This window comes from Streptomyces sp. Tu6071, assembly GCF_000213055.1.
Lineage (GTDB): Bacteria > Actinomycetota > Actinomycetes > Streptomycetales > Streptomycetaceae > Streptomyces > Streptomyces evansiae.
Genome location: NZ_CM001165.1, coordinates 6,062,015 through 6,119,402, shown reverse-complemented (window position 1 = coordinate 6,119,402; position 57,388 = coordinate 6,062,015). Strand labels below are relative to the sequence as shown.

Here is a 57,388-nt window from a genome sequence, read left to right as displayed (position 1 = left end):
GGCGCCCTTCGTGGAGGGGAGGATGCCCGCGGCGCGCGGGTCGGGTTCGCTGGCGTAGCGCAGGGCGCGGGCGAGTGCCTTGAACTGGCACTCGACGACGTGGTGCGCGTTGCGCCCGTAGGGCACGTGGACGTGCAGGGCGACCTGGGCCTGCGCGACGAAGGACTCCAGGATGTGCCGGGTCATCGTCGTGTCGTAGGCGCCGATCATCGGGGCCATGTGCTCGGGCTCGGTGTGCACGAGGTAGGGGCGCCCGGAGAGGTCGACGGTGACCTGTGCGAGGGATTCGTCGAGCGGCACCGTGCAGTTGCCGAAGCGGTAGATGCCGACCTTGTCGCCGAGGGCCTGCTTGAAGGCGGCGCCGAGGGCGAGCGCGGTGTCCTCGATGGTGTGGTGCGTGTCGATGTGCAGATCGCCCTCGGTGCGTACGACGAGGTCGAACAGGCCGTGCCTGCCGAGCTGGTCGAGCATGTGGTCGTAGAAGCCGACACCCGTCGAGATGTCGGTTTTCCCGGTTCCGTCGAGGTCGATCTCGACCAGCACGGAGGTCTCCTTGGTGGTGCGCTCCACCCGGCCCGTGCGGCTCATGCGCTGTGCTCCTTCTTCAGTCCGCGTACCGCGTCGAGGAACGCGTCGTTCTCGGCGGGGGTCCCGGTCGAGACCCGCAGTCGCCCCGGTACGCCGTTGTCCCTGACCAGGACGCCCCGGTCGAGGATGTACTGCCAGGCGGCGTGCGCCCCGCCGGGCCCGTCGAAGACCCCGAACTGCACGAAGTTCGCGTCGGAGGGGGTCACGTCGAAGCCGAGCGCGGTCAGCTCGGTGACGAGCCGGTCGCGCTCCGCCTTGAGCTGCTCGACGTACCCGAGCAGCGTATCGGTGTGCTCCAGCGCGGCGAGCGCGGTGGCCTGGGTGACGGCGGAGAGGTGGTACGGGAGGCGTACGAGCTGGACCGCGTCGACCACGGCGGGGTCGGCGGCGAGGTAGCCGAGGCGGAGCCCGGCGGCGCCGAACGCCTTCGACATGGTGCGCGAGACCACGAGCAGCGGGCGGCCGTCGAGGAGCGGGAGCAGCGAGTCGGCGTGGCTGAACTCGACGTACGCCTCGTCGACGACGACGACCGTCGGCTTGACGGCCTGCGCGGCCTCGTAGAGGGCGACGACGGTCTCGCGGTCCACCGCCGTGCCGGTCGGGTTGTTGGGCGAGGTGATGAAGACGACGTCGGGGCGGTGCGTCGCGAGCGCGGCGACGGCGGCCTCGGTGTCGATCGTGAAGTCCGCGCGGCGGGGCCCGGAGACCCACTCGGTGCTGGTGCCGCGGGCGATGAGGCCGTGCATCGAGTAGGAGGGCTCGAAGCCGATCGCGAGCCGCCCGGGGCCGCCGAAGACCTGGAGGAGCTGCTGGATGACCTCGTTGGAGCCGTTCGCCGCCCACACCTGCTCGGTGGTGACCTCGAAGCCGTCGCGGGAGAGGTACGCGGCGAGCGCGGTGCGCAGCTCGACGGCGTCGCGGTCCGGGTAGCGGTTGAGGTCACGGGCGGCCTCGGCGACGCGCTCGGCGATACGCGCGACGAGCGCGTCGGGGAGCGGGTACGGGTTCTCGTTGGTGTTGAGGCGGACGGGCACGTCGAGCTGGGGCGCGCCGTAGGGGCTCTTGCCGCGCAGTTCGGGGCGGAGCGGGAGGGCGTCGAGGCGGTTCGTCGTCACGCGCGCGGCACCTGCCCCTCGAAGCGGGCGGTCACGGCGGCGCCGTGCGCGGGCAGGTCCTCGGCCTCGGCGAGGGTCACGACGTGGTGGGCGACCTCGGCGAGGGCGTCGCGGCTGTAGTCGACGATGTGGATGCCGCGCAGGAAGGACTGCACGGACAGGCCCGAGGAGTGGCAGGCGCAGCCGCCGGTGGGCAGCACGTGGTTCGACCCGGCGCAGTAGTCGCCGAGCGAGACGGGCGCCCAGGGGCCGACGAAGATCGCGCCCGCGTTGCGGACCCGGGCGGCGACGGCGGCGGCGTCGGCGGTCTGGATCTCCAGGTGCTCGGCGGCGTAGGCGTCCACGACGGTGAGCCCGTCGGCGAGGTCGTTGACGAGGACGAGCGCGGACTGGCGCCCGGCGAGGGCGGGTTCGACGCGCTCGGCGCGGTGCTTGGTCGCGGCGACCTGGCGGGACAGCTCCAGCTCGGTGGCCTCGGCGAGCGCGGGCGAGTCGGTGACGAGGACGGAGGCGGCCATGGGGTCGTGCTCGGCCTGGCTGATGAGGTCGGCGGCGACGTGCACGGGGTCGGCGCTCGCGTCGGCGAGGATCGCGATCTCGGTCGGGCCCGCCTCGGCGTCGATACCGATACGGCCCTTGAGCAGGCGCTTCGCGGCGGCGACGTAGATGTTGCCGGGCCCGGTGACGAGGTTCACGGGGCGGCAGCCCTCGGGGTCCTCGGGGCCGTGCGTGCCGTAGGCGAACATCGCGACGGCCTGGGCGCCGCCGGCCGCGTACACCTCGTCGACGCCGAGGAGGGCGCAGGCGGCGAGGATCGTCGGGTGCGGGAGCCCGCCGAACTCGGGCTGGGCGGGCGAGGCGACGGCGATGCCCTCGACCCCGGCCTCCTGCGCGGGCACGACGTTCATGACGACGGAGGAGGGGTAGACCGAGCGCCCGCCGGGCACGTAGAGCCCGACGCGCTCGACGGGCACCCACTTCTCGGTGACGGTGCCGCCGGGGACGACCTGGGTGGTGACGTCGGTACGGCGCTGCTCGCGGTGGACGAGGCGGGCGCGGCGGATCGACTCGACGAGCGCGGCCTCGACCTCGGGATCGAGCGCGGCGCGGGCCTTCTCGATCTCGGCCCTCGGCACCCGCAGGTGCGCCGGTGTCCCGTCGCCGAAGCGCTCGCCCCACTCGATGACCGCCCTGGACCCCCGATGGCGCACGTCCTCGCAGACGGGCCGCACCTTCTCCAGGGCGGCCTCGACGTCGAACTCGGCTCGGGGCAGCAGCTCGCGCAGCGCCGAGCCCTCGGGGAGGGCGGCACCGCGCAGGTCGATTCGAGAGATCACGGGGTCAAGTCTCGCAGACGCCGCGCGGGGCACGCGGGCGCGTATCACTCGGTGATACGGGACGGGGTGCGGCGGGTCCGCGAGGCCGTGGAGGGGCGGCGGCGAGCGGTCCGCGCGCACCCGCAGACACCCGGGGCGGCACCCTGCGTCACCCCCGGGCGGGCCGCCCGAACAAAAGAACCCCTCCCCACCACGCGATTCGTCTCACCGTGCGCGTTCACGACGTCACGCAGCGGGCATGTGACCCCTGACGGTGTGTGCGCACGGCTGTGCGCGCCGACGACTCCTTGAGGGGAGGCCGGCCGTGATCGAGGAACTGAGCGGCGAGCCGCCGGAGTGGTTGAGCCCGGCGGAGGCCGGGCTGTGGCAGGCGTTCCGCAACGGCAGCATGTTCGATCTGCGCACGGGGGACCCGGTCAGGGACGATCCGCACGGCACCGAGCCGTGGGGGCACGACAGGGAGGTGCGGGCGCGCGTCGTGTGCGTCCTGCTGCTGAGCTGTCCGCCCCCGCTGCGCGGGCGGGTCGCCTCGCTCAAGCTCGCCGGGGCGCGCGTGACGGGCCTGCTCGACCTCGCGGGCGGCACGGTCGCCCCGTACGTCGAACTCGTGGGCTGCCGCTTCGAGCAGGAGGTGCTGCTGCCCGAGGCGCGGTTCACGACGCTGCGGCTCGTGGACTGCGCGCTGCCCCGCCTGGAGGCGGCGCGGCTGCACACCGAGGGCGATTTCCACCTCCCGCGCTGCCAGGTCGCGCACGGCGTCCGGCTCACGGACGCGCACATCGGGACCGACCTGCTCCTGAACCAGGCGGTGCTGCGCGCGGACCGGCGCGGGAGCTGCCTGCTCGGCGACGGGCTGAACGTGGGCCAGGACCTCCAGGCGGAACTCCTGGAGGCGGAGGGCGAGGTGAGCCTGCGCGGGGCGCAGATCGGGGTCTCGCTGAGCCTGCGCGGGGCGCGGCTGAGCCACCCGTACGGGCGCCGCGCGCTCAACGCGCCGCAGCTGACCGTGGAGCGCACGCTCTACCTGACCCCGGCCGCCGTGCTCGACCCACCGGTGACGGGCGGGAGCACCCCGGCGCGCGGGGCGCGGGTGCGGGGCTTCGAGTGCCGGGGCGGGGTGCGGCTCGACGACGGGAGGTTCGGGGACGCGGTCGACCTGGAGCAGGCGGAGTTCGTGCTCGACAACGACCAGGAGGTGTCGCTGCGCCGTATCCAGGTGCCCGAGTTGCGGTTCCTCGCGCGGCGGGTCGAGCGGGGGCGGGTCGTGCTCTCGGGGGCGCGGGTCGGGACGCTCGTGGACCGGGCGGCGAGCTGGCCGCGCGCGGGGCTGCTCGCGATGGGCGGGTTCAGTTACGAGAACCTCGTGCCGGTCGGGGCCTTCCCGCTCTCGGCGCGGCTCGCGTGGGTCGCCGCGGCCGACCCGGAGTACCGGCCCGAGGGGTACGAGCGGCTCGCCGCCGTGCTGCGCGCGGGCGGCGAGGACCCGGAGGCGCGCCAGGTGCTGCTCGCCAAGGAGCGGGCGCGGCGCGCGACGCTGCCGCCCGCCGTACGGCTGTGGGGGTACGTGCAGGACGTCACGGTGGCGTACGGGTACCGGCCGGGGCGGGCGGCGCTGTGGATGGGGGTGCTGTGGGCGGCGAGCAGTCTGTTCTTCTCCTGGGAGCCGCCCTCGCCGCTGCGCGCGGGCGAGCACCCGCAGTGGAACCCGGCGCTCTTCGCGCTCGACCTGCTCATCCCCGTCATGGACCTGGGACAGGAAGGTTTCTGGCGGATGCAGGGGGCCGCGCAGTGGGCGGCGGCGGGGCTCGTGGCGCTCGGCTGGATGCTCGCGACGACGGTCGCCGCGGGGGCGACGCGGGCGCTGCGCAAGGGCTGAGCGCGGCGCCCCGGCCGGACCGCAGGTTTTGCCAGGGCTTTACCCCGGCCCGTACAACGTAAGCCCCGATGCCAAAGCGACACCCCCCTACCTCTGGACGCGCTCCCACCTGCGGTTTTCAATGGTCCGCACCATGCGCCCCCTGCTCGCCCTGCGCCGCGCCGCCCGGATGGCCAGGCACACCGCCCCGCTCTCCGACGGGCTGCCCGCCGACGAGGAGCTGCTGCTCGACGCACCCGAGCCCTGGCTCGCGCCCGCGCTCGTCGCGGCGGGGGCGGGCGACCACGAGGCGGCGGCGAAGCTGCTCGCGACGACGCGGGAGCGCGGCCAGTGGGAGGTACGGGACCGCGCGGTGCGGCGGCTCGCCTCCTTCGCCGCGCGCCGCCCCGAGTGGTACGCGCACTGGACGGCGACGGCCCCGCACGACCCCGACCTGCTCCTCCTGCACGCGCAGCTCGCCGTCCAGGCCGCCTGGGAGTCGCCCGCGCGCGCCGAACTGCTGCGCGAGTCCGCGCCGCTCGTCGACGCGGCGGCCGGGGCGCAGCCCGAGGACCCGGTGCCGTGGCGGCTCGCGCTCGACGGGGCGCGCGGCACGGGCGCCGGGCACGACGTCTTCGCGGAGCTGTGGGAGCGGGCGCTGCGGCGCAGCCCGCACCACGACGGCTGCCACGTCTCGGCGCTGCTCTACCTCTCCGCCTCGTGGCACGGTTCGCACGGCGAGTGCTTCGACTTCGCCGAGCGCGCCGCCGAGGACGCGCTGCCCGGCTCGCTGAGCCAGGCGCTGCCGCTGCGCGCCGCGTACCTGTGGCTGCGCGCGGAAGGACCGGGCGAGGTCCCCGAGAGCCGCGTCCTCGCGGCGGCGGAGCGGGCGCAGGCGCTCTCGGCGCGCTTCGCCGCGGGCGATCCGTGGCCGGCCGAGGTGCGCAATCTGCTCGTGTACGTACTCGTGCGGCTGCGGTCCTGGGAGGCGGCGTTCCAGGAGGTGCGGCGGGTGGGGCCGCTCGTGACCTCGCTCCCCTGGGCGCGCCTCTCGGACGACCCGCTCGCGCAGTTCATGGACGTGCGGGACGGGGTGCGCATCGAGGTCGCGGCGGCGACTCCCCTGCGCGACACGGGCTCCTGACGGGGGCTCGGGGAACACGGCCCCGGGGTCCGGGGAGGGCGGTACGGGGGCGGCGCGGCGCGGAGTGCGCGAGGGCGCCGCGCGGGGGCGTCCCGGGCTATTAGGCTTGCCAGCCGTGACGACCGTCCGATTGCCTCTTTTCCCGCTGAACTCGGTGCTCTTCCCCGGGCTCGTGCTTCCCCTCAACATCTTCGAGGAGCGTTATCGCACCCTCGTCCGCGAACTGGAGGAGCTGCCGGAGGAGGAGCCGCGCCGCTTCGTGGTCGTGGCGATCAAGGACGGCCTGGAGGTCGCGCCGAGCCTGCCGGGGCTGCCCGGCGAGGACGCGAAGCCCGACACGAGGGCGGGGGCCGGTTTCGGGCCCGATCCGCGGCGGGCGTTCCACGAGGTCGGGTGCATCGCGGACGCGGCGAGCGTGCGGGAGCGGCCCGACGGCGGGTACGAGGTCCTGACGACCGGGACGACGCGGGTCAGGCTCGGCGCGGTGGACGACTCGGGCCCGTACCTGACGGTGGAGGCGGAGGAGCTGCCCGAGGAGCCGGGGGACGACCCGGAGGCGCTCGCCGAGGCGGTGCTGCGGGCGTTTCGCGCCTACCAGAAGCGGCTCGCGGGGGCGCGGGAGCGGACGCTCGCGGCGGGGACCGAGCTGCCGGACGAGCCGTCCGTCGTCTCCTACCTCGTGGCGGCGGCGACGATGCTCGACGTGCCGACGCGGCAGCGGCTGCTCCAGGCCCCGGACACGAGTTCGCGGCTGCGCGAGGAGGTGCGGCTGCTGCGCGCCGAGACGGCGCTCATCCGGCACCTGCCCTCGCTGCCCGCGATGGAGCTGACGCGCACGCCGACCAGCCTGAACTGAGGGACCCGATGGCGAAGAAGACGAAGAAGAGCCAGGCGGGCGGCACCCCCGCGACGGTCGCGCTCGCCCGGGCGGGCACGTCCTACGTGCTGCACGCCTACGCGCACGACCCGGCGCACCCCTCGTACGGCGAGGAGGCGGCCGAGGCGCTCGGCGTGACGCCGGACCGCGTCTTCAAGACGCTCGTGGCCGAGGTGGACGGCTCCCTGACGGTCGCGGTGGTCCCGGTCGCGGGCACGCTCGACCTCAAGGCCCTCGCGACGGCGGCGGGCGGCAAGCGCGCGGTGATGGCCGACCCGGCGGCGGCCGAGCGCACGACGGGCTACGTCCGGGGTGGCATCTCGCCGCTGGGCCAGCGCAGGCCCCTCCCCACGGTCATCGACGACTCCGCCGCGGCGCACGCCACGATCTGCGTCTCGGCGGGCCGCCGCGGTCTGGAGGTCGAACTCGCCCCGGAGGACCTGGCGACGCTGACGAAGGCGGTGCTGGCGCCGATCGGGCGGGGGTGACGCGGGCGGGGACGGCGTCCGTCAAAGGGCGGGGTTGACGCGGGCGGGGACGGTGTCTCAGCCCGCCGGGGGCGGCGCGTACGGGCTCGGGGCGCCGGGACCCCCCGTACCGTCCTGTCCCGCACGGCCCTCGGGCCCCGTGCCCCCGCTTCCGGTCGCGCCGCCCGTCGTGCCCGGGTCGGCCCAGCGCTTCGGTTCGCCGCCCGGCGTTGTCCGGGCGGGGACGCCGTCCAGGCCGTACGGCGAGGGGTCGCGGGGGCCGAAGGCGGCGGTCAGGAGGAGGTGGACGACGCAGGCGGCGAGGGGCCAGGCCAGGAGGGTGCCCTTGGCGGCGAGCTTCAGGGGGGCGTCGAAGGTGACGTTCTTGCCGACCTCCTTCGCGTGGGCCACGACGTCCTGCGTCGGCCCGAGCCACACGCCGAGCCGCCACGCGACGACTGAGCCGAGCAGGGCGCCCACCGCCATGCCCAGGACCAGCGCCGCGCCGCCCGCGCGGCGCCACAGGAAGACGGCCAGGCCCGTGAGAACGCCGAGCCCGAGGCCGATCAGGGCGAACGTGCCGTCCGCGCCGACCGGCTGCTCGCCCTCGCTGTCCTTGAGGTAGACGGCCTTGCCGTCCGCGACGAGCGGCACGCGCGGCGCGAGCCACAGCCACAGCGCCCCGAAGGCGAGCCCGAGCACGACGAGCCCGAGCGCGAGCAGGACGCCGTGCCGCACCGGCGCTCCCCCGCTCTCGGGGGGCTGCTGCGCGGGGGCGTACGGGGCCGGGGGCGGTGTCTGGGGAGCGCTCACCGGGCCATCGTGCCAAACGCGCGCGGGGACGGCCGTTCGAGGGGTGCCGTGCGGGGCACGCTGTGGACGGCCTGTGCGGCGCGGCGGGGGTTCAGCGGGGGCCCGCGACCGCCGCGCGCCGGTACGCCCACGTCGCCACCGCGAGCGAGACGACCCCGACCCCCGCGCAGACGCCGAGGTCGCCGAGGACCACGAGCCAGTCGGGGTGCGCCGTGAAGGTCCTCGCGAAGGCTTCGACGCCGTACGTCGAGGGGAGCAGGTCGCGGCACCACTGGATCGGCTCGGGCAGGTGGTCGGCGGGCAGGACGCCGAGGAGGAGCGCGGCGGACATGCCGAGCTGGCCGAGCAGCGTGGCGAGTTCGGGGCGCGGCGCGAGCAGCCCGAAGGCGGCGCCGAGCCCGGCGAGCGCGGCCCCGGCGAGCGGGACGACGGCGAGGAGGATCCACACGTGCGTGACGGGCAGCCCGAAGAGGCCGCAGCCGATGAGCGCGGTGACGAGCGTGCCCGGCGCGGTGAAGGAGGCGTACGCCCCGGCGGCGCCGAGGACGACGGCCGAGGGCGGCACCGGCAGGGTCGCGTAGTGGTCGAGCCCGCCGGTGGCGCGGAGCTGGCCGAAGTACTGCGCGAGGAGGTTGAGCGCGACGAAGGCGACGACGAGGACGGCGGACCCGGCGACGACCGCGCGGGCCTCGTCCCCGCCGTCGACGACCCCGCGCATGAGGATCATGATGCCGACGGACTGGAACGTCGCGACGAACAGCAGCGGGATACGGGCCACGCGGGCGCGCGAGAGCTGCGCGCGGTAGACGGCGCCGAGCGCGGGCAGCAGACGGGCGCGCGGCGCGAGCGGCGCGGGCTCGGTGGTGGGCCCGCTTCCGCGGCGGGGTCCTGGGGTGCGCACGGTGCCGGTGGCCGCCTCGATCGGGGCCGCGCTCATCGGCGGCCGTTCGCGTTGTCGACAGGGTCCACGAGATCCACCGGTACGGCTGTCACGGTCCGGGTGCTCCTGTTCGCTGGACTGTTGCTCGCCGGCCCGCGCCTCGCGGGCCTGTCGCCGTACCGGTTCACGCCTTGACCAGTCCCTTCGTGCTTCCGCCGAGGGAGAGGTAGACGTCTTCGAGGCTGGGGGTCGTGAGGGTGAAGTCGTCGAGGGCGAGGAAGGCGGCGCCCCCGGTCACGGCGGAGACGGCCGCGCGCGCCTCGTCGGGGGCGAGCCGCAGCGTCCAGCGTCGTCCGGACTCGGTCGCCGAGGCCCGCAGCGCCGCGACCTCGGGCACGTCGAGCGGCGCGCGCTCGCGCCACACGAGGTCGAGCCTGACCTCGTGGGCCACGCGGGACTTCAGCCCGGAGGGCGTGTCGCAGGCGATGATGCGGCCCGCTTCGAGCACGGCGACCCGGTCGAGCACGGTCTCCGCCTCGATGACGTTGTGGGTGACGAGCAGGACGGTGACCCCGTGTTCCTCGCGGCGCCGGTCGACGGCGGCCCACACGGCGCGGCGCGCGACGGGGTCCATGCCGGTCGTGGGCTCGTCGAGGACGAGGACGGAGCGGTCGCCGACGAGCGCGGCGGCGAAGCAGGCGAGGCGCCGCTGGCCGCCGGAGAGCTTCTTGAGCGGGCGGGCGGCGAGTGCGGTGAGGCCGAGTTCGTCGAGGATCGCCTCGCGGGCCGTACGCACCGCGGTGGCGTCCATGCCGCGCAGCCGGCCCGTCGTCTCGACGGCCAGGGAGACGGTCAGCTCGTCGAGCGCGGTCGACTCCTGCCCGAGGTAGGCGAGCAGGCGCGCGGCGCGCTCGGGGTGGCGCACGAGGTCGTGGCCGAGGAGGTGGATGGAGCCCGCGTCGGGGCGCATGAGCCCGGTGAGCTGCCGCACGAGCGTGGACTTGCCCGCCCCGTTGGGGCCGAGGAGGCCGAAGATCTCGCCGCGACGGACGTCGAGGTCGACACCGTCGGTGGCGCGCACGGCGGGGGCGGGGGGCTGGCCGCGCCGCCCGCGCAGGGCCGGATACGTCTTGGCCAGCTCACGCACCGCGCACACGACCTCGCCGTCGCGCGCCTGTGCCGTACCCGTGTTCACGACACCCGAGGCTACTGGGTCGGGGCCCGGACGCGGCGCCCGGGGCCCGCTCCGGTCCCGGCCCCGGCGTGTCGGACCGGACACACCGTCCGGAGGTGCGCGCGACCCGGATGGCGCCCTCCACCGCGCGCGCCCGCCCGGACATGACGGACCGTGGCCCCATGGCGGAAGCGCGCGGTACACGCAGAGCTACCCGGAGTGGTGGCACGAAGAGCACGGGAAGCTCCCGGCCGAAGACGGCCTCGGGCACGTCCCGGCCGAAGAGCACGGCGAAGAGCACGGCCAAGACGACGGCGAAGAGCCCCCCGAAGGGCACGGCGAAGAGCACGGCCGCGACCACGCGCCCCCGGAAGAGGGCGGCCGGGCGCACCGCCCGCCCGAAGGCGGCGGAGGAGTCCCGGGCTCCGCGCTCCGCCTCCGGCGAGACCTCTCAGCAGACCCCCGCCGCGGCCTCCCGGCTGCGCGAGATCGCCACCGACGCCGCCGAGGAACTGGCGGCGCTCATCGGCCACGAGGCCGAGGGCGTCTCGGCGGTGCGCCGGGGAGAGGCGGGGTGGCGGGTCGAGGTCGACGTGGTCGAGGTGCTCCGCATCCCGGACACGACGAGCCTGCTCGCCACGTACGAGATGACGCTCGACGAGGAGGGCCGCCTCGTCGAGTACCGCAGGCTCCGGCGCTTCCGCCGGGGCTGGGCCGACGGCTGAGCCGGACCGCCCGGGGCCACACCGGACGGGGGGCCACACCGACCTAGGAGCACGTCCTGCCATGACGATCCAGACCGAGTACGCCGATCCCGGCGCCGTCCTGTGCGCACCGCGCGCGGGCACCCTCTACGACGTCCTCGAACTCATCCTCGACCGCGGCATGGTCATCGACATCTTCGTGCGGGTGTCCCTCGTCGGCATCGAGATCCTGAAGATCGACGCCCGCGTCGTCGTCGCCTCCGTCGACACGTACCTGCGCTTCGCCGAGGCGTGCAACAGGGTCGACCTGTCGAACGACCCGTCCAGCCGCACGGTCCCCGAGCTGTTCGCCGGGGGCAAGGCGGGGCTGGCGGGCGTCGGGGCGAAGCGCGCCGTGCACTCGGTCGGCGACAAGGTCAGGGACACGCTCGGCATCGACGGCGGGGTCGAGGGGGCGGAGGACCGCGGGTACGAGCGCGAGCCCGCCCGCCGCCGCCCGGCAGGTGCCACACGCCGCCGCAGGGGTGAGGCCGCGTGAGCGCTCCCGGCCTGTACGTCTACGCCGTCGTCCCCGAGGACACGGACCCGGCCGGTCTCACCGGTGTCGGGAGCCCGGCACGGGAGCCGCGCGCGGTGTGCGCCGCGGGCCTCGCCGCGCTCGTGGGCCCGGCGCCCGCGCCGCTGCGCGCCAAGCGCCGCGAGCTCCTCGCCCACCAGGGGGTCCTCGACGCGCTCGCCGCGCGCGGCCCGGTCGTCCCGATGCGCTTCGGTGTCGTGGCGGCCGACGAGGAGGCGGTGCGCGCGGACCTGCGGCGCGGCGCCGAGCGGTACCGCGCCGCGCTGGAGCGCGTGACCGGGCGCGTCGAGGTCAACGTCAAGGGCACCGTCTCGGAGCAGGGCGTGCCCGCGCTCCTGCGCGCCGACGCGCGGCTGCGCGGCCTGCGCGAGGAGGCCCGGGCCCGGCCCGGGTACGAGGCGGAGGTGCGGCTCGGCCGCGCGGTCGCCGAGGGGCTCACCGGGCGGGCCCGCGAGGCGGCGGGCGCGGTGCGCGCGGCGCTGGAACCGCTCGCCGTGGAGTCCCGCGAGGGCCCCGTGGACGAGAGCACGGTGCTCAACGTCTCGTGGCTCGTGGACGCCGGGCGCCTCGCCGCCTTCCGGGCCGGGGCCGCGCGGCTCGCGGGCCCCTCGGCCCCGTACCTCGCGCTCGTCCTCACCGGACCGTTGCCCTGCTACAGCTTCGTCTCCGCGCCGCCCGTCCCGGTGAGTGCCTGACATGGGCCTCGTCAGCGGCGTCCTGCTGCTGCCGCTCGCGCCCGTGCGCGGCGTCGCCTGGGTCGCGGAGCAGATCGCCGACGAGGCGGAGCGCCGTCTGTACTCGCCCGCCGCCGTCCGTGCCCGCCTCGCCGCGCTCAACTCCGCCTTCGAGGCGGGCGAGCTCGACGAGGCCGCGTTCGAGGCCGAGGAGGACCACCTGCTCGGCCTGCTGGAAACCCGTACCCCCCTGCTGTCCCCCACGACCCCGTCCCCCACGACTTTGGGAATGCCCGATGGATGACTCGGACAAGCTCGTACTCGGTACCGCCCTCGTCGGCGGCTATCTGCTCGGGCGCACCCGCAAGGCACGGCTCGCTCTCGTGGTCGCCTCCTGCCTCGCCGGCAAGCGCCTCAACCTGACCCCGCAGGACCTCCTCACCGCGGCCGTGCGCAAGCTCCGCGAGACCCCGCAGTTCGCCGAACTGAGCGACCAGATGCGCGAGGAACTGCTCGCCGCCGGGCGCACGGCGGCCGACCGTCGCCTCAGCGCGCTCGCCGACACCCTCGCCGCCCGTACCGCCTCCCTCCTGGAGCCCCCGCAGGAGGACACCGGGGAAGAGGAGGAGCCGGAGGAGGGCGGGGAGGAACCCCGGGACGAGGAGGAGCCCGAGGAGGCGGAGGAGGCCGAGGAGGAGCCCGCGCCCCGCCGTCCCTCCCGCCACCGCCGTCCCGCCAAGAAGGCGGCGGCGAAGAAGACCCCGGCGAAGAAGACGGCGGCCAAGCGGCCCCCCGCGAACAACCCGGGTGCGCGGAAGGCCGCCGCGCTCAGGGGCAAGCCGACCTCCCGCAAGGAGGGCGCCGCGAAGAAGGCTCCCGCCAAGAAGGCGGCGAAGCGCACGACGAAGAGCACCGCGAAGCGTTCGGCTTCCCGCGGCGGACGAGGAAGGTAAGGCAATGGCTGCGCAGCAATCGGGCCTCGACCGTCTGATGGAAGAGATCAACGGCTATCTCGCCGCCCACGGCGGCAAACTGGCCGACAAGGCGGGCGATTCCCTCACCGGGCTGGTCGAGAAGATCGGCGACGGCGGAGGCGGCGGCGGTCTCGGCAGCATGGCCGGGATCGGCGGCAGGCTCCTCAAGGGCGAGAGCCCGCTCAAGGCGATCGCCGGGCAGAAGGCGAAGGACCTCACGGGCGGCGTGACCGAGAAGGCGAAGAGCCTCTTCGGCGGCGGGGGCGGGGACGACGGCGGGAGCGGGGGCGGCGGGGGCGGAGGTGGCGGGGGCGAGAACGTGAAGACGACGAACATCATCGAGACCGTCGACATCGGCAAGCCCGTCCGCACGGTCTACGACCACTGGACGCAGCTCGCCGACTTCCCCGGCTTCACGAAGGGCGTCAAGGGCGTCAACCAGGAGGACGACGTCACGACGCAGTGGCAGATGAAGATCGGCCCCTCGGCCCGCAGCTGGAAGGCCACGACGCAGGAGCAGGTCCCCGACGAGCGGATCGTGTGGACCTCCGAGGGCGCCAACGCCTCCACGACGGGCTGCATCAGCTTCCACGAGCTGACCCCGGACCTCACCCGCGTCGTGGTCGTCGTCGAGTACGAGGCATCCGGCTTCTTCGAGAAGACCGCCAACCTCTGGCGCGCGCAGGGCCGCAGGCTCCGCCTCGACCTCAAGCACTTCGCCCGTCACGTCACCCTCTACGAGGACGACGAGATCGAGGGCTGGCGCGGCGAGATCCGCGACGGCGAGGTCGTCCGCAGCCACGAGGAGGGCCTGGAGGACGACGAGAACGCCGAGAACGAGGAGAACGGCGAGGAGGGCGAGTACGAGGAGAACGGCGAGGAGGGCGAGTACGAGGACGAGGAGGGCTACGAGGGCGAGGAGGAGCCCGAGGGGGAGGAAGAGCCCGAGGAGGAGTCCGAGGAAGAGCCTTACGAGGGCGAGGAGGGCGAGGAGGAGCCCGAGGAAGGTGAGGAGGGCGAGGAGGAGCCCGAGGAGGAGGAAGAGCCCGAGGAGCGTCCGCGTCGCCGTCGCAGGTCCCGGAGCGCGGCCTGATGACCGTCGACCTGACCACCACCCCCGTCGGCCCGCCCTCGCACGCCGCCCAGCCCGCGAACCTCGCGGACATCCTGGAGCGCGTGCTCGACAAGGGTGTCGTCATCGCGGGCGACATCAAGATCGACCTGCTCGACATCGAGCTGCTCACGATCCGGCTGCGGCTCTTCGTCTCCTCCGTGGACACCGCGCGCAAGGCGGGCATCGACTGGTGGGAGACCGATCCCGCCCTGTCCTCGCGCGCCGCCCGCGAGGAACTCCGCGAGGAGAACAGGGAACTGCGCGAACGCCTCGCCGCGCTGGAACGCGGCGCGGTGCCGGAGTCCGAGGCCGCCGAAGGGCGCGGGGACGGCGGCGGGCGCGCGGGCGCCGCCCGCCGTTCCGGCGCCCCCGGGCGCGAGAGGGAGACGGCATGACGGACGCGGCGACGGCCGTCTGCGTCTTCGCGGTGCGGCGCGGGCGCGGGCCCGCGCTCCCCGCGGGGCTGACCGGCCACAGCGACGGCGGCGAGGTCCGGCTCATGGCGGCCGGCGATCTGTGGGCCGTCGTGCAGGAGGTGCCCGCCGCCGGTTACGACGACGCGGCGCTCCGCGCGCGGTGCGCCGATCCGGCCGAGCTGGAGCGGCTCGCCCGTACCCACCACGCGGTCGTCTCGGCGGCTGCCGCCGAGTGGCGGGCCGTGCCGCTGCCGCTCGCGACGCTCTACCACGACGAGCACGGGGCGCGTACGGGGCTGCTCGCGCACGCGGACCGCTTCGACACCGTGCTGCGGCGCGTGGCGGAGCACGCCGAGTGGGCCGTCAAGGTGCACCGCGAGGCGCCCGCCGCGTCCCCCGCGCCGCCGCCGTCCGGGCGGCCGCGCGGGGGGCGCGACTACCTGGACCGGGTACGGGCCAGGCAGCGCGCCCAGGAGTCGGGGCACGAGACGGCGCTGCGGCTCGCGGACCAGGTCGACAACGCGGCGCGCGAGGTGGCCGCCGAAGGGGTGCGGCGGCCCCCGCACGGCACGGAGGTGACGGGCGAGAGGCGCTCACAGGTGCTGAACGGGGCCTACCTCGTGCCGCTCGCGAAGGCGACCGCCTTCACGGAGCGGATCGCCCGCGAGCGGGAGGCGCTCCCCGCCGGGTGCACGCTGGAACTCGCGGGGCCCTGGGTCCCGTACTCCTTCACCGGGGAGCCGGCGTGAGCGCGGCCGGGGCGCCCGTGGCGTGGAGCGGGCCCGACAGCGGGGCGCCGCTCGGGGTGCCGCTCGTGGACCTGCTCGACCGCGTGCTCGGGGCGGGGGTCGTGGTGAGCGGGGACCTCGTGCTCGCCATCGCGGAGGTACCGCTCGTACGGATCTCCCTGCACGCGCTGCTCGCCTCGGTGAGCGAGTCCGTACCCGCCCCCTGGAACGACGGAGGCCCCCTGTGACGAGCATGATCCCCGGAACGGGGAAGCCCCCCGCGACGCTCGATCTCGACCCGGCGGCGGTGGGCCGCGACCTCGCCGCGCTCGTCCTGACGGTCGTCGAGCTGCTGCGGCAGCTCATGGAACGCCAGGCGGTGCGGCGCTTCGACGCGGGAGACCTCACGGGCGAGCAGGAGGAGGCGGTCGGCACGGCGCTGATGCTGCTGGACGAGCGCATGACGGACCTGTGCGCACGCCACGGCCTGCGCCGCGAGGACCTGAACCTGGACCTGGGCCCGCTGGGGACGCTGCTGCCGACGACGTGAGGCCGCGGGGCCCGGCGGACCGGTCGGGCCCGGCCGGGCGGGAACGGCTCCCCCGCTCCCGCCTTCACGGTTTCCGCGTGCGTTGTACCGCCTGCCGCGCTCCCGCCTCCCGCCTCCCGCCTTCCGGCTTCCGCGCGCGAAGTACCGCCTGCCGCGCGCCCCGCCTCCCCCGCTCCCGCCTGCGCCGTACGGCCCGCCCCGCTCCCCCCTCCGCCACTTCCGCCTGCGCCGTCCCCGCCGCCCGGCTTCCGCGTGCGCCGACCGCCCTCCCCCGCTCCCGCCTCCCCCGGAGGGAAGATCACCGCCCCGTCGTCGCCCCCGCCTCCACGCCCGTCTCGCGCCAGAAGCCCGCCCTGATCGCGTAGCGGTCGTTCTCGTCGATCTGGTCGTCCTTGTGCGCGAGGAGGCCGAAGCGGGCCGCGTAGCGCAGGAGTTCGCCGTCGATGCGGTGCGGGATGCGGGGGTAGAGGGGCGCGAGGCGCTCGCGGGCCGGGGGGTTCGGCGGGACGCGGGCGAGCCAGCGGCGGGCGAAGACCTGGCCGACCTCGAAGGGGTCGCCGCCGACCGTCGTGATGTCCTCCTCGCGGTCCGCCCACCGCTGTTCGGCGGTGGTGAGCTGGGCGAGCGTGGGGAGCGCGGCGGCCTCGGCCGGTTCGCCGCCGGGCCGCTCGACCCAGCCCTTGTCGGAGGACCAGCGCAGCGTCGCGTTCGGCGCCGGCTGCCGCTCCGGCGCGGGGGTCTTGAGGGCCGCGAGGTCCTTCGGCGTGGGGACGACCCTGCCTCCGGCCCGCTCCCCCGCCTGCCCGTCCACGTCGGACCCGGCGCCGCCCCCGGGACCGGTCCCCGCCTCGGCACCGGCCCGCTCCCCCGGCCGGCCGTCGGAGGCCGCGTCCACGCCGCCCCCGGCGCCCGCGTCCGTCCCCGCGCTCGGCTCGGGGACGCGCGGCGCCGGGGGCGCTCCGTCGCCGTCGGGGAGCGGTGCCGAGAAGATCGCCGTGATCTCGGGGCTGCGCGGCCCGTTCGGCAGCGCGCAGGGCCCGGGGGCCTCCTTGGCGCGGATCGCGCCCGTGATCCACTGCCGGTCCAGGACCCGTCGCTCGTCGGCCTCGGCGACGAGGTCCTCCGACTGGTTGTAGTCGCCGTCCGCCGCCTGAACGGCCCACAGGTGCACGGCGACCCCGTGCTCCTTGGCGGAGACGAGGCCGGGCAGGAGGTCGCCGTCGCCCGTCACGAGGACGACGTCGGAGCAGGCGCGATTGCGGGCCAGCTCCGTGAGTTCGGCGTGCATCGCCGCGTCGACGCCCTTCTGCGCCCACCGCCCGTCACTGCGCGTCAGGGCACCGAGCCGCACGGTGACGCGCGGCCGGACCCGCAGCCTGCGGTGCTCGGGCTGCGGTACGCGGTCGGGCGCGCCGTCGAACCAGTAGATGCGGAGCAGGGGTTGGCCCGTCTCCTCCTCGGCCCGCTCGCGCAGCCGCTGGATGAGCGCGGCGTGATCGACGGTGATCCGGGAACGCGAGGGATCACCGGCCAGCAGACTGGCGGCGGCACCGAGGAGATACCCGGCATCCACCAGGACAACGCAGCGGTCCACGCGTTCCACCCTCTTCCCTCGCGACCCGGGGCCCGCTTCCGTCCGCGGTGACGGAAGGCGGTTTCGCTCCGGCTTCGCTTCGAGTCTGCCCGACCGTACGAGGGTTAACGGTCCGAACTCGATCATCGGCGTGCCGTTTCCCCGCCCGCCCTGTCGCCACCGTCCGTTACCGGCCATGTCAAGGTGCAGGCACGCCCCTTCCCTGCGGTCATTACGCACGGTAATTGTCCGAAATGCGTTCTTTGTCCGAGCGTGTGAGAGTGAGCGCGTACCTGGCCCCCAGACCTTCCCAGGAGGAAGATTCACATGGCCAAGAACAAGAACCGCAAGCAGAGCGCTCAGAACCGCTCCTCCGCCGAGGCGGCGGGCGCGCAGGCCAAGGAGACGTCCACCGAGGCGCACCAGGCGTCCCAGGCGACGCCGGGGGACATGGCCCGCAAGGGCCGCGAGCGGCGCTTCGGCCACAACTGACCCCCGGGGGCCGGGTCACGGCCAAGGCCCGTACGTCTCCCGGTGTCCCGCACCCCCGGGACGTACGAGGAGGGGCGCCACCGTCGCACGACAGTGGCGCCCCTCCGGCACGTACGGAAGCCGGGCCCGCGCGAGGACCGCGAGCGCCGTGGGCCCCCCGGGGCGGCCCCTACCCCGCCAGGCAGGACGGCCCGAGCAGCACCTTCAGGTCCCCGAAGAGCGAGGGATCGGGCTGCACGCGGTGCCGGTCCAGGCGCAGCACTGTCGTCTTGCGCGGGCCCTGGAGCTTGATCCGCACCTCCGAGTTGCCCCGGTGGCTGCCGAGCACCTCGCTCAGGCGGCTGATCATCGGCGGCGTGACGCGGGTCGCCGGGATCGTGATGACCACGGGCGCGTTGGTGCCCGCGTGGGAGAGGTCGGGGACCTGCATCTCCATCGCGACGAGGCGCGGGATGTCCTCGCGCTTGTCGAGCCGGCCCTTGACGAAGACGACGGTGTCCTCGACGAGCTGGGTCGAGACGAGCTGGTACGTGGCCGGGAAGAACATGCACTCGATGGAGCCCGCGAGGTCCTCCACCGTGGCGATCGCCCACGCGTTGCCCTGCTTGGTCATCTTGCGCTGGAGGCCGGAGATGATGCCGCCGACCGTGACGACGGCGCCGTCGCCGAAGTCGCCGCCCGTGAGCTGCCCGATCCCCGCGTCCGCCTTGTCCGAGAGGACGTGCTCCAGGCCGAAGAGCGGGTGGTCGGAGACGTAGAGGCCGAGCATCTCGCGCTCCTGCGCGAGGAGATAGCTCTTCTCCCACTCGTCGTCGCCGAAGGTCACGTCGAGCCCGAAGCCCGGCTCGTCCTTGCCGTCGTCGTCGCCCATGCCGCCGAAGAGGTCGAACTGCCCCTCGGCCTCCTTGCGCTTGACCGCGACGACGTTGTCGATCATCGGCTCGTACTGCGCGGTGAGGCCCTTGCGGGTGTGCCCGAGCTGGTCGAAGGCACCCGCCTTGATGAGGGATTCCGTCGTGCGCTTGTTGCAGACGACGGCTTCGACCTTGTCGAGGTAGTCGGGGAACGAGGCGTACTTCCCCTTCGCCTTGCGACTGCGGATGATCGAGTCCACGACGTTCTGACCGACGTTCCTGACCGCCGTGAGACCGAAGAGGATCACGTCGTCGCCCTGGGCCGCGAAGTTCGCGAGCGACTCGTTGACGTCCGGCGGCAGCACCCGGATGCCCATGCGGCGGCACTCGTTGAGGTAGACGGCCGACTTGTCCTTGTCGTCGCGGACCGAGGTGAGCACGGCGGCCATGTACTCGGCCGGGTAGTTCGCCTTGAGGTACGCGGTCCAGTAGGTGACGAGCCCGTACGCCGAGGAGTGCGCCTTGTTGAAGGCGTACCCGGCGAAGGGGACCAGGACGTCCCACAGGGCCTGGATCGCCTCGTCGCTGTAGCCGTTCTTGCGGGCACCGGCCTGGAAGAGGACGAAGTTCTTCTCCAGTTCGTCGGCCTTCTTCTTGCCCATCACGCGGCGCAGGATGTCCGCCTCGCCGAGCGAGTAACCGGCGACGATCTGCGCGGCCTTCTGCACCTGCTCCTGGTACACGATGAGGCCGTACGTGAGCCCCAGGACCTCCTTGAGCGGCTCCTCCAGCTCGGGGTGGATCGGGGTGATCTCCTGCTGGCCGTTCTTGCGCAGCGCGTAGTTCGTGTGCGAGTTCATGCCCATCGGGCCCGGCCGGTACAGGGCCGAGACGGCGGAGATGTCCTCGAAGTTGTCGGGCTTCATGAGGCGCAGCAGGGAGCGCATCGGGCCGCCGTCGAACTGGAAGACGCCGAGCGTGTCGCCCCGGCACAGCAGGTCGTACGTCTTCGGGTCGTCGAGCGGGATGGCGAGGAGGTCGAGTTCCCTGCCCTTGTTGGACTTCACCATCTTGACGGCGTCGTCCATGATCGTCAGGTTGCGCAGGCCGAGGAAGTCCATCTTCAGCAGGCCGAGCGACTCGCACTGCGGGTAGTCCCACTGCGTGATCGTCACGTTGTCCGTGTGCCGGACCCAGACCGGGGCGTGGTCGATGATCGGCTCGCTGGACATGATGACGCCGGCGGCGTGGACGCCCATCTGCCGCACGAGGCCCTCGACGCCCTTGGCGGTGTCGATGACCTTCTTGACGTCGGGCTCGTTCTCGTACATCCCGCGCACTTCGCCCGCCTCGGAGTAGCGCGGGTGCGTGGGGTTGGTGATGCCGTCGAGGTCGATGCCCTTGCCGAGGACGTCGGCGGGCATCGCCTTGGTGATGCGGTCGCCCATCGCGTACGGGTAGCCGAGGACGCGCGCGGAGTCCTTGATGGCGTTCTTCGCCTTGATCTTGCCGTACGTGCCGATCATGGCGACCTTGTCGGCGCCGTACTTCTCGGTCACGTAGCGGATGACCTCGACGCGCCTGCGTTCGTCGAAGTCGATGTCGACGTCGGGCATCGAGATGCGCTCGGGGTTGAGGAAGCGCTCGAAGATCAGTCCGTGCTCGATCGGGTCGAGGTCGGTGATGCCCATCGCGTACGCGACGATCGAGCCGGCCGCGGAGCCTCGCCCGGGGCCGACCGCGATGCCGTTGTTCTTCGCCCACATGATGAAGTCCGCGACGACGAGGAAGTAGCCGGGGAACCCCATCTGGATGATGACGTCCATCTCGTACTCGGCCTGCTTCTGCCGGTCGTCGGGGACGCCCGCCGGGTAGCGGCGCTCCATGCCGCGGCGGACCTCCTCCTGGAACCAGGTGATCTCCGTGAAGCCGTCCGGGATCTCGAACCTCGGCATGAGGTCGCGCTTCTCGAACATGCCTGTCGTGTCGATCTGCTCGGCGACCAGGAGCGTGTTGCGGCAGCCCTCCTGCCAGGCGTCCGAGGAGTCGATGGCGTACATCTCGTCGGTCGTCTTGAGGTAGTAGCCGGTGCCGTCGAAGCGGAAGCGGTCGGGGTCCGAGAGGTTCTTGCCGGTCTGGATGCACAGCAGCGCGTCGTGGGCGACGGATTCGTGCGCGTACGTGTAGTGCGAGTCGTTGGTGACGAGCGGCGGGATGCCGAGCTTCTTGCCGATCTCCAGGAGTCCGTCACGGACCCGGTGCTCGATGTCGATGCCGTGGTCCATCAGCTCCAGGAAGTACCGGTCCTTGCCGAAGATGTCCTGGTAGTCGGCCGCCGCCTTGAGCGCCTCCTCGGGCTGCCCGAGCCGCAGCCGCGTCTGCACCTCGCCCGAGGGGCAGCCGGTCGAGGCGATGAGGCCCTCGGACCACTGGGAGATCGTCTCCTTGTCCATGCGGGGCCACTTCTGGAGCCAGCCCTCGGCGTAGGCGTCGGAGGAGAGCTTGAAGAGGTTGTGCAGCCCGGTGCTGTTCGCCGCCCAGATCGTCTTGTGAGTGTAACCACCGGAACCGGAGACGTCGTCGCGCTTCTGGTGCGGCTGGCCCCACTGGATCTTGCGCTTGTTGCGGCGGGACTCGGGCGCCACGTACGCCTCGATGCCGATGATGGGCGTGACGCCCGCCTTCTTCGCCTGGTGGAAGAAGTCGTAGGCGCCGTGCAGGTTGCCGTGGTCGGACATCGCGATGTGCGTCATGCCCATCTCGTTGCACGCCTGGAACATGTCCTTGAGCCGCGCCGCGCCGTCCAGGAGCGAGTACTGCGTGTGCACGTGCAGGTGAGTGAACGGCGTCTTCGCTGACACGGGGCCTCCGGGGGCGGCGGGACGAAAGGGACCCGGGAAGTCTATGCCGGACGGAACCACGACCGGCCCTCCGGTCGTTGTCCGTCCGGGGAAGAATCCAACCCCCGGTTCACCGCCCAAGGAGGCACCCGCGATGTCCGTCCCGCAGCCCACTGCCATCCCCGCCGAGGAGCGCGGGGAGCACATCCTCGGCGTGTTCGACACGGCCTTCGGAGAGCTGCTGACGGCGGACCCCGCCGCCTTCCGGGTCAAGTTCCGCAAGATGGCGGCCTCCGCCTTCGCGTTCTACCGCGGCACGGCCTGCCTCTTCTACGCCGACCTCGCGCGCGAGCAGCACACCGGCCCGTACCTCGACGAGCGCACGAGCCGCGTGTGGGTGCACGGCGACCTCCACGCCGAGAACTTCGGCACGTACATGAACGCCCGCGGTCGCCTCGTCTTCAACGTCAACGACTTCGACGAGGCGTACGTCGGTCCCTTCACGTGGGACCTCAAGCGCTTCGCCGCCTCGGTCGCCCTCATCGGCTACGCGAAGGCGCTCAGCGACGCGCAGATCACGGAGCTGGTCACCCTGTACGCGCAGGCGTATCGCGAGCGGATCCACCAGCTCGCGACCGGCGCCAAGAGCGACGAGGTCCCGCCCTTCACGCTCGACACCGCCGACGGGCCGCTGCTCGGCGCGCTGCGCGAGGCCCGCTCGCTGACCCGCTTCGGGCTCCTGGAGTCGATGACCGGGATCCACGACGCCGAGCGCCGCTTCACCGCCGGGCCCGGCACGATCGAGCTGGACGCGGCGACGCGGTACAAGGTGCTGGCCGCCTTCGACGGCTACCTGGAGACGCTGCCCGAGTCGAGCCTCGCGCGGCCCGACTCCTACCGCGTCAAGGACGTCGTCGGCAGGCGCGGCATCGGCATCGGCTCCGCCGGGCTGCCCTCGTACAACATCCTCCTGGAGGGGAACAGCGACGCGCTGGAGAACGACGTCGTGATCTACCTCAAGCAGGCCCAGACCCCGGCCGTCTCGCGGCACGTGGACGACGCGGCGGCACGCGCCTACTTCCTGCACGAGGGGCACCGCACGGTCATCTCGCAGCGCGCCCTCCAGGCGCACGCCGACCCGTGGCTCGGCTGGACCGAGCTGGACGGCGCGGGACAGCTCGTCGCCGAGATCTCCCCGTATGCGGTCGACCTCGACTGGAGCGACATCGACGAGTACGAGGAGATCGCCGCCGTCGTCGCCGACCTCGGGCGTGCCACGGCCGCGATGCACGCGGCGGCGGACGACGAGAGCGAGCACTCGGAGCTGGTGCCCTTCTCGACCGAGCGGGCCATCGACGCCGCCCTCGCGGCCGCCGAGGAGGGCTTCGCACCGCTCCTCGTCGACTTCGCGCACCGCTACGGAACGGTCGCGCGCCGTGATCACCAGATCTTCGTGGACCTCTTCCGCAACGGCCGCATCCCCGGGCTCTGAGCGGCCTTCCGCCTCCGGGGTGTTGTCCCGGGGGCGGACGGATGATTCCCTTGCGCCACACGGCTTCGTGGTGGCGCCTGTCACCCCGGGCCTTTCCACAGCATCCCTTTAGGGCTCGCTTAACCGGGCCCGTGGCAGACTCGACAGCGATGGACATCTCAGGGACCCAGCTCAGAGCACTGCGCGCGACGTTCTTCACCGCGCTCGTGGTGACGCTCTCCGCTGCCTCCCACGTGGTCCTCTCCCGCTCCCCGCTGCCCCTCGCGCCGCTCCTCGTGGTCGCCGGGGCCGTCTTCGCGCTCGCGTACGCGCTAGCGGGCCGTGAGCGGCGCTACGGGGCCATCGCCGCGCTTCTCGTCCCGCTGGAGCTCGCCGCCGACACCGTCTTCACGACGGGCCAGCACCTCTGCTACGGCGAGAGCGGCGGTCCGGTCGCCGGTCCGCTGCGCAGCGTCGGCATCGACGTCCTGTGCGGCGGTGGCCCGGTCGGGGTCCCGCTGAGCCACTTCGCCGGGGGCGAGCCCACCGGCGCCGCGAGCCTCCTCACCGACCCGCGTCCGGGCGCCGCCTGGCTGCTGCTCGGCGCGCACCTCGCCGTCGGGATGCTGGCGGCGGCCTGGCTGCGCGGCGGCGAGAAGGCCCTCGCGCGGGCGCTCGGCACGCTCACCTGGTTCGCCTTCCGGCCGCTGCTGCTCGCCGTGGCCTGCGCCACCGCCCGGTCCCGCGCGGCCCGCGCCCACCTCGGGCGCGCCCTCGCCCGCGTGGCCCGCCCCCACCTGCTGCTCCTGGCCCACTCCGTAGGACGCCGGGGACCTCCCGCGGTCGCTCTCACCGCCTGAAGTCCCCCGCCGTGCCCGTGAGCACGGCCTCGTTTCGCACGTCCTCACACGTCTTACGGATTACGGAGTCACCCCCATGAGCCAGCGCAACAGCCAGCAGGCCAAGGCCACCGCCCGCGAGCGGCTGCGCGCCGAACGCGAGCGCCAGGCGAAGAAGGACGCCCGCAAGCGGCAGTTCCTCGTCGCGGGCGGCGTCGTCGCCGTCCTCGCGATAGGCGCCGGGATAGCCGTCGCCGTCGCCCAGGGCAACAAGCCCTCGCAGTGGGAGTCCGCGAAGTCGGACACCCTCGTCAAGCCGAAGAACACGAGCGGCGCGAACGGCACGACCGTCGTCCTCGGCAAGGACTCGGCGAAGAAGACGCTGACCCTCTTCGAGGACCCGCGCTGCCCGATCTGCTCGCAGTTCGAGCAGACCGTGGGCCCGGACCTCCACGCGGACCTCGACGCGGGCAAGTTCAAGGTCGAGTACGTCGGCGCGACCTTCCTCGACGGGGACTCGGGCTCCGGCAGCAAGATCGACCTCGGCAGCCGCGGCTCCGGCTCCAAGAACGCGATGAGCGCCCTCGGCGCCGCGCTCAACGTCAGCCCGGACGCCTTCCTCGACTACAAGACCGCGATGTACGCGAAGAAGTGGCACCCGGACGAGACCGACGACAAGCTCAACTCGGACTCGTACCTCCTCAAGATCGCCGCGACCGTCCCCGCGCTCAAGGACAACGCGACCTTCGAGAAGCAGGTCAAGGACGGCACGTACGACCGCTGGGCGATCGAGATGAGCAAGAACTTCAACAAGCAGTCCGACAAGTACGGCGTCACCGGCACGCCCTCGCTCGTCATGGACGGCAAGAAGATCGTCGGCAGCGACGGCCAGAACGCGCCGATGACCGCCGCCGACTACAGGACCGCGATCGACACGGCGCTCAAGGGCTGAGACGCTCAGGAGCGGAGGGGCTGGAATTTCCTGGGACGGGAACATTCCAGCCTCTCCGGCGTTCGAGGAGCGGGGTTCGGGGCGGAGCCCCGAGAGGCGAGCCGCCCAGGGGGCTACAGGCTGTCCAGGAACCCCAGCGCCGTCCGCCACGCCTGCTCGGCGGCCTCCGCGTCGTAGTCGGGCAGGGCGGGGTCGGTGAAGAGGTGTCCCGCGCCCGGGTACCGGTAGATCTCCACGTCGGCCCCCGCCCGCCGCATCTGCGGGTACCACAGGCTCAGCCACTCGTGCGTCTCGGCCGGGTCGGGGTCGGCGACGTGCAGTTGTACGGGGAGGTCGTCGACGGCCGCGTCCTCGCGCAGGTCCGAGGTGCCGTGGAGGAGGAGCAGGCCGCGCGCGTTCTCGTCACCGAGCGCGAGGTTCTGCGCGAGAGCGGCGCCGAGGGAGAACCCGGCGTAGACGAGTCCTTTGTCACTGAAGGGCGCGGCGGCCTTGACGGCCCTGGTCAGCAGGCGGTCGTTGCCGATCGACTCGCGCAGCTCGGCGGCCTCCTCCTCCGTCCCCGCCGTTTGCCCCTCGTACAGGTCGGGCACGCGCACCTGGTGTCCGGCCGCCCGCAGCCGGTCGGCCGCCTCGTGCACGGCCGGTCGCAGTCCGTAGGCGGAGTGAAAAAGCAGGATGTCCATACCGGCCATCCTGCCAGCGCCCCCGACCCGGACGCGCCAGGCCCCGGGGGCCGACCGAGACCCGGAGACCTTTGACACCCATGGAAGAGATCCTGCGCCCCGTCCTCGTGATCGGCGGTTCCGTCCTGCTCACGCTGGTGCTCGGCTGGAGCTCGGACCGGCTCCTCGCGCGCGCGGCGGTACGGCACAACGAGACCCCGCTGTGGGAGAAGCTCCGCGAGTGCCGGGTGCCCTGGCAGGTGCTGCTGCTCGCGGCGCTCCTGCGCGGCAGCTACCGGGAGATCACCTGGAACGTGGTGGAGCGCTTCGACGGCGCGATCGGCCTGATCCTGACCCTCGTCCTCATCGGGGCGACGGCGTGGCTCCTGGTCCGGGTCGTCTCGACGGTCCTGGAGTCCTCCTACGCGCGGTACGCGGCGATGACGCACGACGCGGCGCGGGTGCGCAGGGTCCGTACGCAGATGACGCTCATCATGCGGATCGTCACGGCCCTCGTCATCGTCATCGCGGTCGCCTCGATGCTCATGACCTTCCCCGACCTGCGGACGGCGGGGAAGTCGGTGCTCGCCTCCGCGGGGATCATCGGGATCGTCGCGGGTGTCGCCGCGCAGTCGACCCTCGGCAACCTCTTCTCCGGTTTCCAGATCGCCTTCGGCGACATGGTCCGGATCGGGGACACCGTGGTCGTGGACGGCGAGTGGGGCGTCGTCGAGGAGGTCACGCTGACGTTCCTCGCGGTGCGCACGTGGGACGAGCGGCGCATCACGATGCCCGTCTCGTACTTCACCTCGCGGCCCTTCGAGAACTGGTCGCGCGGCGGCGCGCAGATGTCCGGCACCGTCTTCTTCCAGCTCGACCACTCGGCCCCCGTCCCGCTCATGCGCGAGGAGCTGCGGCGCGTCCTCGCCGACTGCCCGGCCTGGGACGGCCGCGACTGGAGTCTCGCCGTGACGGACACGACGCCGACGACGATCGAGGTGCGGGCCGTGGTCACCGCGAAGGACGCGGACGACATCTGGACGGTACGGGTCGTGGTCCGCGAGCGGCTCATTGCCTGGCTCAGCGCCCACCACCCGTACGCCCTGCCGAGCGTCGCCACGGTCCCGGCCGCCGAGCCCCCGGACAGCGCCCCCACGCCGAGCCTCCGCAAGGACACCCAGCCGCGCCCCTCCGAGGTGCACAGCAACAACGCGGCGGACTACCCGCTGCGCGAGGACGGCCACGACCTCCCGCCGGACGAGGACCCGCGCGCGGAGGACGGGGAGGAGACGGAACCCGCCGTCCGCCGCGCGGAGGCGGCGGACGCGGGCGCGCACCTCGACGGCCACCGCGGCCGGGGCCCGCACGACCGCGTCCACGCACCCGACCCGCGCCGCCACGACGTGCGGCCGGGGGCGGGGCGGAAGCGGTAGCGGCAGCGGCAGCGGCAGCGGTCGGGGAGAGCGGGAGCGGCTCGGGGGCGGGGGCTTCGCGATCCGTGGCCGGGGGGCGGCTTGGCGATCCGTGGCCGGGGGGCGGCTTCGCGATCCGTGGCCGGGGGCGGCCCGCGCGGCCCTCACGCGTGCCCCGCCCCGCCCCTCACCGTCCCCCGCGGTCCTTCTCCGCCTGCTCCGCCGTCTTGTCGATCGGGCAGTCCCCGGCGTCCGGCATCCAGTCCTCGTGGCCCGCCTTGATGCCGCACAGGAGCACGGATTCGAGCTTGCCGTCCTTCGGGCTGCGGGACACGCGCCACATGGCCATCGACTGGGCCCCGTGCCCCTCGGCCTGCGGGTAGTGGGCGAAGCCGATGTCGCCGGTGGCTTTCGTGATCGTGTCCTCGCCCTTGGCGAGCCAGAACCAGGTCTCGGCGGGGCCGCGGCCCTCCGCCTTGTCCGCCGCCTCCGCGAGCGCCCAGGTCGCGTCGTGGGCGAGCGCCGTCTGCCCGCTGGCGAGCGCGTCGTCCCCCGGGCCGATGCCCTCCGGTATGCCGGGCAGGAAACTCTGCGCCTCCTCGTAGAAGGCCGCGTCGTACCACGCCCAGGGGTCGACGAGCGTGCTGTGGTAGATCGTGACGTTGGCGGGCAGCGACTCCTGCGGGAAGTGCGCCTTGGAGACGTCGTCCCCGGTGATGACCGAGATGTCGCGCCCGGCGCACACGGTGCCGAACCTGCGGGTGAGCGGCGGCAGGTCCTCGGCGCGCCCCGCGACGAGCACGACGAGCGGGTCCCGTTCGTCCCCGACCTTGCAGGCGGTGTCCACGACAGAGGCGGCCGGTTTGCCGCCGCTGACCTGGTAGGTGAGTTCCCGCGACGGCTTGTCGAGTCCCGTGTCGCCGCCCGTGAGGTGCTTCCTGAAAGCGTCCGCCTGGTCCTTCGTGTACTGGTCCTTCGTGCCCGGCCCGGACCGGGTCAGCAGCACGGTGGTGCGGGTGTCCCGGCCCGCCCGGTCCTCCCGCCCGGCGAGCTGCCGGGCGATGACGGCGAGCTTGCGGGCCTGCCAGTCGTCGTTCGCGGCGAGCGAGTACCAGTTGCGGTACGCACCGGGAAGGGACTCCGAGGAGTTGGTGCCCGAGACCACCGGCAGTTGCGCGTCGCGCAGGATGCCCACCGCCTCCCCGGTGTCCGTCGTGTTCCTGCCGAGCCCGACGACGCCGACGACGCTCGGGTCCCGGCGCGCGTAGGCGACGATCCGGCGCGCCATCTCCGTCTGGTGGCCCATGTCCACGCCGCCGTTGGCGACGAGGACCCGCATCTTCGTCTTGCCCTCGTCGGCGTTGAAGCGGTGCTGCGCGAGCGCCACGCCCGCCAGTTCCTCCGCGCCCTTGACCGGCGAGGAGTTGTCCCCGTCGGCAGTGCTCAGCGGGCCCGCGTAGACGACCGTGAAGGCGTGTGCGCCGGCCTTGGCGTTCGCGTCGGCGATGCGCTTCTCGACGTCCTCCAGCCGCCAGGGCGGTGTGTCGCCCTTCTTCGCCGGGGGCAGTCCGGCCCCGAACCGCACGGCCCCCGTGGACAGCCCGACGCACTCCCGCGTCGCGCCCGAGCCCACCAGCTCGGTGTCCCGGTCGGCGCTGAACAGCCCGGTGCGGCAGTACGTGTCCGCCAGGTCCGCCTGGTACGAGATGAGCAGCCCCGCCGCGACGCCGAGGACCACGATCCCCGCCCACGCCGACCACAGCACCCGCGCCGCCCTCGGCCGCGCGGCAGCGCGTTCGCACCAGCGCACCTGCTGGACCGGCGGTTCCAGCTCCGCCGCGGGCACGGCGATCCGCAGCGCCCACGGCACGGTGCCGGAGGAGCTGGGCGACTGCCGGGCCCGCAGCGCGCCCTCCCAGTCCTCGTGCAGCCGGGCCAGGCGGTCCGCGAAGTCGTACGGGGCCGGGCGCTCCACCGGGTCCGGTGCGCGGCGCTCGTCCAGCCCCTCGACGTCGGCCGCGTCCACCGAGGCGACGACGAGCAGCGGGTCGAGTTCGCTCCGCACGGTCCGTACGTCGCTGATCGCCTGGAGCAGCGCGATCCCGCCGTCGCCCGCGTCGGCGCGGCGCAGGAAGAGCACGGGGGGCCGCAGCCGTTTGAAGCCGCGCAGGTCCCAGCTCCAGCGCCGGTGCGCGTCGCGCAGGTCCTCCAGGAGCGCGAGCACGTGGAGCTGGAGCTGCGCGTTGCCCCCGTCGCGCAGCGAGCCCGCGACGTCGGCGGCCCGCTCGGTGACGGAACGCCAGGACCGGAAGGGGTGCAGCAGCCCTGCCTCGTAGGACTGGCGGCCCTGCACGGGCAGCAGGAAGGTCGTGGTGAGGAACCAGCGGCTCTCCCTGCGCATCCACAGCAGCAGCGGGGCACGCCCCACGGGCACGAAGTAGAGCACGGCGAGGAGCAGGAGGAAGCCGCAGGCCACCGAGAAGGCGATGGGCGCCTCGAAGAGCGGGAGCAGCGCGGTGAGCACGGCGAGCACCGCCGCGAGGAGTCCCGCGGTACCGGCCTCGCTGAGGCGTTCGCCGAGCGCGTTGCGGCGGTGCGCGGCGCGGGGCCGCCAGCGCTGGCGGGCGAGTTGCTCGACGAGCGCGCGCCGCTCGGCGGCCGGGTCGACGCGCGCCTCGCCCTGCTGGTCGACCTCGCGCACCGCGTCGGCGATGGCGTGCACGAGCCGCAGCCGCGGAAAGCGGTAGCGGCGGTACGGGACCCCGGGCATCCGGGGCCACTCCGAGTCGCCCCAGGCCCGGGGCGTGTCGACGCCCTGGAGCAGCAGCGCGGCGCGGGCCCGGTCCCCGCCGGGCCCGAGGGGCTGCTCGGGACCCGGCGCGCGCGGATCGAGCACGGCGCAGCGGGCCCCGTGATCGACCTGCACCGCCAGCACGTCGTCGAGAATCCGGTTCGCCCGCTCGTCCCCGGCGCTCTCCTCGGCGTGCAGCACGAACATCGGGACGAGCGGTTCACCCCCGCGGAAGTCGCGGACCAGCCCCTCGATCCTGGCCTGAACCCCCAAACTCGCCCGAACCCGCGCACGCTGCGGCCTCCGGCACAGGACCAGCCCGTCCGACCCCCGTCTCACCATGCCCAACCCCCTTTGGACAACGTGGAGTTGAGACTTTACCGCCAGTGACTCCCCAAAACAGCCCTCCCCCCGATCCAATCCCGCCCCGCCAAGCCCCCCAAATCCAGCCCCTCCGGCGCTCGAGGAACAGGACACGGGCCAACACCCCACAACCCAGCCCCCCCCGGCGCTTGAGGAGCAGGACACGGGCCAACACCCCACAACCCAGCCCCTCCGGCGCTTGAGGAGCGGGGCATGGGGCAGCGCCCCATAACTCAGCCCCTCCGGCGTTTGAGGAGCGGGGCCCGGGGCGGAGCCCCGTGAGGCCGACCCCCCGGCCCGGGCCAGGCAACTCCCGTCAGTGCAAAGACCGCACGTCAAGCTGCCGCAACACCCGGTCCACGATCTCCGGATCCGCCCCCGGCTCGCTCCGAGCCGAAAGCACCGCATGCCGCGCCGCCGACATCATCTCCTTCTGCACCTTCCTGAACGCCTTCACGCGCGCCACACGCTGCGCCAGGTGCTCGCGCCGCTCGTCGTCCATGATCTCCGGGCTGATCCGCGCCCCGATGTCGAAGGCACCGCGCTGGAGGCGTTCGATGACGTCGTCGGGCAGGTCCTGGACGCCCTCGATCTCGTGGAGCCTGCGCCGGGCCGCCTTCGCCGCGCGGATGGCGAGGTCGTGCTCGATCTTCCGCTCGGCGTCCGTATCGGCCCGTACCCCGAGCTTCCGCACGAGCCACGGCAGCGTGAGCCCCTGGAAGACGAGGGTGACCATGATGACGCAGAAGGCGATGAAGACGAGTTCGTCCCGCCCGGGGAAGGCGTCGCCCGCGTCCGTCGTGAGCGGGATGGCGAGGGCCAGGGCGACCGAGGCCACACCCCGCATCCCCGCCCACCACATGACGACGGTCTCGCGCCAGCTCGTCGGGATGTCCTCGGCGACGTCGCGTTTCTTGTGCAGCCGCTGCGCCAGCCAGCTCGCGGGCAGCAGCCACAGGAACCGCACGCCGATGACGACGGCCGCCACGAGCAGGCCCCAGCCGATCATCTCCCAGACCCGGTCGCCCGCCGTGCCGAAGACGGTGTGCAGTTCGAGGCCGATGAGCCCGAAGGCGATCCCGGTGACGAGGGTGTCGACGACCTGCCAGAAGGTCTGCCCGGTGATCCGCCCGAGGACGTCGTCGGCGTCGAGTGCGTACTCGGAGAGGAAGAGCGCGGTGGTGAGGACGGCGAGCACGCCGGAGCCGTGCAGTTCCTCGGCGAGGACGTAGCTGACGAAGGGGACGAGGAGGGTGAGGCCGGTCTGGAGGGTCGCGTCGCCGAGGAAGTCGAGGAGCTTGCTGGTGAGCCAGCCGAGCGCGAGGCCGACCGCGACGGCGACGGCGGCCGAGAGGAAGAAGAGACCCACGGCCGAGGGGAGCGAGAAGCTGCCGCCGACCGCCGCGCCGATCGCGACGTGGTAGAGCACGATCGCGGTGACGTCGTTGAAGAGGCCCTCGCCCTCCAGGATGGAGACGAGGCGGCGGGGCAGCCCGAGCGAGCCGGCGACGGCGGTCGCGGCGACCGGATCGGGCGGCGCGACGAGCGCGCCGAGCGCGACGGCGGCGGCGAGCGGCAGGCCCGGGACGATCGCGCTGGCCACGGCGGCCACGGCGGCCGTCGTGACGAAGACGAGCGCGACGGCGAGCAGGAAGATGGGCCGTCTGTTCGCCGCGAACTGGCGCCAGGACGTCCGTTGCACCGCCGCGTAGAGCAGCGGCGGCAGGACGAGGGGCAGGATGAACTCGGGCGGGATGCTGACGTTCGGCACGAAGGGCAGCAGCGCGAGGACGACCCCTAGGAGCGTCATGAGCACCGGGGCGGGCAGCCCGAGTTTGTCCCCGAGCGGCACGGTGAGCACGGCTCCGAGCAGCAGCAGGATCAGCAGCGCCAGTTGGTCCACGGCGGGGGCCTCCCAGGGGGCTCAGTCGTACGGGCCACCCCTCCACCAGGACCGATCCCCACCGGAATCACCCCCCGAGGGGTACCCCCACCCTCCCATGGGTGTTTCTTTACCGAACACGTGGGTGGCGGGCCCCGGGCTCGCGTGGCCGGTGGCCCCCGGCCTCAGACAGCCTTCCGCATCGCCCGGTGTTTGATCCCGGCTTCGAGGTAAGTCCCCCCGTACGCCACGTATCCGAGCCGCTCGTAGAAACCGAGCGCGTGGGTCTGCGCGTGCAGGTCGACGCTCGTGAGCCCGAGTCCGGCGGCGAGCCGCTCGATGCCGGTGACGAGCGCCGCCCCGACCCCGCCGCCGCGGGCCGCGCCGCGCACGGCGAGCCGCCCGAGCGAGCCCGCCCCCGCCGTGTGCCCGGTCGGCTCCCACGCGGCCTCGCCGTGGAGGAGCCGTCCGGCGCCGAGCGGGGTGCCGTCCTCGGCGAGCGCGAGGACGTGCGCGGCCTCCGCGTCGAGCGCGTCGTACTCCAGGTCCTCGGGCACGCCCTGCTCCTGGACGAAGACCTCTTTGCGCACGAGGAAGCACGCCGCGCGGTCCTCGTCGCTCTCCGCGCGCCGCACGACGTACGCGGTGCCGTCGGGCAGCGTGCCGCCCGCGAGTGTCCCGGCGCTCATCGGGCCCTCCTCAGCGGCTCTCGGCACGGACCCGGTCCAGGGCGCGCTGGAGGTCCTCGGGGTAGTCGCTCGCGTACTCGACCCAGTCGCCCGTGCCGGGGTGGGTGAAGCCGAGGCGGACCGCGTGCAGCCACTGCCGGGTGAGGCCGAGCCGCTTGGCGAGCGTGGGGTCGGCCCCGTAGGTGAGGTCGCCGACGCAGGGGTGGCGGTGCGCGGACATGTGCACGCGGATCTGGTGGGTGCGGCCCGTCTCCAGCTTGACGTCGAGGAGGGACGCGGCGCGGAACGCCTCGATGAGGTCGTAGTGGGTGACCGACGCCTTGCCCTCGGCGGTCACGGCCCACTTGTAGTCGTGCTGCGGGTGGCGGCCGATGGGGGCGTCGATGGTGCCCGACGTCGGGTCGGGGTGGCCCTGGACGAGCGTGTGGTAGCGCTTGTCGACCGTACGGACGCGGAACTGGTTCTTGAGCGAGGTGTACGCGCGCTCGGACTTGGCGACCACCATGAGCCCGGAGGTGCCGACGTCGAGGCGGTGCACGATGCCCTGGCGCTCGGCGGCGCCCGAGGTGGAGATGCGGTACCCGGCGGCGGCGAGGCCGCCGATGACGGTCTGGCCCGTCCAGCCGGGGCTGGGGTGCGCGGCGACACCGACCGGCTTCATGATCACCACGACGTCCTCGTCGTCGTGGACGATCTCCATGCCCTCGACGGGCTCGGCGACGATCTGCACGGGCGCGGCGGCCCGCGGCATCTCGACCTCCAGCCAGGCCCCACCGCGCACCCGCTCGGACTTGCCCACCACCGAGCCGTCGACCTGCACCTTTCCGCCCGCCGCCAGCTCGGCTGCCTTGGTGCGGGAGAAGCCGAACATGCGCGAGAGGGCGGCGTCGACACGCTCGCCCTCCAGGCCGTCGGGGACGGGAAGGGTACGGACCTCGGGAATAGCGCTCACCCGTCGAGTATGCCGGACGGGTGAGGAAGGCAGGTACGGGAGCTACTCGCCCACGCTCTCCGCCCGGCCCTTCTCCTCGTCCTCGCCCTCGCCCTTTTCCTCGGCTGCCTTCTCGTCACGGTGCCTGGTGCCGTCCGGGTCGAGACCGCGGAAGGAGAGCAGGACGATGAGGATGCCGCCGCACACGATCGCGGAGTCCGCGAGGTTGAAGACGGCGTAGCCCTTGGGGGCGATGAAGTCGACGACGGCGCCCCGGAAGACGCCCGGGGAGCGGAAGACGCGGTCCGTGAGGTTCCCGAGGGCGCCCCCGAGGAGCAGCCCGAGCGCGACGGCCCAGGGCAGGCTGTGCAGCTTGCGGGCGAGCCGGGCGATCACGACGATGACGCCGACGGCGATGATCGTGAAGACGATCGTGTACGCCTCGCCCATCGAGAAGGCCGCCCCGGAGTTCCGGATCGCGGTGAGCCGCAGCCAGTCCCCGATGACCTGCACGGACCCGTCCCCGTGCCCCTCCAGCCGCGCGACCACGAGCAGCTTGCTCACGAGGTCGACGGCGTACACGAGCACGGCCACCACGAACAACGCGAGCACGCGCCGCGGCCCCTTGCCCGTACGCTCGGACGAGACTCTCTCGATGGTGCGCTCCGCCTCAGCCACGTGACGTCCTCAAACCCGATGAACCGAACGGCTCCGAGAGTACGTCACAAGCCCGAACCCCCGCCCGGCCCCGAAAAATCAGCCCCTCCGGCGCTTGAGGAGCGGGGCCCGGGGCGGAGCCCCGAACCGGCCCCGGGGCGGAGCCCCGAAAAGGGGGCCCGGGGCGAAGCCCCGGCCCCTCCCGCCCGGCCCCCCGAGGCTCAGCGCCGCTCCGACTTCTGCTTGCAGTCCACGCACAAGATGGCATGCGGAAACGCCTGCATCCGCGCCTTCCCGATCGGCTTCCCGCAGTTCTCGCACACGCCGTACGTCCCCGCGTCCATCCGCAGCAGCGCCCGCTCCGTCTGTTCGAGCCGCTCCCGCGAGCCCGCGGCGAGCGCCAGCTCGTGCTCCCGGGTCACGTTCTTCGTCCCGGTGTCCGCCTCGTCGTCCCCCGCCCCGTCCGCGGAGTCCCGCATCAGGCTCGCGAGGTCCGCCTCGGCCGTCTCCAGCTCGGCCCGCAGCCCGGCGATCTCCTGTTCCAGGCCATGCCTCGCCTCGGCGGCCTCCTCAGCCGTCCAGGGGTCCTCGCCGGGCCGTACCGCCAGTTCAGCGGGGTCCGTCGCTCCGCCGCGCGTAGTGGGCACGATCTCCTCCATCACCTTCGTCGTACCGCTTGCCGCAGACGCAGCACCGGACCGGCCTGCGATATTCCTCGTTCCTGCCCCCGCGTACGCGAAACAGCCCCGCACACACGGTGGTGGGACGATAAATCGACATCCCCCGCACGGCAACGGGCCACGCCGCCCGTCCGCCACGCGCCACCGTGCGCCCTCCCCCGGCGGCCCCGCCGCCCGTCCGGCCGGGAGCGGGCGGGCCCGGGTGGAGCCGTGGCGGCCCGCCCACCCCGTACCCGTACACTTGCGGCAGCGAAACACAGGTGTGGATGGGGACGAGTAGCGCCGAGAAGCGGCCAGGAGCGACCCGGGGACGGTGGAAGCCCGGGGGCACGCGCGTCGCGAAGATCACCCCCGGAGCCGCCGGAGGAAAGCCAGGGGTGAGTGCCCCGCGGCCGTAGAACCGGCTTCGCGGACCCAATGAGGGGGCCGCAGGGCAGTCGCCCGGCGGCCAAGGAGGGTGGTACCGCGGGAGCGCGTCGGCTCTCGTCCCTCCGACGGAACAGCAGATCCGCCGGAGGAGCAACGAGCCCCATGACGACCCCGCCGCAGTACCGACCCGTCCCCGCCCAGGTGGACCTCCCCGCTCTCGAACACGACGTGCTCGACCTGTGGCGCGAGCGCGACACCTTCGCCAGGACGCTCGCCCAGTCCGAGGGCCGCCCCGAGTGGGTCTTCTACGAGGGCCCGCCGACCGCCAACGGCATGCCGGGCGCGCACCACATCGAGGCGCGCGTCTTCAAGGACGTCTTCCCGCGCTACCGCACGATGCGTGGCTACCACGTCGGCCGCAAGGCCGGCTGGGACTGCCACGGCCTGCCGGTCGAGCTGGCCGTCGAGAAGGAGCTGGGCTTCACCGGCAAGAAGGACATCGAGGCGTACGGCATCGCGGAGTTCAACGCGAAGTGCCGCGAGTCCGTGACCCGCCACACCGACGCCTTCACCGAGCTGACGACCCGCATGGGCTACTGGCTCGACGTCGAGAACGCCTACCGCACGATGGACCCCGAGTACGTCGAGTCCGTGTGGTGGTCGCTCAAGCAGATCTTCGACAAGGGCCTCCTCGTCGAGGACTACCGCGTCGCCCCGTGGTGCCCGAAGGACGAGACGGGCCTCTCGGACCACGAGCTGGCGCAGGGGTACGAGACCGTCGTCGACCCCTCGGTCTACGTGCGTCTCCCGCTCACCTCCGGCCCGCTCGCCGGGAACACCGCGCTGCTCGTGTGGACGACGACGCCCTGGACGCTCGTCTCGAACACCGCCGTCGCCGCGCACCCCGAGGTCGCCTACGTCGTCGCGACGGACGGCACCGAGCGCCTCCTCGTCGCCGAACCGCTCCTGGAGAAGGCCCTCGGCGAGGGCTGGGAGGCGACGGGCGAGCGCTTCACCGGCGCCGAGATGGAGCGCTGGACCTACCGGCGCCCCTTCGAGCTGATCGAGTTCCCCGAGGCCGCGCACTACGTCGTCAACGACACGTACGTGACGACCGAGGACGGCACCGGGCTCGTCCACCAGTCCCCCGCCTTCGGCGCGGACGACCTGCGCGTGTGCCGCGCCTACGGTCTCCCCGTCGTCAACCCGGTCCGCTCCAACGGCACCTTCGCCGAGGACGTGCCGCTCGTCGGCGGGCAGTTCTTCAAGAAGGCCGACGAGGACCTCGTCGCCGACCTCAGGGCCCGCGGCCTGCTCTTCAAGCACGTCCCGTACGAGCACAGCTACCCGCACTGCTGGCGCTGCCACACCGCGCTGCTCTACTACGCGCAGCCCTCCTGGTACATCCGCACGACCGCCGTGCGCGACCGCCTCCTGGAGGAGAACGAGAAGACCAACTGGCACCCGGAGAACGTCAAGCACGGCCGCTTCGGCGACTGGCTCAAGAACAACGTCGACTGGGCGCTCTCGCGCAAGCGCTACTGGGGCACCCCGCTGCCCGTCTGGCGCTGCCCCGACAACCACCTCACGTGCGTCGGCTCCCTCGCCGAGCTGAGCGAGCTGACCGGCACCGACCAGTCGGGCCTGGACCCGCACCGCCCGTACATCGACGCGGTCACCTTCGCGTGCCCCGAGTGCGGCGCCGGGGCCACGCGCGTCGAGGAGGTCATCGACGCCTGGTACGACTCGGGTTCGATGCCGTTCGCGCAGTGGGGCTACCCGTACCGCAACAAGGAGCTGTTCGAGGCGCGCTACCCCGCGCAGTTCATCTCCGAGGCGATCGACCAGACCCGCGGCTGGTTCTACACGCTGATGGCGATCGGCACGCTCGTCTTCGACAAATCGAGTTACGAGAACGTCGTGTGCCTCGGCCACATCCTCGCCGAGGACGGCCGGAAGATGTCCAAACACCTGGGCAACATCCTCCAGCCGATCCCGCTCATGGACCAGCACGGCGCCGACGCGGTGCGCTGGTTCATGGCCGCGGGCGGCTCGCCCTGGGCGGCACGCCGCGTCGGGCACGGCACGATCCAGGAGGTCGTCCGCAAGACGCTCCTCACGTACTGGAACACCGTGGCCTTCCAGGCCCTGTACGCCCGGACGTCGCACTGGGCGCCCTCGGCCGCCGACCCGGCCCCCGCCGAGCGCCCCGTCATCGACCGCTGGCTCCTGTCCGAGCTGCACAAGCTCACCGCCGGGGTCACCGAGGCGCTGGAGTCGTACGACACCCACCGCACCGGGCAGCTCCTCTCCGCCTTCGTCGACGACCTCTCCAACTGGTACGTGCGCCGCTCGCGCCGCCGCTTCTGGCAGGGCGACAAGGCGGCGCTGCGCACCCTGCACGAGGTCGTCGAGACGGTCACGCGGCTCATGGCCCCGCTCGTCCCCTTCGTCACGGAGCGGGTCTGGCAGGACCTCGTGGTCTCCGTGGACGCCTCGGCACCGGAGTCGGTGCACATGGCGAGCTGGCCCGAAGCGGATTCCGGGGCCGTGGACGAGGAGCTGTCGCGGCAGATGGCGCTCGTGCGGCGGCTCGTGGAGCTGGGCCGCGCGACGCGCGCCGAGTCCGGCGTCAAGACCCGGCAGCCGCTGAGCCGCGCGCTCATCGCGGCGACGGGCTTCGAGACGCTGGGCGAGGAGCTGCGGGCGCAGATCGCGGAGGAGCTGAACGTCGCGGGGCTCGCCTCGCTCGGCGAGGTCGGCGCCTCCCTCGTGGACACGAGCGCGAAGGCGAACTTCCGTGCGCTCGGCAAGCGGTTCGGCAAGGGCGTGCAGGCGGTCGCGAAGGCGGTCGCCGACGCGGACGCGGCGGCGCTCTCGGCGTCCCTGCGCGAGACGGGCACGGCGACGGTCCTCGTGGACGGCGCCGAGGTGGCCCTCTCCCCCGAGGAGGTCTTCCTGACGGAGACCCCGCGCGAGGGCTGGGCGGTCGCCTCGGAGGCGGGCGCCACGGTCGCCCTCGACCTGGAGATCACCGAGGAACTGCGCCGCGCCGGCCTGGCCCGCGACGCGATCCGCCTCGTCCAGGAGGCCCGCAAGAACAGCGGACTCGACGTGGCCGACCGCATCGCCCTGCGCTGGACGACCCAGGACCCGGCCCTGGCCGAGGCCCTGCGCGAGCACGCGGCACTGATCGCGGACGAGGTCCTGGCCACGGACTACGCGGAGGGCGAGCCGACGGAGCTCTACGGCAAGCCCTTCGAGGACGCGGGTCTCGGGCTGACGTTCGCGCTGCACAAGGTGGGCTGAGCCGCTGGTCGCCGGAGGGGGCGTGGGGCGGAGCCCCATGAATCAAGCCCCTCCGGCGATCGAGGAGCGGGGTCCGGGGCGGAGCCCCGCAACGGCCCCCGCTCCCGGCGCCACGAAACGCCACCGGGCCCCCAGGTCAAAGACCTGGGGGCCCGGTGGGAACGCCGACCGACTCCGCCTCACGCAGCGGCGGTCGGCTCAGTTGTCGTCCTCGTCGATCAGGAATCCCCGCATCGGCGACGGAGCCTGCTGCATCGGCTGCGGCGCCTGCGGCCGTACCGGCGCCATCGGCTGCGTCATCGCCGGGGACATCTGCTGCTGCCCGCCCCCGTACGAGGGACCGGCCGAAGGCGGCGTGGGGCCACCCATCGGGCCGGGACCGTTGTGCCCGCCGCCGAAGGACGGCGCACCGGCCGGGGCCATGGAGGGCGAGGGGGACGGCGGCAGCGACGGCGTCGAGGAGACACGCGGCGGGGCGAGCGAGTCGTCCGACTGCGTCTCCAGCTGGCGCAGCTGCGACTCCAGGTACGACTTCAGTCGCGTCCGGTACTCGCGCTCGAAGCCGCGCAGGTCCTCGACCTTGCGCTCCAGCGTGGCGCGGGCGGACTCCAGGGAGCCCATCGCGACGCGGTGCTTCTCCTGCGCGTCCCGCTCCAGGGCGTCCGCCTTGGCACGGGCGTCGCGCTCCAGACCTTCGGCGCGGCTGCGGGCCTCACCGACGATCTTGTTGGCCTCGGAACGCGCCTCGGCGATCGCCTGGTCGGCGGTCTGCTGGGCGAGCGAGAGGACACGCGCGGCGCTGTCGCCACCGGGACCCTGGCCGGGCTGCGGCAGCTGCGGGCCGCCGTGGCCGAGCGGGCCGACCATCTGCTGCTGCGGCTGGCCCATCGGGCCCTGCGGGCCACCCATCGGACCCTGGCCCATCGGACCGGGACCCTGCTGGCCCATGGGGCCGGGACCCTGCTGCCCCATCGGGCCGGGGCCCTGCGGAGCCATCTGTCCCATGGGACCGGGGCCCTGCGGGCCGCCCATCGGACCCTGGCCCATCGGGCCGGGACCCTGCGGACCGTGACCGCCCGGACCGGAGGGGAGCTGCGGGGCACCGGAGGGCAGCTGGGGCGGACCGCCCATGTGCTGCTGCTGCGGGTGCTGCTGCTGACCCGGGTGCTGGGGCTGGCCGGGGTGCTGCGGCTGACCGGGGTGCTGGGGCTGCCCCGGGTGCTGCGGCTGTCCAGGGTGCTGCTGCCCCTGCGGCGGACCGGATATGGCGGCGGGCCCGGGACCCTGCGGCCGTTCCGGCTGCTCGGGACCCTTGCGCATGTTCTGCTGCTGGTTCTGCGCGGCGGCACGGGTGGCTGCGGCGAGTTTCGCCCGCAGGTCCTCGTTCTCCCGCGCGAGCCTGGTCAGTTCGGCCTCTACCTCGTCGAGGAAGGCATCGACCTCGTCCTCGTCATAGCCTTCTCGGAGGCGGACGGTCGTGAACTGCTTGTTCCGCACGTCCTCGGGGGTCAATGGCATCTCTTCACCTCAACGTAGTCGTCGGCATTCGGCAAGAACGTAGTTGACATCGCGCTCACAGCCGGCTCACGACGGAGATCAGGATGTAGACGATGATCATCAGTACGAAGAAGGACAGGTCGAGCGCCACGCCCCCGAGGCGCAGCGGCGGGATGAACCGCCGCAGAAGCTTGAGCGGTGGATCGGTGACAGTGTAGGCGGCCTCCAAAACGACCACCATGGGCTTGCCCGGCTGCCAGGAGCGGGCGAACTGGAACACGTAGTCCATGACGAGCCGGAAGATCAGGACCAACAGGAAACACATCAGCGCGATGTAGAGCACATCCAGCACGACGCTCATGAGCGCTTCCCACTCCCCTGTCCTGCGAGCCCGCCGTCACGAGCCGTTCCGTTGTGCGTCATTCGGTCTCAGCTCTGGTTGAAGAACCCGCCCTCTGCGATGCGAGCCTTGTCCTCCGCCGTTACATCGACGTTAGCAGGCGACAACAGGAAAACCTTCTGAGTCACTCGCTCGATGCTCCCGTGCAGGCCGAACACCAGACCGGCCGCGAAGTCGACAAGTCGCTTCGCGTCCGTGTCGTCCATCTCGGTCAGGTTCATGATCACCGGCGTGCCCTCGCGGAAGTGTTCCCCGATGGTACGGGCTTCGTTGTAGGTCCGGGGGTGCAACGTCGTGATGCGGTACGGCTCCCGCTCCGAGACAACCTTGGGCATGATCACCGGCGCGTTCTTCTCCATGCTCGGACGTTCTGGTGTGATGGATGACACGGGCGCGATACGCGCCGGACGACCCGACTCCACGGGCAGCGACACGGGTTCGCGCGGCGCCGGAGGCTGGGCGGAACGCACCGGTTCGTCCGGTTCGGGCTCCTGGTGCGGCGGGTTGTGCCGCCTGCGGTCGCGCTCGGGCTCCGGCTCGGGCTCGAACTCGTCATCGGGGTCGAACCCCGGGCCGTCGTACCCATCGTCCTCCACGAGGCCGAGGTAGACCGCCATCTTGCGCATCGCGCCGGCCATGCTCTGAGTCCTCCGCTCTGTGGTGGATCGACAAGGACCACCTGCCCGCGATCCACGAGGTCTTTCCGCCTCTTTGACGGGTAATGACCATATTTTGTGCTGTGGTCCGACTTGCTTGGCGACGTTACCCGAGGGGGGAACGCGTGCCGAGTATCGCGCTGCCGATCCGTACATGTGTCGCCCCGGCAGCGATCGCCTCCTCCAGGTCACCGCTCATCCCGGCGGAGACCATCGTGGCAGCCGGATGCGCGGCGCGCACGAGGCTCGCCAGTTCCGCGAGCCGCGCGAAGGCGGCGCGCGCGTCCCCCGCGTAACGCCCCGCCAGCGGAGCCACCGTCATGAGTCCTGCGGGACGCAGTCCCTCGGTGGCGGCGATGCGGTCCACGAGTTCCGGGACCTCGTCCGGGTGGGCCCCGCCCCGGCCGGCGTGCGCCGCGGGATCGCCCTCGGCGTCGAGCGCGACCTGGACGAGCGCGCCGATCTCCCGCCCTTCGCGCACCGCAGCCGCCCCGAGGGGGGCGGCGAGCCGCGCGCGGTCCACGGAGTGCACGTACGAGGCGTACCGCGCCACGGACTTCGCCTTGTTGGTCTGCAACTGCCCGATGAAGTGCCACGTGAGCGGGAGGTCCGCGCACGCGGCGGCCTTCGGGCCGGCCTCCTGGTCGCGGTTCTCGCCGACCTGTCCGACACCGAGCGAGGAGAGAAGACGCACATCGCTCGCCGGATAGGTCTTGGTGACCGCGATCAATGTCACGTCGCCGCGCGAACGGCCCGCCGCGGCACACGCCTTGGCGATCCTTTCCTCCACCTTCGCGAGGTTCGCGGCGAGTTGTTCCTTACGTGCCCCAGAGTCCGTCATGCCCCATCAGTCCAGCCACGCGTAGCCCGCGAGACGCCCGGTGACCCGGTCCCCGCGGTACGAGAAGTGATCCGCCGACTCGCGCGTGCAGGTGGGCGAGCGGCGCACGTCGCGCACGCCGAGCGCGTCGAGTTGCGCGAGCACCCCCGCCGCCACGTCGAGCGCCGGCGTGCCCCAGCTTGTTTCGGCGTGCGCCCGGGGCGCGAGCGCGGCGACCTCGGCGCGCATGGCCTCGGGCACCTCGTAACACGCCCCGCAGATCGCGGGCCCGGTGCGGGCCACGATCCGCGCGGGCTCGGCGCCGAGCTCCCGCATCGCCTCGACCGCCGCGGGAACGACCCCGGCGACGAGTCCGGGCCGCCCGGCGTGCGCGGCGCCCACGACCCCGGCGACGGGGTCGGCGAGCAGGACGGGCACGCAGTCCGCGGTGAGCACCGCGAGCGCGAGCCCGCGCCGCGCGGTGACGACCGCGTCGACGGCGGGTACGGGCCCCTCCCCCCACGGCTCCTCGACGACGGCGACCTCGCGCCCGTGGACCTGGTTCATCCAGACCACGTGCGCGGGATCGAGACCGAGGTCCTTGGCCGCGAGCGCCCGGTTGGCGAGGACCGCCCCCGGCGCGTCGCCGACGGCGCCGCCGAGGTTCAGCTCCTCGTACGGAGCGGCGCTCACCCCGCCCCACCTGTCGGTGAGGGCGAAGTGCGCGCCGCCCGCTTCCTCGCGCGTGCCTATCACTTCAGGAAGTCCGGCACGTCCAGCTCCTCGGCCTGGCTGTCCGGGTAGGGACGGGCCGGGGGGACCGAGGGCTGCGGGAGCTGCGGGGCCGGCGCCTCGTTGACCGGGGCCGGTTCGGGCTCCGGGCGGGGGGCCGGCTCCTCGCGCGGGGTGACGGAGCCGAGGCCGCCGAAGGCCGGACGGACCGGCTCGCTCGTACGGGCCTGCGGCTGCTCCTCGCGCTTGCCGGTGCTGGCACCGATCACGTTGTCCCGCTTGGCGGGGGGCTGGCCCCCGTCGAAGCCGGCCGCGATGACGGTGACCTTGACCTCGTCGCCCAGGGCGTCGTCGATGACGGCGCCGAAGATGATGTTGGCCTCCGGGTGCGCCGCCTCGCTCACCAGTTGAGCCGCCTCGTTGATCTCGAAGAGACCGAGGTCGGAGCCGCCCGAGATGGACAGCAGGACCCCGCGCGCCCCGTCGATGGAGGCTTCGAGCAGCGGTGAGGAGATGGCCAGTTCGGCCGCCGCGACGGCACGGTCGTCGCCGCGCGCGGAGCCGATGCCCATGAGGGCGGAGCCCGCCTCGCTCATCACGGACTTGACGTCCGCGAAGTCGAGGTTGATGAGCCCCGGGGTCGTGATCAGGTCGGTGATGCCCTGGACACCGGAGAGCAGGACCTGGTCCGCGGACTTGAACGCGTCCAGGACACTGACCTGCCGGTCCGAGATGGACAGCAGTCGGTCGTTGGGGATGACGATGAGGGTGTCGACCTCTTCGCGGAGTTCGGCGATGCCGTCCTCCGCCTGGTTGGCCCGGCGCCGCCCTTCGAAGGTGAAGGGACGGGTGACCACGCCGATCGTGAGGGCGCCCAGGGAGCGTGCGATGTTGGCGACGACGGGTGCGCCGCCGGTGCCGGTGCCGCCACCTTCGCCCGCCGTGACGAAGACCATGTCGGCCCCCTTGAGGACCTCCTCGATCTCCTCGCGGTGGTCCTCGGCCGCCTTGCGGCCGACCGCCGGATTGGCGCCGGCTCCCAGGCCCCGGGTCAGTTCGCGACCGACGTCGAGCTTGACGTCGGCGTCGCTCATGAGCAGGGCCTGCGCGTCGGTGTTGATCGCGATGAACTCGACGCCCTTGAGCCCGACCTCGATCATCCGGTTGATGGCATTGACACCACCGCCGCCGACACCGATGACTTTGATGACTGCGAGGTAGTTCTGCGGTGCTGCCACGTCGAAGGCTGCCTCTCGCCTCGATTTACGTGTCGATGCCTCGCCGCCCGGCGTGCGTCGACTGATGCCGAATAAGGGACGGTCCGAAGCGCCGACCCGAACCCTCACCCTGAAGTTTAGGGTTACTCCCGTAAGAGTTCCCCTGTGTTCTACCCCAGTGAGAGAGGGTTACCAGTGTGTCTGTTGCTGGGACTTCGCTGACTGTTCCGAACAGGACACTAAGTCGACAAGTGGCGCGCGTTCAACGAACACGCCGAACCTCCCGTTTTTCTTTTCACCCTATGTGATCAGCCGTGGCGATGCCCAACCAGGGGTCAGTACCGCGATTTTTCGGGCCAATTCGGGGTCAATCCCGCGTCAACTCAGCGCGTGCGTCAGCGAACTGACGGAGCGACCGGAACGGAGACGTCGAAGTACCTCGCCTTGGGCGCCGCTTTCATCAGGGCGGTCAGGGTGCGGGCCTTCGCCGCGCTTTTCTCACCACTCCCCCACGCCACCGTCCGCCCGTCCCGCAACAGCAGTGTCACGTCGTCGTAGGAACGAATCCGGATCGTCCGCAGCTCCTTGACCACGGGCGACGGGACGCGGGCCGCGACGGTGGCCGCCTCGCGCAACAGTCGCGCGGTGCCGAAGCGGTGCAGCGAGGGCGAGTCGGACGCGTCGAGATCGAGGCGCGGAATACCGCGCGGAGGAGTGCCCACCGTGGCGAAAAGCACGCCGTGCGCGTCCACTTCGTCGAATTTTCCGCCCTTTTCCCGTACGAGAACGGGTTTACGCTCCGTGACCGCGATGTGCAGTCCGTGCGGCCAGGAACGGTCGATTTCCACGGATTCGATACGGGGCAGCCGGGCGCGCGCATTCGCTTCGAGCGCGTCGGTGTCCACGGAAATGAGCGGACTTCCCGCGGGGGCCGCCGCGGCCTCCTCCACCTCGCGCCGGGTCAGCACCTCGGTCCCCGTGACGCTCACCTGCCTGAGCTTGAGCCACGGCGAGCCGTAGAGCAGGTAGAGCGCCCCGCCGAGGAGCAGCACGAGGCCCCCGGCGACGAGCCAGAACCGGAGTCCCGGCAGGCCGCGCGGGGGCGGGGGCGGGGCCGGGGACCGCTCGGCGTCATGGGGTGCTTCGACCCCGGTACGTCCTTCGCCGCCCTGGGCGGTCCTCGCTCCGGCCACGCTCCCTCAGCCTCCTCGTGATGCGGGGGCTTCCAGGGCCCCTCAGCGGTTCCTGCGTGCGGCGATCGCCTCGTACACCATGCCGACGAGCAGCTCGTCGGCGTCCCGGCGGCCGAACTCGGCGGCGGCGCGGGACATCTCGTAGAGCCGGTGCGGGTCGGCGAGCACCGGCACCACCTGGGACTGCACCCACTCCGGCGTCAGTTCCGCGTCGTCCACGAGGAGTCCGCCCCCCGCCTTCACCACCGGCTGGGCGTTGAGCCGCTGTTCGCCGTTGCCGATGGGCAGCGGGACATAGGCGGCGGGCAGGCCCACGGCGGAGAGTTCGGCGACCGTCATCGCCCCCGCGCGGCACAGCATCATGTCGGCGGCGGCGTACGCGAGGTCCATCCGGTCCACGTACGGTACCGGGATGTACGGCGGCATTCCGGGCATGTTGTCGGCGCGTGGCAGCTCGTTCTTGGGACCGACCGCGTGCAGGACCTGGATGCCGGAGCGCTGGAGCAGCGGGACGACCCGCTGGACGACCTCGTTGAGGTGGCGGGCGCCCTGGGAGCCGCCGGAGACGAGGAGCGTCGGCAGGTTCTGGTCCAGGCCGAAGGCGGCGCGGGCCTCGGGGCGCACCCGGGCGCGGTCCAGCGTCGCGATGGTGCGGCGCAGCGGGATGCCGATGTAACGGGCGCCGCGCAGCTTGCTGTCGGGGGTCGAGACCGCGACGCCGGAGGCGTAGCGCGAGCCGATCTTGTTGGCGAGCCCGGGGCGCGCGTTGGCCTCGTGCACGACGATCGGGGTGCCGGTGCGCTTCGCCGCGAGGTAGCCAGGCAGCGCCACGTACCCGCCGAAGCCGATGACGCAGTCCGCCTTGGTGCGCTCGATGACCTGCTCGGCGGCCTTGATGGTGCCGCGCAGCCGGCCCGGCACGGTGATCAGCTCGGGGGTCGGTTTGCGCGGCAGCGGGACCGCGGGGATGAGGGCGAGTTCATAGCCGCGCTCGGGTACGAGCCGGGTCTCCAGGCCGCGTTCCGTGCCGAGAGCCGTGATCCCCACGGTGGGGTCCTGCCTGCGCAGGGCGTCCGCGAGGGCGAGCGCCGGCTCGATGTGGCCGGCGGTCCCCCCGCCGGCGAGTACGACATGCACCGAAATTCACCGCTCTCCGGACGGACGCGCCCCCGGGGCGCGCCGTCGCATCGTGTTCCATCTCACCGCGAACCGCTTGCGGCCGAAGCCGGGCCCCCGCAGGGCGAGGGCCGCTCGCGCAGCGGGCTCGTCGCGTGCGAAGGCGATGAGGAGCCCGATGGCGAACATGGTCGGCAGCAGCGAGGAACCCCCGTAGGAGAACAGCGGCAGCGGCACCCCGGCGATCGGCAGCAGACCGAGCACCGCACCGAGGTTGATCACGGCCTGCGCCGTGATCCAGGTGATGACCGCTCCCGCGGCGTACCTCACGAAGGGGTCCTCCGTGCGTCCGGCCACGCGGATACCCGCATAGCCTAGAGCCGTGAAGAGGGCGATCACCGACAGCGTCCCCGCGAGGCCCAGTTCCTCGCCGAGCACGGCGAAGATGAAGTCCGTGTGGGCTTCGGGGAGTTCACCCCATTTCTCCACGCTCGCGCCGAGCCCGGAGCCGAAGAAGCCGCCGGAGGCGAGGGCGTAGAGGCCGTGCACGCCTTGCTGGCACTTGTCGTTGAAGGCGTGGGCGTCGGTGGAGCCGAGGCAGGCGAAGCGGGCGAGGCGGTTGTCGCTCGTCTTGACGAGGATCACACCGAGCAGCCCGACGAAGCCGAGCACCCCGGCGAACATCCGCGTGGGCGCGCCCGCGAGCCACAGCAGCCCGAAGAGGATCGCGGTGAGGATCATCGCGGTGCCCATGTCCGAGCCGAGCATGATGAGCCCGAGGAGCAGGAACGTCACGGGCACGAGCGGCACCAGCATGTGTTTCCACTGGTTGAGCAGCCGCTTCTCGCTCTTGCGCGCGAGCAGGTCGGCGCCCCACAGGACGAGCGCGAGCTTGCCGAACTCGGAGGGCTGGATCTGGAAGAAGCCGAGGTTGATCCAGTTCCTGTTGCCGTTCACGGAGACGCCGATGAGCGGCACCGCGGCCATCGTGACGACCGCGGCGACGAGCAGCGGGTACGAGAGCGCCCGGTGCAGCTTGACGGGCATCCGCGCGGCGGCGACGAGGAGCAGGCCGCCGATGAGCGCGGCGCCGAGCTGCTTGCGGAAGAAGAAGGAGCCCGCGAGCCCGTAGTTGAGGGCCGTGATGACGGACGCGGAGTAGACCATCACGAGGCCGAGCACGATGATCAGCAGGCTCGCGCCGAGGATCACGTAGTACGCGGTGAGCGGCCGGTCCCAGGCCCGCATGAGCCGGGCGGGGAGCCCGCGCAGCGGATTGCCGCGCGGGCCCCTCGGGCGCGGGGCGCGGGGCGTGCGGGACGAGCCGCCGCCCCCCGCCCCGCTCCCCGTGCCGCGCGCCCGTCCCGCGAAGGTCCTGCCGCGCAGCGGGAGGCCCGCGCGGGGCGCCCTCGGGCTGCGGCTGCGGTGCACGCGGGCGGAGCTGTACCGCCCGCCCTCGGCCGTACGCTCAGCGGCCATCGTCGCTGTCCCCTCCAGTCGTCCTGGCGCGGACCGGCCCGGCGGCGGGCCGGTCCGGTTCAGTCGCCTTCGGCAGCGGTGGCGCGTGCGCGGACCGCCTCGGCGAAGAGGTCGCCGCGCACGTTGTAGTTGGTGAACATGTCCATCGAGGCGCACGCCGGGGCGAGCAGGACCGTGTCGCCGCTCTCGGCGAGCCCGGCCGCCTCGCGCACCGCTTCGGACATCGCCCCAGTGTCGGCCCGGTCGAGGTCGACCACGGGTACGTTCGGGGCGTGTCGCGCGAGGGCTTCGCGGATCAGCGCGCGGTCGCGGCCCATGAGGACGACGGCCCGCAGGCGTTTCGCGGCGCCTTGCACCAGTTCGTCGAAGGACGCGCCCTTCGCGAGTCCCCCGGCGATCCACACGATCGGTTCGTACGCGGCGAGCGAGGCTTCGGCGGCGTGCGTGTTGGTCGCCTTGGAGTCGTCGACGTAGGAGACCCCGTCGATCGTGGCGACGTGCTCGATGCGGTGCGGGTCGGGCCGGAAGGCGCGCAGCCCCTCGCGGACCGCCGTGGCCGGGACGCCGAAGGCGCGGGCGAGGGCGGCGGCGGCGAGGGCGTTCGCGACGTTGTGCGGGGCCGGCGGATCGACGTCGGCGACCTCGGCGAGTTCCTGGGCCTGCTGGGCGCGGTCGGGCACGAAGGCCCGGTCCACCAGGTAGCCCTCGACGACGCCGAGTTCGGAGGGGCGGGGGGTGCCGAGCGTGAAGCCGATGGCCCGGCAGCCCTCCTCCACGTCGGCGGCGCGTACGAGTTCCTCGGTGGCCGGGTCGGCGCTGTTGTAGACGCAGGCGACCTGGTTGCCCTCGTAGACCCGGCCCTTGTCGGCGGCGTACGCGGCCATCGAGCCGTGCCAGTCGAGGTGGTCGGGCGCGAGGTTGAGGACGGCCGCGGAGTGCGGCCGGACCGAGGGCGCCCAGTGCAGCTGATAGCTCGACAGCTCGACGGCGAGGACGTCGTAGGGCTCCTCGGCGAGGACCGCGTCGAGGAGCGAGACGCCGATGTTGCCGACGGCGGCGGTGCGGTGGCCCGCCGCTTCGAGGATCGCGGCGAGCATCCGTACCGTCGTCGTCTTGCCGTTGGTGCCGGTGACGGCGAGCCAGGGCGCGGCGTCGGGGCCGCGCAGGCGCCAGGCGAGTTCGACGTCGCCCCAGACCGGCACCCCGGCCGCCTCGGCGGCGGCGAAGAGCGGCTTGCCGGGCTGCCAGCCGGGGGCGGTGACGACGAGTTCGGTGCCCTCGGGGAGGGTCGAGCCGTCGCCGAGGCGCACGGTGATGCCGAGGGCGCGCAGTTCCCCGGCCTGGGCGCGGGAGCGCTCGTCGTCGGCGTCGGTGACGGCGGTGACGAGTGCTCCGCGCGCGTGGAGGACGCGTGCGGCCGGCATCCCCGAGACGCCGAGCCCGGCGACGGTGACGCGGGTGCCCGCGAAGTCCGGTGCGGTCACTTGTCGGCCGCCCATCCCGCGTAGAAGAGACCGAGGCCGACGATGACGCACATGCCCTGGATGATCCAGAAGCGGACCACGACGAGGACTTCCGACCAGCCCTTGAGCTCGAAGTGGTGCTGGAGCGGTGCCATGCGGAAGACGCGCCTTCGGGTCAGCTTGAAGGAGCCGACCTGGATGACGACGGAGAGCGTGATGAGCACGAACAGGCCGCCCAGGAGGGCGATGAGCAGTTCGGTGCGCGAGCAGATCGCGAGGCCCGCGAGGGCGCCGCCGAGGGCGAGCGAGCCGGTGTCGCCCATGAAGATCTTGGCGGGCGAGGTGTTCCACCACAGGAAGCCGAAGCAGGCGCCCATGAGGGCGGAGGCGACGACGGCGAGGTCGAGCGGATCGCGCACTTCGAAGCAGGCGGCCGGGTTGGTGAGCGTGGCCGCGTTGGCGCAGGACTCCTGGAACTGCCAGACGCCGATGAAGGTGTAGGCGCCGAAGACCATGACGGAGGCGCCGGTGGCGAGGCCGTCCAGACCGTCCGTCAGGTTCACGCCGTTGGACATGGCCAGGATCATGAAGAGCGCCCAGACCACGAAGAGCACCGGGCCGATGGTCCAGCCGAAGTCGGTGACGAAGGAGAGCTTCGTGGAGGCCGGGGTGTTGCCGCGCTGGTCGGCGAATTGCAGGGCGAGCACGGCGAAGGCGATGCCGACGATGAGCTGTCCGGCCATCTTCGCCTTGGCCCGCAGGCCGAGCGAGCGCTGTTTGACGATCTTGATGTAGTCGTCGAGGAAGCCGACCAGGCCCATGCCCGTCATCAGGAACAGCACCAGGAGCCCGGAGAAACTGGTCGGGCTGCCGGTGATGAGCTTGGTGAGGAAGTACGCGATGAGCGTGGCGAGGATGAAGGCGATGCCACCCATGGTCGGCGTGCCGCGCTTGCTGTGGTGCTCGCGCGGCCCGTCGTCACGGATGAACTGGCCGTAGCCCTTGCGGGCGAGCAGCTTGATGAGCAACGGGGTGCCGATGAGGGTCAGGAAGAGACCGATCGCTCCCGCGAAGAGGATTTGCTTCATCGCGCGGCGGCCTCGCCCTCACCGGCGCCTTCCAGGAGGGCCTGGGCGACTTTCTCCAGGCCCGCCGCCCGGGACGCCTTCACCAGGACGACGTCCCCCGGTCGCAGTTCCCCGCGTAGCAGGTCGATCGCCGCCTGTGTGTCGGACACGTGCACCGACTCCTCACCCCACGAACCCTCGTTGTATGCGCCCATCCGCAGCCAGGCCGCCTCCTGGCCCCCGACCGCGACGAGCTTGCTCACGTTGAGCCGGACGGCCAGCCGTCCGACGGCGTCGTGGGCGGCGAGCGATTCGTCCCCGAGTTCCGCCATCGTCCCGAGCACCGCCCAGGTCCGGCCGCCCTTGTCTCGGGCTGCCGAGCCCATCGCGACGAGCGCGCGCAGTGCTGCTCGTACGGAATCGGGGCTCGCGTTGTAGGCGTCGTTGACGATCGTCACGCCGTCCGGGCGCTCGGTGACCTCCATCCGCCAGCGGGAGAGGGAGCGTGCCTCGCTGAGACCAAGGGCGATCTCTTCGGCGGGCATGCCCAGCTCATGGGCGACGGCTGCGGCGGCGAGCGCGTTCGACACGTGGTGCTCACCGTACAGGCGCAAGGTCACTTCGCCGCACCCGGTGGGTGTGCGCAGGAGGAACCGGGGGCGTCCGGTGTCCGTAAGCGTGACGTTCTCGGCCCGGACTTCCGCATCGTCCGCTTCGCCGAAGAGGAGGACCCGTGCCCGGGTACGGGGGGCCATGCCGCGTACGAGCGGATCGTCCGCGTTGAGCACGGCGAGTCCGGACTCGGGCAGGGCCTCGACCATCTCGCCCTTGGCCTCGGCGATCTTCTCCTTGCCGCCGAACTCGCCGATGTGGGCAGAGCCGACGTTGAGGACGATGCCGATGGACGGCGGGGTGAGGCTCGTGAGGTAGCGGATGTGGCCGATGCCGCGGGCGCCCATCTCCAGGACGAGGTGGCGGGTCTCCTCGGTGACGCGCAACGCGGTCAGCGGGAGCCCGATCTCGTTGTTGAGGTTGCCCGGTGGCCACACGGTGGGCCCGCGGCGGCTCAGGAGCTGCGCGATGAGGTCCTTGGTGGACGTCTTGCCCGCCGAGCCGGTCATGGCGATCACAGCGGTGCCGAGGCGCTCCACGACGGTGCGGGCGAGGGCGCCGAGGGCCGCCGTGACGTCGTCCACGACGATCGCGGGCACGCCGAGGGGCCGGGTCGCGAGGACGGCGACGGCGCCCGCCGCGACGGCTCCGGCGGCGTAGTCGTGCCCGTCGACGCGTTCGCCGGCGAAGGCGACGAAGAGTCCGCCGTCCTCGACGGCCCGGGAGTCGGTGACGACGGGACCCGTGACGCGAAGCTCCGGGTCCGGTATGTCGTGGGTCCGCCCGCCGACGATGTCAGCGATCTCGGCGAGAGAGAGGGCGATCACAGGTTCATCCCACGCTTTTCTGCTGCGCGGCCGGGGTGGCCGCGGCTTTGCGGATGGCTTCCTTGAGGACCTCGCGGTCGTCGAAGGGGCGGACGACCCCGTTGACGTCCTGGCCCTGTTCGTGACCCTTGCCCGCGATGAGCACGGTGTCCCCGGGCTCGGCGCGGGCGACGACGGCGGCGATGGCCGCCGCGCGGTCGGCGTCGACGAGGACGTCCCCGCGCTCGTGCACGGGCACCTCGGCGGCGCCCGCGAGCATCGCGGCGAGGATCGCGAGCGGGTCCTCGGAGCGCGGGTTGTCGGAGGTGAGTACGGCGGTGTCGGCGAGGCGCGCCGCGGCGGCGCCCATCGGGCCGCGTTTGGTGGTGTCGCGGTCGCCGCCGCAGCCGAGGACGACGTGCACGCGGCCCTCGGTGACGCGGCGCAGCGAGCGGAGCACCGATTCGACGGCGTCGGTCTTGTGCGCGTAGTCGACGACGGCGAGGTACGGCTGGCCCTCGTCGACGCGCTCCAGGCGCCCGGGGACGCCCGGGACGGCCCCGATGCCCTCGGCGGCGACGCGGGGGTCCGTCCCGGCCTCGGCGAGGGCCGCGACGGCGGCGAGGGTGTTGGCGACGTTGAAGGCGCCGGGCAGCGGGGCGCGGGCCGGGTAGCGGGAGCCGTCGGGGCCTACGACGGTGAACGTGGAGTCGGTGGGGCCGATCTCGACGTCCTCGGCGCGCCAGTCGGCGTCGGGGTGGCCCTCGGCGGAGAAGGTGACGATCGGCACCTCGGCCTCGGTGATGAGCCTGCGCCCGTACTCGTCGTCGTGGTTGACGACGCCCCTGCGGCTGCGCGCCCGGGTGAAGAGCTGCGCCTTGGCCTGGAAGTAGTCCTCCATGCCGGAGTGGAACTCCATGTGCTCCGGGCTCAGGTTGTTGAAGACGGCGACGTCGTGGACGACGCCGTCGACCCGGCCGAGCACGAGGGCGTGGCTGGAGACCTCCATGGCGACGGCGTCCACGCCGCGTTCGCGCATGACGGCGAAGAGCGCCTGGAGGTCGGTGGCCTCGGGCGTGGTGCGCTCGGACTTGAGGCGCTCGTCGCCGATGCGGGTCTCGACGGTGCCGATGAGCCCGGTGGAGTGCCCGGCGGCGCGCAGGCCGCCCTCCATGAGGTACGCGGTGGTGGTCTTCCCCGAGGTCCCGGTGATGCCGATCTGGAGGAGGTCGTCGCCGGGGTTGCCGTAGATGCGCGCCGCGAGGGCGCCCATCCGGCCGCGCGGGTCGCCGACGACGAGGACGGGGAGTCCCGCGGCGAGGACGCGCTCGGCCCCCGCGGGGTCGGTGAGCGCGGCGACGGCGCCGAGCGAGGCGGCCTGCGCGGCGAAGTCGGCGCCGTGGAAGCGGGCACCCGGGAGCGCCGCGTAGATGTCGCCGGGGCGCACGGCGCGGGAGTCGTGGGTGATGCCGGTGACATCGGCGGGAGCGGGGCCGCGACCGCCGCGCGGCTCGACCCCCAGTGCTTCCGCGAGGTCGTCGAGCGGGGTGGCCGCGGTCTTGGCGGGGCGCGGAGGGCCGGGGTACGTCACGGGACCGTTCTCCCGGGGGGTGTGGGGCTGATCGGGGCGTGGCACGGCGGTGAGCGTACCGGGCGGGATGGGCTCGCCGCGAAATGAGGGGCTCTGTGCGGGGGCTGGCGCGCCGTCGGGTCCCGGGGGTCGGCGGCGGTTCCCCGGATCGGGGGTGATCGTTGTCACGGGCGGTTCCTGGTGGGTCTCCGGGGGTGCGCGGGGTGCGGGGTCCGCCGGTCAGGGCTCGAAAGTGGTCGGGAGCCGCGCGGGTGCGGCGCCGGTGGGCGGGACCTGGAGGGTCTTCAGCGCGAACTCCATGACGCTCTTGTAGATGGGTCCGCAGATCTGGCCGCCGAAGTAGCCGCCCTTCGTCGGGTTCTGGATGGCGCAGTAGACGGTGACGCGGGGCTTGTCGGCGGGGGCGAAGCCGGCGAAGGAGGCGGTGTAGCCGCGGTAGAGCCCGGTCTTCGGGTCCACCCGGTTGGCCGTCCCCGTCTTGCCGGCGACGCGGTAGCCGGGGATGCGCGCGGAGGTGCCGGTGCCCTCCTTGTCGTCGACGACGGACTCCAGCATGGTCGCGAGCGTCTTGGCGGTCCTGTCGCTCACGACGCGGGTCTTCTTCGCGGGGTCGGTGGGGGCCCAGCGGCCGTCCGGGCCCTTGGTCGCCTTGACGAGGGTCGGCTCGGTGCGGACTCCGCCGTTGGCGATCGTGGAGTAGACCGAGGCGGCCTGCACCGCGTTGATCGACAGGCCCTGGCCGAAGGGGATCGTGTACTGCTGCGAGGTGTTCCACTTGTCCGGCGGCGCGAGGATGCCGGAGGTCTCGCCGGGGAAGCCGAGTCCGGTGGGGCTGCCGATGCCGAATTTGTGCAGGTAGGAGTGGAGAACCCGGTTCGCCTGCTGCTGCGTCCCGCCGAGCTGTCCGGTGGCGAGGATCGTGCCGATGTTGGAGGACTTGGCGAGCACCCCGTTGAGGGTGAGGTGCCAGGTGCCGTGCGCGATGTCGTCGTGGAAGATGCGGTCGCCGCGGCGCAGTTCGCCGGGCACGGTGACGTGGGTGCCCGGGGTCGCCTTGTTCTCCTCCAGGACGGCGGCCATGGACATGATCTTGCTGGTGGAGCCGGGTTCGTAGGCGTCCTGGAGGGCCGGGTTGCCGAGCGCGTCCACGTCGGCGTGCCGCAGGTCGTTCGGGTCGAAGCCGGGCGCGTTGGCGAGCGCGAGGATCTCTCCGGTACGGGTGTCCTGGACGATGACGTAGCCGCGGTCGGCCTTGGACTTCTTCACCTGGTCGGTGATGGCCTGCTGCGCGGCCCACTGGATGTCGCGGTCGAGGGTGAGCCGCACGTCCGTACCGGCCACGGCGGGGTGCTCGCTGCCACCCGCCGTGGGGACCTGGCGGCCCCCGGCCTGCGCGTAGCGCACCTCGCCGGGGGTGCCCGCGAGGGAGGTCTCGTACTGCGCCTCCAGGCCGCCCGCGCCCTTGCCCTCGGAGTTGACCCAGCCCAGTATCCCGGCGGCGAGGTCCCCGTTGGGGTAGACGCGTTTGCTCGTCGGCTCCTGGAAGACCCCGGCGAGGATGCTGGGCCTGTCCTTCGTGGCCTTCTCCTGGAAGGCGTTCTTGAGGTCCTTGATCTGCGTCCAGACCTGCGGGGTCTGCCGGGTCGCGAGGAGCGCGTAGCGGCCCGTGCCGCGCAACTGGGCGGCCACCTCCTCCTCGTCCTTGCCGAGGATCGGGGCGAGGAGGGCCGCGGCCTGCTCGGGGGCGTCCTTCACGTGGGTCTGCTCGCGGCCGAACATCGAGGGGTCGGCGGTGATGTCGTAGGCGTCGACGCTCGTGGCCAGCTCGACCCCCTTGCGGTCGGTCACGGCGCCGCGCTCGGGGGCGATCTCGTGGACGACGACGCGGTTCTTCTGCGCGGCCGTCGTGAAGGAGTCCGCGTCGACGGCCTGGATCTGGAGCAGCCGCCCCACGAAGACCGCCATGATCAGCGTGATCGTGACGCCGACGAGCCGGAGCCTGGGGCGCGGCGAGCCGAGGCGGATGGTGCGCGGCCCCTGGAGCCTGGGCCCCGGTCCTGAGGGGCTGCGGCGCGGCCGGGCGCCGGGCCCCGGGCGGGCTCCCGCCCGCGCCCCGGCACGCGGGCGTTCGGCGGGCCTGGCGGGGCCTGGCACCCGGCGGCGGGGCGGTTCCCTGTCGGTCACGGCGTCACCTTCCGGGGGTGGGGTCCGGGCTCGTGTACGGGGTGGGGGTGGGACTCGGGGAGGTGCTGGCGCCCGGGCCCGGAGTGGAGCCTGGGCCGGGGTTCGGGCTCGTGCTCGGGCTCGTGCTCGGGCTCTGGCTCTGGCTCGTGCTCGGGCTCGGGGAGGCCGTCGGTGTGGGGCTCGGCTTCGGGGCGGGCTGCTCCGGTGCGCTCGGCCGTACGAGGGCGACGGGGGGCGCGGCCGAGGCGCGGCCCCGTACCGTCCCGTCCGGCGCGAGGAACGCCGGGTCGCCGCCCGGCACCATGCCCAGCTCGGCGGCGCGGCGGGCGAGGGCGTCGGGCGCGGAGTACGCGTCCACGTCCCGCTGGAGTTCCTGCTGCTCGTCGGTGAGGTCCGTGGACTGCTTCTTGAGCCGGCTCACCTGGAAGGAGCCCTCGTTGAGCGAGGAGTTGAGCACGAGGAGCGTGATGAGCCCCCCGGCGAGGAGCACGACGACGAGCAGCACGAAGGGCGTGCGCGCCGCCCGGTTCGTGCCGCGCTCGGGCAGCAGCCGGGCGAGCGCCGCCGCCCGGCCGCGCAGGACACCGTTCACGACTCCTCCGGGGGGTGACACGCGCGGGCGCGACGGCCGGTTCCCCTGCCGCGGCTGCGGCCGGTTCCGGTACGGGTACGGGGCGGCCTGCGTCCGCTCACACGGCCCCCTCGCGGATGCGCTCTGCTCCGCGCAGGCGGGCGGGCGCGGCACGGCGGTTGGCGGCGACCTCCTCCTCGGCGGGCAGTTCGGCGCCGCGCGTGAGGAGTTTGAGGCGGGGCTGGTAGCGCTCGGGGACGACGGGGAGGCCGGGCGGGGCGGTGCTCGTGGCCCCGGTGGACAGGACCTGCTTGACGAGCCTGTCCTCCAGGGAGTGGTAGGCGAGGACGGCGATCCGGCCGCCGACGGCGAGGGTGTTGACCGCCGCGGGGATCGCGCGTTCCAGGACCGACAGTTCGCCGTTGACCTCGATGCGCAGGGCCTGGAAGGTGCGCTTCGCCGGGTTCCCGCCGGTGCGCTTGGCGGCCTGCGGCAGCGCCTCGCGGATCAGCTCGACGAGGCGCGCGCTGCGGGCGAAGGGCTCCTTCTCGCGCTCGCGCACGACAGCGGAGACGATCCGGCGGGCCTGCTTCTCCTCCCCGTAGGTGCGCAGGATGCGGACGAGTTCCCCGGGCGGGTAGGTGTTGAGGACCTCGGCGGCGCTCAGGCCCGCCGTCTGGTCCATGCGCATGTCGAGCGGGGCGTCCTGCGCGTAGGCGAAGCCGCGGTCGGCCTCGTCGAGCTGCATCGAGGAGACGCCGAGGTCGAAGAGGATGCCCTGGACGCGCGGGATGCCGAGCCGGTCGAGCACGTCGGGCAGCTCGTCGTAGACGGCGTGGGCGAGCATCGCGCGCTCGCCGAAGGGGGCGAGGCGCTCCCCGGCGAGGCGCAGCGCCTCCTTGTCGCGGTCGAGCGCGACGAGGCGGGCGGCGGGGAAGGTGCTGAGCAGGGCCTCGCTGTGGCCGCCGAGGCCGAGGGTGCAGTCGACGACGACGGCGCCGGGCTCGGCGAGGGCGGGGCCGAGGAGGTCGAGGCAGCGGCGCAGCATGACGGGCACGTGACGCCCCTCGGCCGTCCCCGCGGCCGGTGCGGGCGGGTCCTGCGCTGTGCCGTCGGGTGCTGTGCCCTCGGGCGTGTGGTCCGTGTGCAATGTCCTGCCCGTCACCCTCGTCGAAAGGCGCCTCGCGCCCTGGTCCCGCGCATTGGTCCCGCGCTGTGCTCCCCCGGCGCT

At 73.0% G+C, this 57,388-nt stretch carries 51 protein-coding genes (1 of these 51 only partly in view); 20 read left to right on the top strand and 31 right to left on the bottom strand.

Annotated features, from left to right (window positions below; all coding sequences use genetic code 11):
- The 3 genes in view from hisB to hisD are tightly spaced (each overlapping or abutting the next) and all read right to left on the bottom strand, a layout consistent with a single transcriptional unit that may run on beyond the window.
- On the bottom strand, positions 1-588 hold the 5' portion of the coding sequence (gene hisB, locus STTU_RS25885; protein ID WP_043256363.1) for an imidazoleglycerol-phosphate dehydratase HisB. The gene continues 6 nt to the left of window position 1, outside the view; only the first 588 of its 594 coding nucleotides appear in the window; it begins with the start codon at positions 586-588; its stop codon lies off the left edge, out of view.
- Complete coding sequence (locus tag STTU_RS25880; RefSeq protein ID WP_043256361.1) at positions 585-1,703, bottom strand: histidinol-phosphate transaminase; 1,119 nt, start codon at positions 1,701-1,703, stop codon at positions 585-587. The genes hisB and STTU_RS25880 overlap by 4 nt, the downstream gene beginning before the upstream one ends.
- Positions 1,700-3,040, bottom strand: coding sequence for a histidinol dehydrogenase (gene hisD / locus STTU_RS25875; RefSeq protein ID WP_007828336.1), 1,341 nt, complete (start codon positions 3,038-3,040; stop codon positions 1,700-1,702). Before hisD ends, STTU_RS25880 begins: the two co-directional genes overlap by 4 nt.
- 304 nt (positions 3,041-3,344) lie before the next feature.
- Here hisD and STTU_RS25870 point away from each other — a divergent pair, with 304 nt between their 5' ends.
- The 4 genes from STTU_RS25870 to ybaK all read left to right on the top strand — a co-directional run bounded on the left by STTU_RS25870 (position 3,345) and on the right by ybaK (position 7,404).
- Positions 3,345-4,916 (top strand): hypothetical protein, encoded by a 1,572-nt coding sequence (locus tag STTU_RS25870; RefSeq protein WP_007828324.1) that lies wholly within the window; start codon positions 3,345-3,347, stop codon positions 4,914-4,916.
- 133 nt (positions 4,917-5,049) lie between these two features.
- Positions 5,050-6,039 (top strand): hypothetical protein, encoded by a 990-nt coding sequence (locus STTU_RS25865; protein WP_052862544.1) that lies wholly within the window; start codon positions 5,050-5,052, stop codon positions 6,037-6,039.
- 115 nt (positions 6,040-6,154) lie between these two features.
- Complete coding sequence (locus STTU_RS25860; RefSeq protein ID WP_009064331.1) at positions 6,155-6,895, top strand: LON peptidase substrate-binding domain-containing protein; 741 nt, start codon at positions 6,155-6,157, stop codon at positions 6,893-6,895.
- Positions 6,896-6,903: 8 nt separating this feature from the next.
- Positions 6,904-7,404 (top strand): Cys-tRNA(Pro) deacylase, encoded by a 501-nt coding sequence (gene ybaK, locus STTU_RS25855; RefSeq protein WP_007828313.1) that lies wholly within the window; start codon positions 6,904-6,906, stop codon positions 7,402-7,404.
- A 57-nt stretch (positions 7,405-7,461) separates the two neighbouring features.
- Here the strand turns inward: ybaK and STTU_RS25850 are convergent, their stop codons facing one another.
- From STTU_RS25850 to STTU_RS25840, 3 genes are all read right to left on the bottom strand, one after another.
- The gene (locus STTU_RS25850) at positions 7,462-8,196 is read right to left on the bottom strand and encodes an ABC transporter permease (RefSeq protein WP_420713565.1); all 735 of its coding nucleotides are present in this window, start codon (positions 8,194-8,196) and stop codon (positions 7,462-7,464) included.
- A gap of 91 nt (positions 8,197-8,287) precedes the next feature.
- On the bottom strand, positions 8,288-9,133 hold the full coding sequence (locus tag STTU_RS25845) for an ABC transporter permease (RefSeq protein ID WP_007828310.1): 846 nt from the start codon (positions 9,131-9,133) through the stop codon (positions 8,288-8,290).
- 127 nt (positions 9,134-9,260) lie between these two features.
- Positions 9,261-10,271: an ABC transporter ATP-binding protein gene (locus STTU_RS25840; protein WP_007828304.1), complete on the bottom strand. Its 1,011-nt coding sequence runs from the start codon at positions 10,269-10,271 to the stop codon at positions 9,261-9,263.
- A 161-nt stretch (positions 10,272-10,432) separates the two neighbouring features.
- Between STTU_RS25840 and gvpO the strand changes: the two genes are divergently transcribed.
- From gvpO to STTU_RS25790, 10 genes are all read left to right on the top strand, one after another.
- On the top strand, positions 10,433-10,975 hold the full coding sequence (gvpO, locus tag STTU_RS36265) for a gas vesicle protein GvpO (RefSeq protein ID WP_007828303.1): 543 nt from the start codon (positions 10,433-10,435) through the stop codon (positions 10,973-10,975).
- A gap of 61 nt (positions 10,976-11,036) precedes the next feature.
- Complete coding sequence (gvpJ, locus tag STTU_RS25830) at positions 11,037-11,492, top strand: gas vesicle protein GvpJ (RefSeq protein WP_007828302.1); 456 nt, start codon at positions 11,037-11,039, stop codon at positions 11,490-11,492.
- Positions 11,489-12,226, top strand: a complete 738-nt coding sequence (locus tag STTU_RS25825; protein WP_043256359.1) for a GvpL/GvpF family gas vesicle protein — start codon at positions 11,489-11,491, stop codon at positions 12,224-12,226. The genes gvpJ and STTU_RS25825 overlap by 4 nt, the downstream gene beginning before the upstream one ends.
- 1 nt (position 12,227) lies before the next feature.
- Positions 12,228-12,509, top strand: a complete 282-nt coding sequence (locus STTU_RS25820) for a gas vesicle protein GvpG (RefSeq protein WP_007828300.1) — start codon at positions 12,228-12,230, stop codon at positions 12,507-12,509.
- Positions 12,502-13,158, top strand: a complete 657-nt coding sequence (locus tag STTU_RS25815) for a hypothetical protein (RefSeq protein ID WP_043256357.1) — start codon at positions 12,502-12,504, stop codon at positions 13,156-13,158. The genes STTU_RS25820 and STTU_RS25815 overlap by 8 nt, the downstream gene beginning before the upstream one ends.
- Before the next feature lie 4 nt (positions 13,159-13,162).
- On the top strand, positions 13,163-14,272 hold the full coding sequence (locus tag STTU_RS25810) for an SRPBCC family protein (RefSeq protein WP_007828290.1): 1,110 nt from the start codon (positions 13,163-13,165) through the stop codon (positions 14,270-14,272).
- The gene (locus tag STTU_RS25805; protein WP_007828288.1) at positions 14,272-14,688 is read left to right on the top strand and encodes a gas vesicle protein; all 417 of its coding nucleotides are present in this window, start codon (positions 14,272-14,274) and stop codon (positions 14,686-14,688) included. Before STTU_RS25810 ends, STTU_RS25805 begins: the two co-directional genes overlap by 1 nt.
- Entirely contained in the window at positions 14,685-15,458 is a 774-nt protein-coding gene (locus STTU_RS25800; protein ID WP_043256355.1) for a GvpL/GvpF family gas vesicle protein, read from the top strand. The genes STTU_RS25805 and STTU_RS25800 overlap by 4 nt, the downstream gene beginning before the upstream one ends.
- A gap of 17 nt (positions 15,459-15,475) precedes the next feature.
- Positions 15,476-15,685 (top strand): gas vesicle protein, encoded by a 210-nt coding sequence (locus tag STTU_RS25795; protein ID WP_007828284.1) that lies wholly within the window; start codon positions 15,476-15,478, stop codon positions 15,683-15,685.
- A 5-nt stretch (positions 15,686-15,690) separates the two neighbouring features.
- On the top strand, positions 15,691-15,987 hold the full coding sequence (locus tag STTU_RS25790) for a gas vesicle protein K (protein ID WP_007828282.1): 297 nt from the start codon (positions 15,691-15,693) through the stop codon (positions 15,985-15,987).
- A 298-nt stretch (positions 15,988-16,285) separates the two neighbouring features.
- On the opposite strand, the gene STTU_RS25785 is transcribed toward STTU_RS25790, so the two are convergent.
- Positions 16,286-17,590, bottom strand: coding sequence for an NYN domain-containing protein (locus STTU_RS25785; protein ID WP_007828278.1), 1,305 nt, complete (start codon positions 17,588-17,590; stop codon positions 16,286-16,288).
- A 297-nt stretch (positions 17,591-17,887) separates the two neighbouring features.
- Between STTU_RS25785 and STTU_RS35060 the strand changes: the two genes are divergently transcribed.
- Positions 17,888-18,052: a hypothetical protein gene (locus STTU_RS35060; RefSeq protein ID WP_009064362.1), complete on the top strand. Its 165-nt coding sequence runs from the start codon at positions 17,888-17,890 to the stop codon at positions 18,050-18,052.
- Positions 18,053-18,221: 169 nt separating this feature from the next.
- Here STTU_RS35060 and dnaE read toward each other — a convergent pair whose 3' ends face one another.
- Positions 18,222-21,767, bottom strand: coding sequence for a DNA polymerase III subunit alpha (gene dnaE / locus STTU_RS25780; protein ID WP_043256353.1), 3,546 nt, complete (start codon positions 21,765-21,767; stop codon positions 18,222-18,224).
- Between the two features lie 133 nt (positions 21,768-21,900).
- Between dnaE and STTU_RS25775 the strand changes: the two genes are divergently transcribed.
- From STTU_RS25775 to STTU_RS25765, 3 genes are all read left to right on the top strand, one after another.
- Positions 21,901-23,238 carry a DUF2252 domain-containing protein gene (locus STTU_RS25775; protein ID WP_007828272.1) on the top strand — a complete coding sequence of 446 codons (1,338 nt, stop codon included), beginning with the start codon at positions 21,901-21,903 and terminating at the stop codon, positions 23,236-23,238.
- Between the two features lie 149 nt (positions 23,239-23,387).
- Positions 23,388-24,077 (top strand): hypothetical protein, encoded by a 690-nt coding sequence (locus STTU_RS25770; RefSeq protein ID WP_007828271.1) that lies wholly within the window; start codon positions 23,388-23,390, stop codon positions 24,075-24,077.
- 76 nt (positions 24,078-24,153) lie between these two features.
- Positions 24,154-25,008 carry a thioredoxin domain-containing protein gene (locus STTU_RS25765; protein ID WP_007828270.1) on the top strand — a complete coding sequence of 285 codons (855 nt, stop codon included), beginning with the start codon at positions 24,154-24,156 and terminating at the stop codon, positions 25,006-25,008.
- A gap of 113 nt (positions 25,009-25,121) precedes the next feature.
- Here STTU_RS25765 and STTU_RS25760 read toward each other — a convergent pair whose 3' ends face one another.
- On the bottom strand, positions 25,122-25,691 hold the full coding sequence (locus STTU_RS25760; RefSeq protein ID WP_043256351.1) for a dienelactone hydrolase family protein: 570 nt from the start codon (positions 25,689-25,691) through the stop codon (positions 25,122-25,124).
- Between the two features lie 80 nt (positions 25,692-25,771).
- Between STTU_RS25760 and STTU_RS25755 the strand changes: the two genes are divergently transcribed.
- Entirely contained in the window at positions 25,772-27,103 is a 1,332-nt protein-coding gene (locus tag STTU_RS25755) for a mechanosensitive ion channel family protein (RefSeq protein ID WP_007828268.1), read from the top strand.
- Between the two features lie 166 nt (positions 27,104-27,269).
- Here the strand turns inward: STTU_RS25755 and STTU_RS25750 are convergent, their stop codons facing one another.
- From STTU_RS25750 to STTU_RS25725, 6 genes are all read right to left on the bottom strand, one after another.
- Positions 27,270-30,146, bottom strand: a complete 2,877-nt coding sequence (locus tag STTU_RS25750; RefSeq protein WP_007828267.1) for a hypothetical protein — start codon at positions 30,144-30,146, stop codon at positions 27,270-27,272.
- Positions 30,147-30,552: 406 nt separating this feature from the next.
- Positions 30,553-32,139 (bottom strand): Na+/H+ antiporter, encoded by a 1,587-nt coding sequence (locus tag STTU_RS25745; protein WP_007828266.1) that lies wholly within the window; start codon positions 32,137-32,139, stop codon positions 30,553-30,555.
- Between the two features lie 164 nt (positions 32,140-32,303).
- Positions 32,304-32,807 (bottom strand): GNAT family N-acetyltransferase, encoded by a 504-nt coding sequence (locus STTU_RS25740; RefSeq protein ID WP_007828265.1) that lies wholly within the window; start codon positions 32,805-32,807, stop codon positions 32,304-32,306.
- A 10-nt stretch (positions 32,808-32,817) separates the two neighbouring features.
- Positions 32,818-33,759 (bottom strand): RluA family pseudouridine synthase, encoded by a 942-nt coding sequence (locus STTU_RS25735; RefSeq protein WP_007828264.1) that lies wholly within the window; start codon positions 33,757-33,759, stop codon positions 32,818-32,820.
- Between the two features lie 42 nt (positions 33,760-33,801).
- Positions 33,802-34,416: a signal peptidase II gene (gene lspA / locus STTU_RS25730; protein ID WP_007828263.1), complete on the bottom strand. Its 615-nt coding sequence runs from the start codon at positions 34,414-34,416 to the stop codon at positions 33,802-33,804.
- Between the two features lie 200 nt (positions 34,417-34,616).
- Positions 34,617-35,042, bottom strand: a complete 426-nt coding sequence (locus STTU_RS25725; protein WP_234009445.1) for a TraR/DksA family transcriptional regulator — start codon at positions 35,040-35,042, stop codon at positions 34,617-34,619.
- 564 nt (positions 35,043-35,606) lie between these two features.
- On the opposite strand from STTU_RS25725, the gene ileS reads away from it, so the two are divergent.
- Positions 35,607-38,753 (top strand): isoleucine--tRNA ligase, encoded by a 3,147-nt coding sequence (gene ileS, locus STTU_RS25720; protein WP_043256349.1) that lies wholly within the window; start codon positions 35,607-35,609, stop codon positions 38,751-38,753.
- A 198-nt stretch (positions 38,754-38,951) separates the two neighbouring features.
- Here ileS and STTU_RS32515 read toward each other — a convergent pair whose 3' ends face one another.
- The 16 genes from STTU_RS32515 to rsmH all read right to left on the bottom strand — a co-directional run bounded on the left by STTU_RS32515 (position 38,952) and on the right by rsmH (position 57,214).
- On the bottom strand, positions 38,952-40,271 hold the full coding sequence (locus STTU_RS32515) for a DivIVA domain-containing protein (RefSeq protein WP_037897789.1): 1,320 nt from the start codon (positions 40,269-40,271) through the stop codon (positions 38,952-38,954).
- A 55-nt stretch (positions 40,272-40,326) separates the two neighbouring features.
- Positions 40,327-40,611: a YggT family protein gene (locus STTU_RS25710; protein ID WP_007828256.1), complete on the bottom strand. Its 285-nt coding sequence runs from the start codon at positions 40,609-40,611 to the stop codon at positions 40,327-40,329.
- A gap of 68 nt (positions 40,612-40,679) precedes the next feature.
- Positions 40,680-41,288, bottom strand: coding sequence for a cell division protein SepF (locus tag STTU_RS25705; RefSeq protein ID WP_007828255.1), 609 nt, complete (start codon positions 41,286-41,288; stop codon positions 40,680-40,682).
- Between the two features lie 124 nt (positions 41,289-41,412).
- On the bottom strand, positions 41,413-42,147 hold the full coding sequence (locus STTU_RS25700) for a YggS family pyridoxal phosphate-dependent enzyme (RefSeq protein WP_007828254.1): 735 nt from the start codon (positions 42,145-42,147) through the stop codon (positions 41,413-41,415).
- A 6-nt stretch (positions 42,148-42,153) separates the two neighbouring features.
- A complete protein-coding gene (pgeF, locus tag STTU_RS25695; protein WP_043256347.1) occupies positions 42,154-42,882 on the bottom strand; it encodes a peptidoglycan editing factor PgeF in 729 nt (242 codons plus the stop codon).
- Entirely contained in the window at positions 42,879-44,096 is a 1,218-nt protein-coding gene (gene ftsZ, locus STTU_RS25690; protein ID WP_007828251.1) for a cell division protein FtsZ, read from the bottom strand. Before ftsZ ends, pgeF begins: the two co-directional genes overlap by 4 nt.
- 374 nt (positions 44,097-44,470) lie before the next feature.
- Positions 44,471-45,268, bottom strand: coding sequence for a cell division protein FtsQ/DivIB (locus STTU_RS25685; protein ID WP_007828248.1), 798 nt, complete (start codon positions 45,266-45,268; stop codon positions 44,471-44,473).
- Positions 45,269-45,310: 42 nt separating this feature from the next.
- The gene (murG, locus tag STTU_RS25680) at positions 45,311-46,405 is read right to left on the bottom strand and encodes an undecaprenyldiphospho-muramoylpentapeptide beta-N-acetylglucosaminyltransferase (protein ID WP_007828246.1); all 1,095 of its coding nucleotides are present in this window, start codon (positions 46,403-46,405) and stop codon (positions 45,311-45,313) included.
- Between the two features lie 6 nt (positions 46,406-46,411).
- Entirely contained in the window at positions 46,412-47,863 is a 1,452-nt protein-coding gene (ftsW, locus tag STTU_RS25675) for a putative lipid II flippase FtsW (RefSeq protein ID WP_007828244.1), read from the bottom strand.
- A gap of 59 nt (positions 47,864-47,922) precedes the next feature.
- Positions 47,923-49,362, bottom strand: a complete 1,440-nt coding sequence (gene murD, locus STTU_RS25670; RefSeq protein WP_063894621.1) for a UDP-N-acetylmuramoyl-L-alanine--D-glutamate ligase — start codon at positions 49,360-49,362, stop codon at positions 47,923-47,925.
- A complete protein-coding gene (gene mraY, locus STTU_RS25665) occupies positions 49,344-50,414 on the bottom strand; it encodes a phospho-N-acetylmuramoyl-pentapeptide-transferase (RefSeq protein ID WP_009064394.1) in 1,071 nt (356 codons plus the stop codon). The genes murD and mraY overlap by 19 nt, the downstream gene beginning before the upstream one ends.
- Positions 50,411-51,832 carry a UDP-N-acetylmuramoyl-tripeptide--D-alanyl-D-alanine ligase gene (locus STTU_RS25660; RefSeq protein ID WP_007828232.1) on the bottom strand — a complete coding sequence of 474 codons (1,422 nt, stop codon included), beginning with the start codon at positions 51,830-51,832 and terminating at the stop codon, positions 50,411-50,413. The genes mraY and STTU_RS25660 overlap by 4 nt, the downstream gene beginning before the upstream one ends.
- A gap of 4 nt (positions 51,833-51,836) precedes the next feature.
- Positions 51,837-53,570 carry a UDP-N-acetylmuramoyl-L-alanyl-D-glutamate--2,6-diaminopimelate ligase gene (locus STTU_RS25655; protein WP_078519045.1) on the bottom strand — a complete coding sequence of 578 codons (1,734 nt, stop codon included), beginning with the start codon at positions 53,568-53,570 and terminating at the stop codon, positions 51,837-51,839.
- Positions 53,571-53,621: 51 nt separating this feature from the next.
- The gene (locus STTU_RS25650; RefSeq protein WP_199785048.1) at positions 53,622-55,586 is read right to left on the bottom strand and encodes a peptidoglycan D,D-transpeptidase FtsI family protein; all 1,965 of its coding nucleotides are present in this window, start codon (positions 55,584-55,586) and stop codon (positions 53,622-53,624) included.
- Between the two features lie 4 nt (positions 55,587-55,590).
- Positions 55,591-56,178 (bottom strand): hypothetical protein, encoded by a 588-nt coding sequence (locus STTU_RS25645; RefSeq protein WP_007828228.1) that lies wholly within the window; start codon positions 56,176-56,178, stop codon positions 55,591-55,593.
- 97 nt (positions 56,179-56,275) lie between these two features.
- Complete coding sequence (rsmH, locus tag STTU_RS25640; RefSeq protein WP_007828226.1) at positions 56,276-57,214, bottom strand: 16S rRNA (cytosine(1402)-N(4))-methyltransferase RsmH; 939 nt, start codon at positions 57,212-57,214, stop codon at positions 56,276-56,278.
- Positions 57,215-57,388: the final 174 nt, after the last annotated feature.

Excerpts from the sequence above, each read along its gene's own strand:
- STTU_RS25865 (WP_052862544.1), top strand. The coding sequence starts at position 5,050 with ATGCGCCCCCTGCTCGCCCTGCGCCGCGCCGCCCGGATGGCCAGGCAC.
- ybaK (WP_007828313.1), top strand. The coding sequence starts at position 6,904 with ATGGCGAAGAAGACGAAGAAGAGCCAGGCGGGCGGCACCCCCGCGACG.
- STTU_RS25845 (WP_007828310.1), bottom strand. The coding sequence starts at position 9,133 with ATGAGCGCGGCCCCGATCGAGGCGGCCACCGGCACCGTGCGCACCCCA.
- gvpO (WP_007828303.1), top strand. The coding sequence starts at position 10,433 with ATGGCGGAAGCGCGCGGTACACGCAGAGCTACCCGGAGTGGTGGCACG.
- gvpJ (WP_007828302.1), top strand. The coding sequence starts at position 11,037 with ATGACGATCCAGACCGAGTACGCCGATCCCGGCGCCGTCCTGTGCGCA.
- STTU_RS25820 (WP_007828300.1), top strand. The coding sequence starts at position 12,228 with ATGGGCCTCGTCAGCGGCGTCCTGCTGCTGCCGCTCGCGCCCGTGCGC.
- STTU_RS25815 (WP_043256357.1), top strand. The coding sequence starts at position 12,502 with ATGGATGACTCGGACAAGCTCGTACTCGGTACCGCCCTCGTCGGCGGC.
- STTU_RS25810 (WP_007828290.1), top strand. The coding sequence starts at position 13,163 with ATGGCTGCGCAGCAATCGGGCCTCGACCGTCTGATGGAAGAGATCAAC.
- STTU_RS25805 (WP_007828288.1), top strand. The coding sequence starts at position 14,272 with ATGACCGTCGACCTGACCACCACCCCCGTCGGCCCGCCCTCGCACGCC.
- STTU_RS25800 (WP_043256355.1), top strand. The coding sequence starts at position 14,685 with ATGACGGACGCGGCGACGGCCGTCTGCGTCTTCGCGGTGCGGCGCGGG.
- STTU_RS25790 (WP_007828282.1), top strand. The coding sequence starts at position 15,691 with ATGATCCCCGGAACGGGGAAGCCCCCCGCGACGCTCGATCTCGACCCG.
- STTU_RS35060 (WP_009064362.1), top strand. The coding sequence starts at position 17,888 with ATGGCCAAGAACAAGAACCGCAAGCAGAGCGCTCAGAACCGCTCCTCC.
- STTU_RS25775 (WP_007828272.1), top strand. The coding sequence starts at position 21,901 with ATGTCCGTCCCGCAGCCCACTGCCATCCCCGCCGAGGAGCGCGGGGAG.
- STTU_RS25770 (WP_007828271.1), top strand. The coding sequence starts at position 23,388 with ATGGACATCTCAGGGACCCAGCTCAGAGCACTGCGCGCGACGTTCTTC.
- STTU_RS25765 (WP_007828270.1), top strand. The coding sequence starts at position 24,154 with ATGAGCCAGCGCAACAGCCAGCAGGCCAAGGCCACCGCCCGCGAGCGG.
- STTU_RS25760 (WP_043256351.1), bottom strand. The coding sequence starts at position 25,691 with ATGGACATCCTGCTTTTTCACTCCGCCTACGGACTGCGACCGGCCGTG.
- STTU_RS25755 (WP_007828268.1), top strand. The coding sequence starts at position 25,772 with ATGGAAGAGATCCTGCGCCCCGTCCTCGTGATCGGCGGTTCCGTCCTG.
- STTU_RS25740 (WP_007828265.1), bottom strand. The coding sequence starts at position 32,807 with ATGAGCGCCGGGACACTCGCGGGCGGCACGCTGCCCGACGGCACCGCG.
- ileS (WP_043256349.1), top strand. The coding sequence starts at position 35,607 with ATGACGACCCCGCCGCAGTACCGACCCGTCCCCGCCCAGGTGGACCTC.
- STTU_RS32515 (WP_037897789.1), bottom strand. The coding sequence starts at position 40,271 with ATGCCATTGACCCCCGAGGACGTGCGGAACAAGCAGTTCACGACCGTC.
- STTU_RS25710 (WP_007828256.1), bottom strand. The coding sequence starts at position 40,611 with ATGAGCGTCGTGCTGGATGTGCTCTACATCGCGCTGATGTGTTTCCTG.
- STTU_RS25705 (WP_007828255.1), bottom strand. The coding sequence starts at position 41,288 with ATGGCCGGCGCGATGCGCAAGATGGCGGTCTACCTCGGCCTCGTGGAG.
- STTU_RS25700 (WP_007828254.1), bottom strand. The coding sequence starts at position 42,147 with ATGACGGACTCTGGGGCACGTAAGGAACAACTCGCCGCGAACCTCGCG.
- ftsW (WP_007828244.1), bottom strand. The coding sequence starts at position 47,863 with ATGGCCGCTGAGCGTACGGCCGAGGGCGGGCGGTACAGCTCCGCCCGC.
- murD (WP_063894621.1), bottom strand. The coding sequence starts at position 49,362 with ATGGGCGGCCGACAAGTGACCGCACCGGACTTCGCGGGCACCCGCGTC.
- mraY (WP_009064394.1), bottom strand. The coding sequence starts at position 50,414 with ATGAAGCAAATCCTCTTCGCGGGAGCGATCGGTCTCTTCCTGACCCTC.